Origin of the sequence: Pseudonocardia sp. T1-2H (assembly GCF_038039215.1) — a bacterium.
GTDB lineage: Bacteria > Actinomycetota > Actinomycetes > Mycobacteriales > Pseudonocardiaceae > Pseudonocardia.
Window position 1 is genome coordinate 5,909,740 of the sequence record NZ_JBBPCL010000001.1, and the last position, 56,652, is coordinate 5,966,391.

The 56,652-nt window shown below is 73.8% G+C and carries 51 protein-coding genes and 4 pseudogenes (2 of these 55 cut by a window edge); 21 read left to right on the forward strand and 34 right to left on the reverse strand.

What is annotated here, in order from left to right; all coding sequences use genetic code 11:
* Positions 1-1,605, forward strand: the 3' portion of a protein-coding gene (locus WBK50_RS29160) for an MFS transporter (RefSeq protein ID WP_341338634.1). The gene continues 216 nt to the left of window position 1, outside the view; only the last 1,605 of its 1,821 coding nucleotides appear in the window; its start codon lies off the left edge, out of view; it ends in the stop codon at positions 1,603-1,605.
* A 16-nt stretch (positions 1,606-1,621) separates the two neighbouring features.
* Entirely contained in the window at positions 1,622-2,125 is a 504-nt protein-coding gene (locus tag WBK50_RS29165; RefSeq protein ID WP_341338635.1) for a DUF2771 family protein, read from the forward strand.
* 99 nt (positions 2,126-2,224) lie between these two features.
* On the opposite strand, the gene WBK50_RS29170 is transcribed toward WBK50_RS29165, so the two are convergent.
* Together WBK50_RS29170 and WBK50_RS29175 are read right to left on the reverse strand one after the other, a co-directional pair.
* Positions 2,225-2,611, reverse strand: coding sequence for a cold-shock protein (locus WBK50_RS29170; RefSeq protein ID WP_341338636.1), 387 nt, complete (start codon positions 2,609-2,611; stop codon positions 2,225-2,227).
* Between the two features lie 201 nt (positions 2,612-2,812).
* Positions 2,813-4,510, reverse strand: coding sequence for an AMP-binding protein (locus WBK50_RS29175; protein WP_341338637.1), 1,698 nt, complete (start codon positions 4,508-4,510; stop codon positions 2,813-2,815).
* An 87-nt stretch (positions 4,511-4,597) separates the two neighbouring features.
* Between WBK50_RS29175 and serS the strand changes: the two genes are divergently transcribed.
* Positions 4,598-5,863 (forward strand): serine--tRNA ligase, encoded by a 1,266-nt coding sequence (gene serS, locus WBK50_RS29180; RefSeq protein WP_341338638.1) that lies wholly within the window; start codon positions 4,598-4,600, stop codon positions 5,861-5,863.
* Between the two features lie 121 nt (positions 5,864-5,984).
* Here serS and WBK50_RS29185 read toward each other — a convergent pair whose 3' ends face one another.
* From WBK50_RS29185 to WBK50_RS29200, 5 genes and pseudogenes are all read right to left on the reverse strand, one after another.
* Complete coding sequence (locus WBK50_RS29185) at positions 5,985-7,214, reverse strand: S8 family peptidase (RefSeq protein WP_341338639.1); 1,230 nt, start codon at positions 7,212-7,214, stop codon at positions 5,985-5,987.
* A 127-nt stretch (positions 7,215-7,341) separates the two neighbouring features.
* Complete coding sequence (locus tag WBK50_RS35455; RefSeq protein ID WP_445942406.1) at positions 7,342-7,914, reverse strand: TOBE domain-containing protein; 573 nt, start codon at positions 7,912-7,914, stop codon at positions 7,342-7,344.
* Positions 7,915-7,953: 39 nt separating this feature from the next.
* A pseudogene (locus tag WBK50_RS35460) lies at positions 7,954-8,442 on the reverse strand (ATP-binding cassette domain-containing protein); the annotation flags it as partial.
* A 13-nt stretch (positions 8,443-8,455) separates the two neighbouring features.
* Positions 8,456-9,307 carry an ABC transporter permease gene (locus WBK50_RS29195; RefSeq protein WP_341338641.1) on the reverse strand — a complete coding sequence of 284 codons (852 nt, stop codon included), beginning with the start codon at positions 9,305-9,307 and terminating at the stop codon, positions 8,456-8,458.
* Positions 9,308-9,323: 16 nt separating this feature from the next.
* A complete protein-coding gene (locus WBK50_RS29200) occupies positions 9,324-9,728 on the reverse strand; it encodes a TOBE domain-containing protein (protein WP_341338642.1) in 405 nt (134 codons plus the stop codon).
* A gap of 103 nt (positions 9,729-9,831) precedes the next feature.
* Here WBK50_RS29200 and WBK50_RS29205 point away from each other — a divergent pair.
* Positions 9,832-11,028: pseudogene (locus WBK50_RS29205) on the forward strand (acyl-CoA dehydrogenase family protein); the annotation flags it as partial.
* A gap of 155 nt (positions 11,029-11,183) precedes the next feature.
* Here the strand turns inward: WBK50_RS29205 and WBK50_RS35465 are convergent.
* Positions 11,184-11,480, reverse strand: coding sequence for a hypothetical protein (locus WBK50_RS35465; RefSeq protein ID WP_445942318.1), 297 nt, complete (start codon positions 11,478-11,480; stop codon positions 11,184-11,186).
* A gap of 182 nt (positions 11,481-11,662) precedes the next feature.
* Here WBK50_RS35465 and WBK50_RS35470 point away from each other — a divergent pair, with 182 nt between their 5' ends.
* The 3 genes from WBK50_RS35470 (at position 11,663) to WBK50_RS29215 (ending at position 13,728) form a co-directional block, all read left to right on the forward strand.
* Complete coding sequence (locus WBK50_RS35470; protein ID WP_445942319.1) at positions 11,663-12,163, forward strand: DUF418 domain-containing protein; 501 nt, start codon at positions 11,663-11,665, stop codon at positions 12,161-12,163.
* Between the two features lie 192 nt (positions 12,164-12,355).
* Entirely contained in the window at positions 12,356-13,417 is a 1,062-nt protein-coding gene (gene moaA, locus WBK50_RS29210; RefSeq protein ID WP_341338643.1) for a GTP 3',8-cyclase MoaA, read from the forward strand.
* Between the two features lie 5 nt (positions 13,418-13,422).
* On the forward strand, positions 13,423-13,728 hold the full coding sequence (locus tag WBK50_RS29215) for a MoaD/ThiS family protein (protein ID WP_445942320.1): 306 nt from the start codon (positions 13,423-13,425) through the stop codon (positions 13,726-13,728).
* On the opposite strand, the gene WBK50_RS29220 is transcribed toward WBK50_RS29215, so the two are convergent.
* The 3 genes from WBK50_RS29220 to WBK50_RS29230 all read right to left on the reverse strand — a co-directional run bounded on the left by WBK50_RS29220 (position 13,635) and on the right by WBK50_RS29230 (position 17,890).
* Positions 13,635-16,277, reverse strand: coding sequence for an FUSC family protein (locus tag WBK50_RS29220; RefSeq protein WP_341338645.1), 2,643 nt, complete (start codon positions 16,275-16,277; stop codon positions 13,635-13,637). The genes WBK50_RS29215 and WBK50_RS29220 overlap by 94 nt on opposite strands.
* Before the next feature lie 95 nt (positions 16,278-16,372).
* Positions 16,373-17,386, reverse strand: a complete 1,014-nt coding sequence (locus WBK50_RS29225) for a P1 family peptidase (protein ID WP_341338646.1) — start codon at positions 17,384-17,386, stop codon at positions 16,373-16,375.
* Between the two features lie 30 nt (positions 17,387-17,416).
* Entirely contained in the window at positions 17,417-17,890 is a 474-nt protein-coding gene (locus tag WBK50_RS29230) for a hypothetical protein (RefSeq protein WP_341338647.1), read from the reverse strand.
* A 104-nt stretch (positions 17,891-17,994) separates the two neighbouring features.
* Between WBK50_RS29230 and WBK50_RS29235 the strand changes: the two genes are divergently transcribed.
* The 3 genes from WBK50_RS29235 (at position 17,995) to WBK50_RS29245 (ending at position 20,652) form a co-directional block, all read left to right on the forward strand.
* On the forward strand, positions 17,995-18,681 hold the full coding sequence (locus WBK50_RS29235) for a response regulator transcription factor (RefSeq protein ID WP_341338648.1): 687 nt from the start codon (positions 17,995-17,997) through the stop codon (positions 18,679-18,681).
* Positions 18,678-19,964 carry a HAMP domain-containing sensor histidine kinase gene (locus WBK50_RS29240; protein WP_341338649.1) on the forward strand — a complete coding sequence of 429 codons (1,287 nt, stop codon included), beginning with the start codon at positions 18,678-18,680 and terminating at the stop codon, positions 19,962-19,964. Before WBK50_RS29235 ends, WBK50_RS29240 begins: the two co-directional genes overlap by 4 nt.
* Before the next feature lie 91 nt (positions 19,965-20,055).
* Positions 20,056-20,652: a PepSY domain-containing protein gene (locus WBK50_RS29245; RefSeq protein WP_341338650.1), complete on the forward strand. Its 597-nt coding sequence runs from the start codon at positions 20,056-20,058 to the stop codon at positions 20,650-20,652.
* Between the two features lie 46 nt (positions 20,653-20,698).
* On the opposite strand, the gene WBK50_RS29250 is transcribed toward WBK50_RS29245, so the two are convergent.
* The 5 genes from WBK50_RS29250 to mftF all read right to left on the reverse strand — a co-directional run bounded on the left by WBK50_RS29250 (position 20,699) and on the right by mftF (position 27,148).
* Positions 20,699-21,415 (reverse strand): SRPBCC family protein, encoded by a 717-nt coding sequence (locus WBK50_RS29250; RefSeq protein WP_341338651.1) that lies wholly within the window; start codon positions 21,413-21,415, stop codon positions 20,699-20,701.
* Between the two features lie 119 nt (positions 21,416-21,534).
* Complete coding sequence (locus tag WBK50_RS29255) at positions 21,535-22,386, reverse strand: FAD binding domain-containing protein (protein ID WP_341338652.1); 852 nt, start codon at positions 22,384-22,386, stop codon at positions 21,535-21,537.
* On the reverse strand, positions 22,383-24,863 hold the full coding sequence (locus WBK50_RS29260; protein WP_341338653.1) for a xanthine dehydrogenase family protein molybdopterin-binding subunit: 2,481 nt from the start codon (positions 24,861-24,863) through the stop codon (positions 22,383-22,385). Before WBK50_RS29260 ends, WBK50_RS29255 begins: the two co-directional genes overlap by 4 nt.
* A gap of 5 nt (positions 24,864-24,868) precedes the next feature.
* Complete coding sequence (locus tag WBK50_RS29265) at positions 24,869-25,384, reverse strand: (2Fe-2S)-binding protein (protein ID WP_341338654.1); 516 nt, start codon at positions 25,382-25,384, stop codon at positions 24,869-24,871.
* A 267-nt stretch (positions 25,385-25,651) separates the two neighbouring features.
* Entirely contained in the window at positions 25,652-27,148 is a 1,497-nt protein-coding gene (gene mftF, locus WBK50_RS29270; RefSeq protein ID WP_341338655.1) for a mycofactocin biosynthesis glycosyltransferase MftF, read from the reverse strand.
* Between the two features lie 46 nt (positions 27,149-27,194).
* On the opposite strand from mftF, the gene WBK50_RS29275 reads away from it, so the two are divergent.
* On the forward strand, positions 27,195-28,364 hold the full coding sequence (locus WBK50_RS29275; RefSeq protein ID WP_341338656.1) for an alkaline phosphatase family protein: 1,170 nt from the start codon (positions 27,195-27,197) through the stop codon (positions 28,362-28,364).
* 259 nt (positions 28,365-28,623) lie between these two features.
* On the opposite strand, the gene mftE is transcribed toward WBK50_RS29275, so the two are convergent.
* From mftE to mftA, 7 genes are all read right to left on the reverse strand, one after another.
* Positions 28,624-29,334 (reverse strand): mycofactocin biosynthesis peptidyl-dipeptidase MftE, encoded by a 711-nt coding sequence (gene mftE / locus WBK50_RS29280; protein ID WP_341338657.1) that lies wholly within the window; start codon positions 29,332-29,334, stop codon positions 28,624-28,626.
* Between the two features lie 63 nt (positions 29,335-29,397).
* A complete protein-coding gene (locus tag WBK50_RS29285; RefSeq protein WP_341338658.1) occupies positions 29,398-31,317 on the reverse strand; it encodes a mycofactocin system FadH/OYE family oxidoreductase 2 in 1,920 nt (639 codons plus the stop codon).
* Positions 31,314-31,772: a hypothetical protein gene (locus tag WBK50_RS29290; RefSeq protein WP_341338659.1), complete on the reverse strand. Its 459-nt coding sequence runs from the start codon at positions 31,770-31,772 to the stop codon at positions 31,314-31,316. Before WBK50_RS29290 ends, WBK50_RS29285 begins: the two co-directional genes overlap by 4 nt.
* Positions 31,691-33,316, reverse strand: a complete 1,626-nt coding sequence (locus WBK50_RS29295; protein WP_341338660.1) for an oxidoreductase — start codon at positions 33,314-33,316, stop codon at positions 31,691-31,693. The genes WBK50_RS29290 and WBK50_RS29295 overlap by 82 nt, the downstream gene beginning before the upstream one ends.
* Before the next feature lie 66 nt (positions 33,317-33,382).
* Positions 33,383-34,618 carry a mycofactocin radical SAM maturase gene (mftC, locus tag WBK50_RS29300; RefSeq protein WP_341338661.1) on the reverse strand — a complete coding sequence of 412 codons (1,236 nt, stop codon included), beginning with the start codon at positions 34,616-34,618 and terminating at the stop codon, positions 33,383-33,385.
* Between the two features lie 31 nt (positions 34,619-34,649).
* Entirely contained in the window at positions 34,650-34,967 is a 318-nt protein-coding gene (gene mftB, locus WBK50_RS29305) for a mycofactocin biosynthesis chaperone MftB (RefSeq protein ID WP_341338662.1), read from the reverse strand.
* Positions 34,957-35,067: a mycofactocin precursor MftA gene (mftA, locus tag WBK50_RS29310; RefSeq protein WP_297502939.1), complete on the reverse strand. Its 111-nt coding sequence runs from the start codon at positions 35,065-35,067 to the stop codon at positions 34,957-34,959. Before mftA ends, mftB begins: the two co-directional genes overlap by 11 nt.
* A gap of 189 nt (positions 35,068-35,256) precedes the next feature.
* On the opposite strand from mftA, the gene WBK50_RS29315 reads away from it, so the two are divergent.
* The 4 genes from WBK50_RS29315 to WBK50_RS29330 all read left to right on the forward strand — a co-directional run bounded on the left by WBK50_RS29315 (position 35,257) and on the right by WBK50_RS29330 (position 40,792).
* A complete protein-coding gene (locus tag WBK50_RS29315; RefSeq protein ID WP_341338663.1) occupies positions 35,257-36,390 on the forward strand; it encodes a GNAT family N-acetyltransferase in 1,134 nt (377 codons plus the stop codon).
* 167 nt (positions 36,391-36,557) lie between these two features.
* Positions 36,558-37,850, forward strand: coding sequence for an NDMA-dependent methanol dehydrogenase (gene mdo, locus WBK50_RS29320; protein WP_297502937.1), 1,293 nt, complete (start codon positions 36,558-36,560; stop codon positions 37,848-37,850).
* A gap of 182 nt (positions 37,851-38,032) precedes the next feature.
* Entirely contained in the window at positions 38,033-39,247 is a 1,215-nt protein-coding gene (locus WBK50_RS29325; RefSeq protein WP_341338665.1) for an AAA family ATPase, read from the forward strand.
* Positions 39,248-39,250: 3 nt separating this feature from the next.
* Entirely contained in the window at positions 39,251-40,792 is a 1,542-nt protein-coding gene (locus tag WBK50_RS29330) for a VWA domain-containing protein (protein WP_341338666.1), read from the forward strand.
* Between the two features lie 63 nt (positions 40,793-40,855).
* On the opposite strand, the gene WBK50_RS29335 is transcribed toward WBK50_RS29330, so the two are convergent.
* Positions 40,856-41,782, reverse strand: a complete 927-nt coding sequence (locus tag WBK50_RS29335; protein ID WP_341338667.1) for an ABC transporter substrate-binding protein — start codon at positions 41,780-41,782, stop codon at positions 40,856-40,858.
* Between the two features lie 264 nt (positions 41,783-42,046).
* On the opposite strand from WBK50_RS29335, the gene mftM reads away from it, so the two are divergent.
* Entirely contained in the window at positions 42,047-42,751 is a 705-nt protein-coding gene (gene mftM / locus WBK50_RS29340; RefSeq protein WP_341338668.1) for a mycofactocin oligosaccharide methyltransferase MftM, read from the forward strand.
* A gap of 55 nt (positions 42,752-42,806) precedes the next feature.
* Here the strand turns inward: mftM and WBK50_RS29345 are convergent, their stop codons facing one another.
* The 5 genes from WBK50_RS29345 to thiD all read right to left on the reverse strand — a co-directional run bounded on the left by WBK50_RS29345 (position 42,807) and on the right by thiD (position 48,256).
* A complete protein-coding gene (locus WBK50_RS29345) occupies positions 42,807-43,427 on the reverse strand; it encodes an antibiotic biosynthesis monooxygenase (protein ID WP_341338669.1) in 621 nt (206 codons plus the stop codon).
* A gap of 172 nt (positions 43,428-43,599) precedes the next feature.
* Positions 43,600-44,430: an FAD binding domain-containing protein gene (locus tag WBK50_RS29350; protein WP_341338670.1), complete on the reverse strand. Its 831-nt coding sequence runs from the start codon at positions 44,428-44,430 to the stop codon at positions 43,600-43,602.
* Positions 44,427-44,975, reverse strand: coding sequence for a (2Fe-2S)-binding protein (locus WBK50_RS29355; protein WP_341338671.1), 549 nt, complete (start codon positions 44,973-44,975; stop codon positions 44,427-44,429). The genes WBK50_RS29350 and WBK50_RS29355 overlap by 4 nt, the downstream gene beginning before the upstream one ends.
* On the reverse strand, positions 44,972-47,251 hold the full coding sequence (locus tag WBK50_RS29360) for a xanthine dehydrogenase family protein molybdopterin-binding subunit (protein WP_341338672.1): 2,280 nt from the start codon (positions 47,249-47,251) through the stop codon (positions 44,972-44,974). The genes WBK50_RS29355 and WBK50_RS29360 overlap by 4 nt, the downstream gene beginning before the upstream one ends.
* A 183-nt stretch (positions 47,252-47,434) precedes the next feature.
* A complete protein-coding gene (thiD, locus tag WBK50_RS29365) occupies positions 47,435-48,256 on the reverse strand; it encodes a bifunctional hydroxymethylpyrimidine kinase/phosphomethylpyrimidine kinase (protein WP_341339544.1) in 822 nt (273 codons plus the stop codon).
* Positions 48,257-48,500: 244 nt separating this feature from the next.
* On the opposite strand from thiD, the pseudogene WBK50_RS29370 reads away from it, so the two are divergent.
* Positions 48,501-48,917, forward strand: a pseudogene (locus tag WBK50_RS29370) (nitroreductase family deazaflavin-dependent oxidoreductase); the annotation flags it as partial.
* A 76-nt stretch (positions 48,918-48,993) separates the two neighbouring features.
* Here WBK50_RS29370 and WBK50_RS29375 read toward each other — a convergent pair.
* The 3 genes and pseudogenes from WBK50_RS29375 to WBK50_RS29385 form a co-directional block, all read right to left on the reverse strand.
* Positions 48,994-49,227, reverse strand: coding sequence for an ABC transporter permease (locus tag WBK50_RS29375; RefSeq protein WP_341338673.1), 234 nt, complete (start codon positions 49,225-49,227; stop codon positions 48,994-48,996).
* Positions 49,228-49,399: 172 nt separating this feature from the next.
* On the reverse strand, positions 49,400-51,364 hold the full coding sequence (locus tag WBK50_RS29380; protein WP_341338675.1) for an FtsX-like permease family protein: 1,965 nt from the start codon (positions 51,362-51,364) through the stop codon (positions 49,400-49,402).
* A pseudogene (locus WBK50_RS29385) lies at positions 51,361-52,043 on the reverse strand (ABC transporter ATP-binding protein). Before WBK50_RS29385 ends, WBK50_RS29380 begins: the two are co-directional and overlap by 4 nt.
* Before the next feature lie 119 nt (positions 52,044-52,162).
* Here WBK50_RS29385 and WBK50_RS29390 point away from each other — a divergent pair.
* Positions 52,163-53,329 (forward strand): sensor histidine kinase, encoded by a 1,167-nt coding sequence (locus WBK50_RS29390; protein ID WP_341338676.1) that lies wholly within the window; start codon positions 52,163-52,165, stop codon positions 53,327-53,329.
* Positions 53,326-53,967, forward strand: a complete 642-nt coding sequence (locus WBK50_RS29395) for a response regulator transcription factor (protein ID WP_341338677.1) — start codon at positions 53,326-53,328, stop codon at positions 53,965-53,967. Before WBK50_RS29390 ends, WBK50_RS29395 begins: the two co-directional genes overlap by 4 nt.
* Before the next feature lie 7 nt (positions 53,968-53,974).
* Here WBK50_RS29395 and WBK50_RS29400 read toward each other — a convergent pair whose 3' ends face one another.
* Both WBK50_RS29400 and WBK50_RS29405 read right to left on the reverse strand, forming a co-directional pair.
* Positions 53,975-54,883 (reverse strand): S1C family serine protease, encoded by a 909-nt coding sequence (locus WBK50_RS29400; protein WP_341338678.1) that lies wholly within the window; start codon positions 54,881-54,883, stop codon positions 53,975-53,977.
* Between the two features lie 153 nt (positions 54,884-55,036).
* A complete protein-coding gene (locus WBK50_RS29405; protein ID WP_341338679.1) occupies positions 55,037-55,609 on the reverse strand; it encodes a peptide deformylase in 573 nt (190 codons plus the stop codon).
* Positions 55,610-55,772: 163 nt separating this feature from the next.
* On the opposite strand from WBK50_RS29405, the gene WBK50_RS29410 reads away from it, so the two are divergent.
* Positions 55,773-56,081 (forward strand): DUF3263 domain-containing protein, encoded by a 309-nt coding sequence (locus WBK50_RS29410; protein WP_341338680.1) that lies wholly within the window; start codon positions 55,773-55,775, stop codon positions 56,079-56,081.
* Between the two features lie 66 nt (positions 56,082-56,147).
* Positions 56,148-56,652, forward strand: the 5' portion of a protein-coding gene (locus WBK50_RS29415) for a LytR C-terminal domain-containing protein (protein ID WP_341338681.1). It continues 293 nt past the right edge of the window; the window shows 505 of its 798 coding nt (coding positions 1-505); its start codon is at positions 56,148-56,150; its stop codon lies beyond the right edge, outside the window.

A 56,652-nucleotide genomic window follows, 5' to 3' on the forward strand; every position in this document is an offset into this window, starting at 1 on the left:
CGCCGCCGCTACCCCTGGCACGACGACCCGGACTACGACCCGGCCGAGTACCGCCGCGTCCAGCCCGCGACCCCCGCGCCTCCGTCCTCGGAGGACCGGCGCACCGACCGCGTCGAGACGTGGCGGACGAACCTGGGCCCGGACGACCCCCGGGCGGACGCCGGCTGGTCCGCAGCCGGGCCGCCGCCCGTGGAGGAGACGCCGGAGGAGCTTCCTGAGGCACCCCCGGAGCCGCCGCGTACCCGGGGCGAGCCGAGGGTCCCGAGGAAGCTGACCGTCACCCGCGTCGCCGCGATGCGCGGCCGCCAGCTCACCGGGCGGGTCGTGGACACGTTCCACCGCGCCGCGACGGCCGACGGCGCGGACCGCTCGGGGCTCACCGCGCTCACCTACGCGACGATGATGAGCTACGCCGTCGACGCCGCGGTGGCCGTCGCGCTGGCGAACACCCTGTTCTTCGCGGCCGCGAGCGCCGAGAGCAAGACCAACGTCGCCCTCTACCTGGCGATCACGGCCGCGCCGTTCGCCGTCGTCGCGCCGGTGATCGGGCCGTTGCTGGACAAGCTGCAGCGCGGGCGCCGCGCCGCGCTGGCCGTGTCGTTCGCCGGGCGTGCCGTGCTCGCCGTCGTCATGGCGCTGAACTACGACAACTGGATCCTCTACCCGGCCGCGCTCGGCACGATGGTGCTGAGCAAGTCGTTCGTGGTGCTCAAGGCCGCGGTCACCCCGCGCGTGCTGCCGGAACGGATCACCCTGGCCACCACGAACTCGCGGTTGACGACGTTCGGGCTGGCCGCGGGCGGGGTGTTCGGCGGCATCGCGGCCGGGGTCGCGGGCATGTTCGGGTCGCCCGCCGCGCTCTACTACACGGCCGCGCTGTGCGTCGTCGGGACGTGGCTCTGCCTGCGGATCCCGCGCTGGGTGGAGACGACGTCCGGGGAGATCCCGGCCCAGCTGCGGAGCACCCGGCGTGCGAAGCGGCAGCCGATCGGCCGGTCCGTGCTGATCGCGCTGTGGGGCAACAGCGCCGTCCGGGTGCTCACCGGCTTCCTGACCCTGTTCGTCGCGTTCGTCGTCAAGGAGCAGACGGCGTCGGATCCGAAGCAGCAGCTCTTCCTGATCGGCATCATCGGCGCGGCGGCGGGCCTCGGCTCGTTCCTCGGCAACGGCGTGGGCTCGCGGGCGTCGTTCGGCCACGCCGAGGCCGTGGTGCTGTGCTGCATCACGGCGGCGTGCGCGTCTGCCGTGGTGGCGGCGGTGTTCCCGGGCATCCTCACGGCCGCGATCGTCGGCCTCGTCGGCGCGACGTCCAGCGCGCTCGCCAAGGTCTGCCTCGACGCCGTGATCCAGCGGGACCTGCCCGAGGCGTCCCGCGCGTCGGCGTTCGGCCGCTCGGAGACCGTCCTGCAGATCGCCTGGGTGTTCGGCGGCGCGCTGGGGGTCCTGCTGCCGCACAGCACGTTCTGGATCGGGTTCTGCGTGGTGGCGTGCGTGGTCGGCGTCATCGGGATCCAGACGTTCATGCTGCTGAAGAACCGCACGCTCGTCCCCGGGCTGGGGGTGCGGGCCGCGCCGGCGCCCGATCCGTCCCGGGTTCCGGGCTGATCCGTACGCTGGGCCTGTGCCCCGTCGTGTCGTCGCCGCGCTCCTCACCGCCGGAACCGCCCTCCTGCTCGCCGGCTGCGGCGCGTCGGAAAGCCCCGAGGTGACGTGGACGGTCGGCGGCACGGACCGCACCGTCGGTCCCACCCAGTTCTGCGACATGAGGATGGAGAACTGCTCGGACGACCAGTCCGCGCAGGTCGCGCTGCCGATCCCGGCGGGCACCGAGGTGAAGGTGGCCGTGCCGAAGGAGGTCTCGGCGGCGCCGTGGAGCGTCGTGTTCTCCTACACCGCCCCGGACGGCACCCGCACGGACGGTCGGAGCCCGATCTTCACGCCGAACGCGCAGCAGGACTACACGCTGGCCCTGCCGGACCCGGCGGACACCCTGGTCACCGCCCAGGTCCAGCTCCTCGGGGCCGCCCCGGGCATCGACCCGGCCACCGGCGAGGTCAACTTCCCGACCCGCGGAACGTGGGTGCTGGTCGCGGACGGCGCCGCGCCGCCCAGCACCACCCCCTGAGCCGGCACACCGCCGCCTGACCGTTCGCATACGGGTTCCGCGGTCGGCGCACACGTTCCAACCTGTGCGCCGACGCGCGAACCTGTGCGCGGACGGGGCTCAGCCGTCGAGGTCGCGCGCGACCGCGCGGACGACCTCCGCGGCCAGCTTCGCCGTCTTGCGGTCCGGGTAGCGGCCCCGGCGCAGGTCGGGCTGCACGCGGGCGTCGAGGAGCTTGATCATGTCCTCGATCAGGCCGTGCAGCTCCTCGGCCGGCCGGCGCTTGGCCTCCACGACGGACGGCGGCGCCTCGACCAGGCGCACGGACAGCGCCTGCGGGCCGCGCCTGCCCTCGGCCATCCCGAACTCCACGCGCTGTCCCGCCTTGAGCGCCTCGACCCCCGCCGGGAGCGAGGCCTTGCGGACGTAGACGTCCTCGCCACCGTCCTGGGCGAGGAACCCGAAGCCCTTCTCGGCGTCGTACCACTTGACCCTGCCGGTCGGCACCTGCTTCTCACCCGTCCTCGATCGACACCTCGCAGTCGTGCGCCGCTCGACGCGCACGGCACGACAAACGCGCCCCGAGACTCCTGCCGGCGGCACACAACTGGTGGGCTCGCCGAGCGACACCGGGACGCGCTGTCCTCCAACACTAGTCGCGGACAAGCCCGCGCGCACCGGCGTTCGGACGCCGGGTTGGGCGCGGATTCAGGCGTTCTTGATCAGGGCGGCCTCGCCGAGGTCCAGCAGCCCGACGGACTTCTCCCGCATCTCGACCTTGCGGACCTTGCCGGTGACGGTCATCGGGAAGTCGTCGACGACGAGCACGTAGCGCGGGATCTTGTAGTGGGCGAGCTTGCCGGTGGCGAACTCGCGCACGGCCTCCGCCGTCAGGTCGGCGACGCCCTCGCGCAGCTGCACCCAGGCGCAGAGCTCCTCGCCGTACTTGGCGTCCGGGACCCCGACGACCTGCGCGTCGACGATGTCCGGGTGCGTGTAGAGGAACTCCTCGATCTCGCGCGGGTACACGTTCTCGCCGCCACGGATGACCATGTCCTTGATCCGGCCGGTGATGTTGACGTAGCCGTCGGCGTCCATGACGCCCAGGTCGCCGGTGTGCATCCAGCGCGCCGCGTCGATGGCCTCGGCCGTCTTCTCCGGCTCGTCCCAGTAGCCGAGCATCACCGAGTAGCCGCGGGTGCACAGCTCGCCCGGCTCGCCCCGGGGCATCGTCAGGCCGGTGTCCGGGTCGACGATCTTGATCTCGAGGTGCGGGTGCACCCGGCCGACCGTCGACACGCGCAGCTCGAGGGAGTCGTCCGCGCGGGTCTGCATCGACACCGGCGAGGTCTCCGTCATGCCGTAGCAGATGGTGACCTCCTCCATCCCCATCCGCGAGACGACCTGCTTCATCACCTCGACCGGGCACGGCGAGCCGGCCATGATCCCGGTCCGCAGGCTGGCGAGGTCGTAGGACTCGAAGTCCGGGTGGTTGAGCTCGGCGATGAACATCGTGGGCACCCCGTAGAGCGAGGTGCACCGCTCCTTCGCGACGGCGTCGAGGGTCGCCTTCGGGTCGAAGCCCGGCGCGGGGATGACCATCGTCGCCCCGTTCGACGTGCACGCGAGGTTGCCCATCACCATGCCGAAGCAGTGGTAGAAGGGCACCGGGATGCAGACCCGGTCCTCGGGCGTGTAACCGGAGATCCGGCCGACGAAGTAGCCGTTGTTGAGGATGTTGTGGTGCGACAGCGTCGCGCCCTTGGGGAAGCCGGTGGTGCCGGACGTGTACTGGATGTTGATCGGCTCGTCCGGGCTCAGCGCACCCTGCATCTGCGCCAGCAGCTCGGCCGAGCCTCCGCGGCCGGTCTCCAGCAGCGCGTCCCACTCGGGTGAGCCGATCAGGACGACGCTGCGCAGGTCGGGGCAGTTCCCGCGGACCTCGGAGATCATCCCCGCGTAGTCCGACGTCTTGAACTCACGCGCGGAGACCAGCAGCGAGATCCCGGCCTGCTTGAGCACGTACTCCAGCTCGTGGGTGCGGTAGGCGGGATTGATGTTGACCAGGACGGCGCCGATCTTCGCGGTCGCGTACTGGGTCAGCGTCCACTCCGCCATGTTCGGCGCCCAGATGCCGACCCGGTCGCCCTTCTCCACCCCGGCGTCGAGCAGACCGAGCGCCAGCGCGTCCACGTCCCGCTTCAGCTCCGCGTAGGTCCAGCGGCGCCCGGTGGCGACCTCGACCACCGCCTCGCGCTCCGGGTCACCGGCGACGGTCCGGTCGAAGTTGTCGCCGATGGTGTCACCCAGCAGGGGCACGTCGGAGGTTCCGGAGGCGTAGGAAGGCACCGCGGGCGAGGTCACGACGTTGATCTCCTCGGTCGTCGGGGGCGTGATCGTCGCCATATCCTGCTGCCCCGGACGGCGGTGCGCCACCTCCCTACGGGGAGTACTCCGCGGAATGGAGCTGGGCGCGGGCGATACCCTCGTCTGATGCACGACCCCCGCGTCCTGCTGGACCCCGCGACCGACGCGGTGCGCAAGCTTGCGCGCCGCGGCTTCCACCTCGACACCGCCGCGCTCGAGAAGCTGCTGAGCGGGCGCAACGCCGCTATCCAGCGCGGCGACGAGTCCCGGGCGGAGTCCAAGCGGCTGGCGTCGGCGGTGAAGGGCGCGTCGCCCGAGGAACGCCCCGCGCTCGTCGAACGGGCCCGGGAGATGAAGGCGACGATCACGCTCGCGGACGAGGAGCAGAAGGTCCTCGACGCCGAGCTGCAGGAGCTGCTGCTCGGCATCCCGAACCTGCCGGCGGACGAGCTGCCCGACGGCGCGAGCGACGAGGACGCCGAGCAGGTCCGCACCTGGGGCCGGCCGCAGCACTTCGACTTCACCGCGCTGGACCACGTGGACCTGGGCGAGAAGCTCGGGATCATGGACCTGCAGCGCGCCACCAAGCTCTCGGGTCCGCGGTTCGCGGTGCTCAAGGGCAAGGGCGCGGCGCTCGAGCGGGCCATCGCGCGGTTCCTGCTCGACGTGCACACCGACCGCCACGGGTACACCGAGTGGTCGGTGCCGGCGCTGGTCACCCGGGCCACGATGACCGGGACGGGGCAGCTGCCGAAGTTCGAGCAGGACCTGTTCCGCACCGAGGTCGCGGACCGCGAGCTGTTCCTCATCCCCACCGCCGAGGTCCCGCTCACGAACCTGCACGCCAAGGAGACCCTCGCGACCGAGGACCTCCCGCTGGCCTACACCGCGCACACGCCGTGCTTCCGCTCGGAGGCCGGCTCGTACGGCCGGGACACCCGCGGGCTGATCCGGGTGCACGAGTTCTCGAAGGTCGAGCTCGTCCGGTTCGTGGAGCCGGAGCGGTCGCGGGCGGAGCTCGAGGTGCTGCTCGGGCACGCCGAGGCCGTCATGCAGGAGCTCGGGCTCGCGTACCGCGTGGTGCGGCTCGCGGCCGGGGACATCGGCTTCTCCGCGGAGGCCACGTACGACATCGAGGTGTGGCTGCCCAGCCAGAACCGGTACCGGGAGATCTCCTCGATCTCGGACTTCGGCACCTTCCAGGCCCGCCGCGCGGGGATCCGCACGAAGAGCAAGGACGGCACCCGCGGGTTCGCGGCCACCCTCAACGGCTCGGGTCTGCCGATCGGCCGCACCCTGGTCGCGATCCTGGAGCAGGGCCAGCAGCCGGACGGTTCGGTGAAGATCCCCGAGGCCCTGGTCCCCTACACGGGCTTCAGCGAACTGCGCTGACGCGCCCGTGCGCGGAAACCGTTGCCCTGGCGACGATTTCCGCGCACGACCGTCCGGCCCTCCGCGTCGACCAGCGCGGTATGAGTGAGAGTGCCGTTCGTGCATTCCGCCGGAGGCGGCGCTACAGGCCACCGGTGTTGAGGAGGAGGTTCGGGGTCCCACCCGTCTCGCCGCCCTGGATCACGCCCCGGGTGGCGTGGGCCAGGATCCACTGCTTGACGGTCGCGCTCGGGGCGTCCCCGTGGGCCTGCTTGTAGAGCGCCCCGACCCCGGCCGCGAACGGCGCCGCCATCGACGTGCCCGTGTACGACGCCGTCCGGCCGTTCGGCGTGGTCGAGATGATCCGGGTGCCCGGGGCGTAGAGGCCGACGCAGCGGCCGGTGCTCGAGGTGGTGTTGCGCGTGTCGTCGATGGTCGAGTTCGCGACCACCAGGACCCCCGGCGCGGCGCGCGGGGCGACCGTGCAGTCGTCGGCGCCGGAGTTGCCCGCCGACGAGGCGACGAACACCCCCGAGTCGACGAGCTCGGTGACGGCGGAGAGCAGCGTCTCCGACGGTCCGTAGCTCCAGGACATGACGGCGACGGCAGGGCCGCCCGCGTGGTTCTGCAGCACCCAGTCGATCCCCGCGAGCAGCGAGGACAGCGTCCCGGCGCCGTTGCAGTCGAGCACCTTCACCGAGCGGACCTGCGCGTCCTTCGCCACCCCGTAGTCCGTCGACGCGGCGATCCCGGCGACGACCGTGCCGTGCCCGTCGCAGTCCGCGGGGTTGTCGTCGATCGTGTTGGTGCCGATCCGCGCGCGGCCGCCGAACTCGGGATGCGTCACGTCGACCCCGGTGTCCAGCACGTAGACGGTGACGCCCGCGCCGGTCGCCTTGGTCGTGTAGTGCCCGTCGAGCGGGAGGTTCTGCTGGTCGATGCGGTCCAGGCCCCAGTTGACCGGGTTGTCCTGGATCCCCTCCGGGGTGACCGCGCGGGGCTCGAGCGGGTCGATCCGCCGGTCCTGCTCGAGGCCGAGGATGCCGGGCCGAGCGCGGAGCTGCGCGAGCTGCAGCGGGGTCAGCGGGGCGGCGAACCCGGCGAAGGCCCTCAGGTAGTTGTGCGTGACCTGCGCGCCGACGGCCCGGGCGGCGGCGGCCGCCTCCTGCACGTCCTGCGCGAGCACCACGTAGTCCGACGCGGTCCCGGGCAGCTGCGGCGCCAGCGCGTCCGCGGGCGTCGCCTGCGATCGCCCGGACACCGGGGCGACGGACGCGGTGTCCGACGCGTTCGCGGTCCCGGACAGCACGAGGGCCGCGATCACCTGGGTCGCGATCACCCCGAGGGCGCTCCGCTTCAGCAGCCTTGTCACGGTGCGCGACGTTACGGGGAGGCACTCGGGAGAAGAAAGGACACGATCGGGGTCCAGGTGGCCCATGTGGCCCATGTGATCACTTTCCGTCCACCAGCAGCCCCACGGCCGGCACGCTGCGCGACCCTCAACTCGTCGCCAGGTGGATCTCGACCTCCGTCGCCTTCACGGAGAACCACAGGTCGGCGCCAGGTTCGACGGCGAGATCCGCCACCGCGGCGGGCGTGACGTCCGCGGCGAGCCCTTCCACCCAGTCGGGACCACCCGGCCGGGGGACCGCGCGCAGCCGGACGACGTCCCCGTGCGGCTCGACCGCGGCCAGCCGGACCGGCACGACGTTGCGTGGGCTGCCGTGGGGCTCGTCGGTGAAGACCGAGACGGCGGACGGCGGGAACACCGCGACGACGCTGTCCCCGGCCGCGCTCTCACCACCCGCCAGCCCGGAGACGAGGGTGCCGTCCACGGTCCGCAGGCCGTCCCCCTCCCGCACGCCCGGCACCAGGTCCAGCCCCGCGATCCGGGCGGTGAACGCGCTGCGCGGACGGGCCAGGACGTCCCGGGTCGGGCCGCGCTCGACGACGCGGCCGGCGGCCAGCACGACCACCCGGTCCGCGAGCACGAGCGCGTCGAGGGCGGAGTGGGTGACCAGCACGGCGGTCTGCTTGCCGTCCCGGATCATCCGGCGCAGCAGCGAGCGCATGGCCGGCGCCGCGTCGACGTCCAGGGCGGCCAGCGGCTCGTCGAGCAGCAGGAGCCCGGGGCCGGGGGCGAGCGCCCGGGCCAGGGCGACGCGCTGCTGCTGGCCGCCGGACATCTGCGCGGGCTTGCGCTCGGCGAGGGAATCGGCCGCTCCGAGCAGGACGTCCGCGAGCAGCTCCCGCGCCCGTGCCTCGGCGGCCCGCCGCGGCACGCCCTGGGCGCGCGGCCCGAACGCCACGTTCCCGACGGCCGTGAGGTGCGGGAACAGCATGGCCTGTTGCGCGAGCAGGCCGACGCCGCGCCGGTGTGCGGGCACGAACACCCCGTCCTCGACGTCGGTGACCACCCGGTCCCCGACCCGCACCGTCCCCGAGTCCGGGCGCAGCAGCCCGGACAGCACGCCGAGCAGCGTCGACTTCCCGGCGCCGTTCGGGCCCAGCACGGCGAGCACCTCACCGGGCGCGGCGGACACGTCGACGTCCAGGGAGAAGGAGGGCCGGTCCAGCCGGAAGCGGGCATCGAGGCTCATCGCCCTCCCCCGCTCACAGCAGGCCCTCCGAACCCCGCGGCCGCCCGACCACGATCACGATCATCGCGACCACGACCAGCAGCAACGACAGCGCGACCGCGCCCGCCACGTCCGTCTCCCGCTCCAGGTAGACGAGCAGCGGCAGGGTCCGCGTGGTGCCCTGCAGGCTGCCCGCGAACGCGATCGTCGCGCCGAACTCCCCCATGCACCGCGCGAACGCGAGGACCGAGCCGGACGCGAGCCCGGGCAGCACGAGCGGGACGGTGACCCGGCGGAAGGCCAGGCCCGGCGAGGCGCCGAGCGTCGCGGCGACGGCCTCGTAACGGCCCCCGGCGGTGCGCAGCGCCCCCTCGAGCGAGACCACGAGGAACGGCAGCGCCACGAACGTCTGGGCCAGCACCACGGCGGCCGTCGTGAACGGCACCGTGATCCCGAAGGCGAGCTCCAGCCCGCGCCCGACCAGCCCGGTGCGCCCGACCAGGAACAGCAGCGCGAGACCCCCGACGACCGGCGGCAGCACCAGGGGCAGCAGCACCACGGAGCGCAGCGTCCGCAGCCCGCGCATCCGCCCGCGCGCCAGGATCACCGCGAGCGGCCCGCCGAGCAGGATGCACAGCAGCGTGGAGACCGCGGCCGTGGTCAGGGAGAGCCGCAGCGCGTCCAGGGCGGCGTCGCCGAGCAGCAGCTCCGGCATCCGGGGCCAGTCCGCCTTCAGCAGCAGGCCGAGGACGGGCAGGGCGATGAGCGCGAACGCGAACGTGGCCGGCACCCAGAGCCACCGCGGGAACCCGACGGCGGCGTCGTGGCGCCTGTCGACCTCCCCGCGGTCGACTTCCCGGCGCGCGCGGGAGGCCTGCAGGGTCATGACGAGCGGGCGCCGGTCACGAACTTCCGCCGGGGACCTCGACGACGACGTTCGTCGACTTGATGACGGCGACTGCGAGCGAGCCCGGTTCGAGCCCCAGGTCCCGCACCGCCTCGCTGCTCATCAGGGACACCACGCGGTGCGGCCCGCACTGCATCTCGACCTGCGCCATGACCTTGTCGGCGATCACCGACGTCACGAGGCCGACCAGCCGGTTGCGGGCCGAGCGCTGCACCCCGGAGGGGTCCGGCGCCGCGTGGGCGTGGTCCCGGGCGAACGCCGCGAGCGCGGCGCCGTCGATGACCTTGCGGTTCGACGCGTCGGGCTGGACGGGAAGCGTCCCGGCCTCGACCCAGCGGCGAACGGTGTCGTCGCTGACTCCGAGCAGCCGGGCTGCTTCGGCGATCCTGAACTGCGGCACGACGCGGATCCTATGTCCGCTAATGCGTGGCAACCAGCCGTGGGATGGCGACCGGCGCGCATCACCTCCTCTAATGCACCTGCCTTGTGGTCGAATGGGCCCCGTGGACTTCGAATCCAGCGCCGTCGCTGCCGACTACACCAAGCGCATGCGCGCGTTCCTCGACGAGGAGGTGCTGCCCGCCGAGGCCGCGTACGACGCCTGGCGAGCCGAGCGCCGGGGGACGCCGCAGGAGTGGGACCTGCCCCCGGTCGTCGAGGAACTGAAGACGAAGGCCCGCGGCCGCGGGCTGTGGAACCTGTTCCTCCCGGCGATCTCCGGGCTCTCGAACCTCGAGTACGCCGCCGTCGCGGAGGTGTCCGGCTGGTCGCCGGTGATCGCGCCCGAGGCGATCAACTGCCAGGCCCCGGACACCGGGAACATGGAGACGCTGCACCTCTTCGGCACCCCCGAGCAGCAGGAGCAGTGGCTCACCCCGCTGCTCGAGGGCGAGATCCGCTCGGCCTTCGCGATGACGGAGCCCGGCGTGGCCTCGTCCGACGCCACCAACATCGAGACGCTGATCACCCGCGACGGGGACGACTACGTCATCAACGGCCGCAAGTGGTGGATCTCCGGCGCCGCGGACGAGCGCTGCAAGATCTTCATCGTCATGGGCAAGACCGACGTCGACGCGCCGCGGCACCGCCAGCAGTCGATGATCCTGGTCCCGCGGGACACCCCGGGCCTGGAGATCCTGCGCCACCTGCCGACCTTCGGCTACCAGGACCAGCACGGACACTCCGAGCTGCGGCTCACCGACGTCCGGGTGCCGGCGACCAACCTGCTCGGCGAGGAGGGCGGCGGGTTCGCCATCGCGCAGGCCCGCCTCGGCCCCGGCCGCATCCACCACTGCATGCGGCTGATCGGGATGGCGGAGCGCGCCGTCGACCTGATGGTGAAGCGCGCGAAGGACCGCGTCGCGTTCGGCAAGCCGCTGGCCGAGCAGGGCGTGGTGCGGGAGCAGATCGCACTGTCCCGGATGGAGATCGAGCAGGCCCGCCTGCTGGTGCTCAAGACCGCGTGGCTGATCGACAAGTTCGGCGCGAAGGGCGCGGCGTCCGAGATCGCCTCGATCAAGGTCGTGGTGCCGCGGATGGCGTGCACGGTGATCGACCGGGCGATGCAGATCCACGGGGGCGCCGCGATGAGCGACGACACCCCGCTCGCCTACTTCTACACGTGGGCCCGCGCGCTGCGCTTCGCCGACGGCCCGGACGAGGTGCACATCCGCAGCGTCGCCCGCCAGGAAGCTCGGTCGGCACTGACGGGAGCCGCCGGGACCCTCGCCGCCACTCCATCCTTCGGTCGAGGCGGCTCGTCCGACTGCCCGATACGCCGGCCCGGCCCGCGGGGCAGGGTGATCGTCGACATGATCATCCTGCCCCGACGAAGGACCGCACCGATGAGCACGACCTACCGACCCCCGTCGACCGCGACCCGGCTGCGCTTCCTCGACGCGCTGCGGGGCGTCGCGATCACCGGCATCGTCTTCGTCAACATCCCGGACATGACCGGGCTGGGCTCGGACCTGCCGGGCGCGGACCTCGGTGTGGCCCGGACCGTCCTGGACCTCACGGTGCAGACCCGGTTCGTGCCGATCTTCGAGTTCCTGTTCGGCGTCGGGATGTGGTTCATCGTGTCCGGCGCCCGGAAGCGCGGGGTGACCCCCTGGGTCCCGATGGTGCTGCGCCTGACCGCCCTGTTCGGCATCGGTTTCCTGCACTCGAAGGTGTACCCGGGGGAAGTGCTCACCCTCTACGCCGCGGCCGGGCTGCTGGTGCTGCCGATCGTCGTGCTGGCGCCGCGCCGGCTACAGCTCGGCCTGGGGTCCGTGGCCGCGGTGACGGTGTTCCTCCTGGCCGGGAAGCTCCGCGGCGGAGGTCCCCGGCATCATGCTGCTCGGTGCGGCCGCGGCCGCCTACGGCGTGCCCGCCCTGCTCGACCGCGGCGCCCGGGCCGTCGGGTTCGTCTTCCTCGCCGCCGCGGCCCTCTCGGTCGCCGCGGTGTGGCTGCAGACCTCGGCCCCGGGCGATCCGCGGTTCGTCGCCGCCGGTGGCCGGGCGGGCCTCGTCATGGCGGTCGCGTACGTCACCGGACTCTCCCTGCTCTGGACGACCCGGGCCCGGACCGCGATCGCGGCCGTCTTCGAGCCGATCGGCCGGATGGCCCTGACGAACTACGTGACCGCGTCCCTCGTCGTGGTCCCCACGGGCCTCCTGCTGGGCTTCGCCGCCTCCGCGGACCTCGTCCCCGCACTTGTCCTCGGCGCCTGCGTGATCGCCGTGCAGAGCGTGGTGAGCCGGATCTGGCTGCACCACTTCCGCTACGGCCCGCTCGAGTGGGTCTGGCGGGCGATGACATGGCGGACGCTGCCCCGGTTCACGGCCGGGTGAGCACGCACGGGTGCCGCGCGGCGATCCCGGCCCCGGGACGGCGTCGTCGTCCTGCCCGATCGGCCAGGACGACGACGCGTCCCGGGCCGCTTCTGCGGTGTCGCCTGCTCCGTCCCGCCGCATCCGCGGAGCAGTCTGACCTGGCGTTTTCCGCCATGGCCGAAGATCACCGCAGACGGCTACGCTCGTGGGGTGACGGCAACCGAACTCGGCCTCCCCGCGCTCAAGGGAACTCCTGTCCGGGACCCGGGCCGCCCGGACGACAAGCGGCTGATCGACACGTTCGGCCGGGTCGCGACGGACCTCCGCATCTCGCTGACGGACCGCTGCAACCTGCGCTGCACCTACTGCATGCCCGCCGAGGGCCTGGACTGGATGCCCAAGGACGAGCAGCTCAGCGACGCGGAGCTCATGCGGCTCGTCACGATCGCGGTACGGGACCTGGGCGTGCACGAGCTGCGCTTCACCGGCGGTGAGCCGCTGCTGCGCAAGGGCCTCGAGGACGTCATCGCCGCGTCGGCCGCGCTCGAACCGCGGCCGGACATCTCGCTGACCACCAACGGCATCGGCCTGGCCCGTCGCGCGGCGGGGCTCGCCGCCGCGGGCGTGAACCGGCTCAACGTGTCGATGGACACGCTGCGCCAGGACCGGTTCGCCACGATCACCCGCCGGGACCGCCTGTCCGACGTGCTGGACGGGCTCGCCGCGGCCCGCGCCGTCGGCCTCGCCCCGGTGAAGATCAACACCGTGCTGCTGCGCGGGATGAACGACGACGAGGCCTGCGACCTGCTCGGCTTCGCCGTCGAGCACGGCTACGAGCTGCGCTTCATCGAGCAGATGCCGCTCGACGCCCAGCACGGCTGGGATCGCACCGAGATGATCACCGCCGGCGAGATCATGGAGCGGCTGTCCGAGCGCTTCACCCTCACCCCGGACGGCGAGGAGCGCGGCGGCGCCCCGGCCGAGCGCTACCTCGTCGACGGCGGCCCGGCCCGGGTCGGCGTCATCGCGTCGGTGACCCGGCCGTTCTGCGGCGCCTGCGACCGCACCCGGCTCACCGCCGACGGCCAGGTCCGCTCCTGCCTGTTCGCCCGCACCGAGACGGACCTGCGGGCGCTGCTCCGCGGCGGCGCGGACGACCGGGAGATCGCCGAGACCTGGCGGCACGCCATGTGGGGCAAGCTCGCCGGCCACGGGATCGACGACCCCGGCTTCCTGCAGCCGGACCGCCCGATGAGCGCGATCGGAGGCTGAGGACGATGACTCCCGTGAACTCCGACACGAGGACGGACGCCGCCACGGCGACCGCGGTGCCGACGCTGACGGTCCGCTACTTCGCGGCGGCCCGGGCCGCCGCGGGCACCACGAGCGAGACCGTCGAGGTACCCGCGGGCACCAGCGTCGACGAGCTGGCGGAGACCCTCGCCGCGCGGCACGGCGCCGAGCTGGCGAAGGTTCTGCCGCGCTGCTCCTACCTGGTGGACGAGGTCGCTGTGCGGGACCGGACGCTCGGGCTGACGCACGGCGCCACCGTGGACGTCCTGCCGCCCTTCGCGGGCGGCTGAGCGACCGTCCGCTCCGCCCCGCCGGCAGGGCCCGGCAGCGAGATGTCGTGCGTGACGGGCCGGTCCGGCACCAGGACCCAGTCCGCGAACGGCTCCCCCGCCGCGTCCCCGGTCGGCGTGCAGATCAGCAGGTGGATGCCGGGCTCGGGCGGGTTCAGCCGGTAGCCGCGGTCGCCGCACGTGGTGGCCCGGTCCCGCTGGCGCCCGTGCACGTCGACGAGCGTGACCGTGGCGGGCACCGGCACACCGTCGGACAGCACGCGTCCGGCCAGCACGTGGACCGGCGCCCCCGGTGCCGGGCTCGTCCGGGGCACCGATGTCCCCGCCCGGACGATCCCGGGGGCACCGGCGAGGGAGAGCAGCGCGTCGAGCAGGTAGCCCAGCTCGTGCACCAGCGCCCGGACCTGCTGGTCCGCGACGTCGATCCCCGACAGCAGGTCCGCGGTCGCGGTGGACGACACGGCGTCCGGCCGCGGGTCCTCGGCCCGCAGCGCGTCCACGAGCACGGCGATGCCGTCGACCGCCGAGCCCAGCGCCGCGCGTCGCCGCGGGTCCAGGTCCCGGTTCTGCTCGGCGAGCCGGGCCAGCCGGCGGGCGTGGTGGGCGAGCGCGGTGTAGATCCGCAGCCTCCGCTGCCGGTCGTTGTCCGCGGCAATGAGCGCGGGCCGGACCAGCGGGGTGCAGAGCAGCAGGAGCTGGTGCAGGTGAGCGTCGAGGGTGCGGGCGTCCGCGGGCAGGTCGACGGCCGCCGCCGGGTCCTTCAGCTGGGCGGCGAGGCCGTCGAGCAGGGTGTGGAGCTGGTCGAGCACGAGCCGGCGGGCGACGGTGACGGCCGCCCGGGCGCGCGTCGGCAGCACGACCAGGGCGACCGCGCAGCCGATCGCGCCGCCGACCGCGGTCTCCTCCAGCCGCAGCACCATCAGCGCCGGGGTGAAGGTCCCGAGTAGCGCGTAGAGCTCGCCGACCAGCAGCGTGAAGAAGAAGGTCATCAGCGCGTAGGACACCCGGAACAGGTAGAACGCCCCGAAGATGCTCAGCAGCGCCAGCGGGAGCGCGACCGCGATCGAATGCCCGGTCAGCGCGACGAGCGGGATCGCGAGGCCGATCCCGATCACCGTGCCGAGCACCCGGTTGACAGCCTTGGCGACGGTCTCCGCGGACGTCGCGGTGCCGGTGAAGGCCAGGAACGCGGCCAGCACGGCCCAGTAGTAACGCTGCCCGGAGACCGCGTCCCCGGCCGCGATGGCCAGCCCGGTGGCAACCGCGACCTGCACGGCCTGCCGGGTCGTCAGCGAGATCCGGGTCCACCAGCCGCCCTCGCGGCCGTCGAGCATGGCCTGGATGGTCTTGACGGAGCCCGGCATGTTGCCGCCGAACAGCTGAACGGCGGGGACGAATCCGGCGTCGTCGGCGACGGCGGCCCCGGTCGCCGGTGCGGACGCGGCGGCCGGCGCGGCCGTCCACTCCCCGCGGGCCCGGACCAGGATCTGCGCGGACGCGGCCATCCGCCGCACGACGTGCACGGTCTCGACCCCGGGGTCCGGCGTCCGCCGGTCACCGCCGGGGACCGGGAGCGGGCCACCGAGCCGGCCGGACAGGTCGTCGAGCAGGTCGGCCTGCGCCGCGACGACGTCCCAGCGCCCGGTGCGGACCGCGGCCAGCAGCGCGTTCGCGGGGCCCCGGACGGGCTCGGGCAGCCGATGGCCGCAGGCGGCGAGGAGCCGGGCGCCCTCGGCGAGACCGGCGGCGGCGAGCTCACCGTCGAAGAGGGCGCGGCGGACCGCCTCGGCGGCGGCGTCGTCGACGACCGCGCCCGGGGTGCCGAGCTGCCCGTCGATGATCAGGGCGGCCTCGTTGACCCGGATCAGCCGCCCGCTGAGCGTGCCGAGCAGCCGCTCCGTCCGGGGCGCGGCGGCGCGCCCGCCCGGCCCGGGCCGGCCGGCGGCCAGCAGGTCCGCCGCCGCCTCGCCGACCGCCTGCACCCGGGCCTCGAAGCCGTGCACGAGGCGCCGCAGCACGCGGTCGTTGCGCACCGGCAGCAGGACCAGGTCCAGCAGCATCATCCAGGCCGCCGCGACGCCGATCGCCATCAGCACCACCGGCACCTGCGCGATCCTCAGCTGCAGGAACAGCGCGAAGAAGTAGCCGATGAACGCGACCATGCCGGAGGCGAAGTAGCGCGGCCCGAAGCGGCGCAGGAGCACCGCCACGAACATGACCAGGACGAACACCACCAGCGACGCGACCCGGTACCGGTCGACCGACAGTGCGACGAGCATGCCGGCGACCATGAAGACCGGGAGGTGGAGGAGCGTCACGGCCCGGCCGCCCGGGGTGGTGTCCGCGATGCCGAACGACACCATCATCGCGAGCATCGCGCCGAGCATCATCGGGATCATCGCCGGCTGACCGACGAGCTGCGCGACCACGAACTCGACCAGCAGGGTGGAGCCGACCCCGAGCGTCGCGCGTGCGGCCGCGGTGAGGCGGTTGAGCCCCGGATCCGAGGCCGCCAGCCGATCGCGCCAGTCCGTCCGTCGTCCCGTCACCCCGTCCGCTCCTCCCGGTCACCCATTAGTTGCTTTTGCTAACTGTATCGGGTGATCAGACCACGCATCGGCTCGTCGGCGCCACGAACGGGTGATCAGGCCTCGGCGAGCGAGCGGTAGGACGGCCAGTGACCTGCGGTGGTCGTGACCGTCGTGGCGGCGAGCATGGCGTGCACCACCGCCCGCGCGACGACGTCCGCCGCGGCTGCGTGCACCGCGAACAGCGCCGTGGCGTCCGGCGCGGGCCGGGTGCCCGTGGCCAGGGCGAAGGCGGCGTCGCCGTCCATGATCGTGTGGACCGGTGAGAGGGCGCGGGCGAGGCCGTCGTGCCCCATCGTCGCGAGCCGGCCGCAGCCCGCCTTGTCCAGCGTCAGGTCCGTGGCGAGGACGATCAGCGACGTCGCCGTGCCCGGCCGGGGTGCGGCGCGGCGTTCGGCGGCCTCGCGGAGCGCCTCGACGGCGCCCGCGGCGGTGGGCAGGTCCGGGAACTCGCCCGGCAGGCCGTGCCGGGCGCCCAGCAGGACGCCGGTGGCGGGGTCCACGGCGGAGCCGACGGCGTTCACCGCGACGAGCGCCGCGACGGTCGTCCCGTCCTCGAGCACGGCGCTCGCGGTGCCCACGCCGCCCTTGAGGCCGCCCGCGGCGGCGCCCGTGCCCGCGCCGACGGTGCCCTGGGTGATCGCGCCCCCGGAGGCGACGTCCACGGCGTGCGCCCCCAGCGCGGCCCCCGGACGGGCGCGGACGTCCCCGCCGCGGCCCAGGTCGAACAGCACGGCCGCGGGCACGATCGGCACGACGGCGCCGGGCACCGCGAAGCCCTCGCCCGCCGCCTCGAGCCGGGCCATCACCCCACCCGCGGTGTCGAGCCCGTAGGCGCTGCCACCGCTCAGGACGACCGCGTGCACCCGGTCCACCGTGGTCCCGGGGACCAGCAGGTCCGTCTCCCGGGTGCCCGGAGCCGCGCCGCGGACGTCCGCCCCGGCGGCCGCGCCCCCGGGCGGCGCCAGGACGACGGTGACGCCGCTGAGCGCGCCGTCCCCGGTCAGGGCCGCCTGCCCCACCCGCAGGCCGGTCACGTCGGTCAGGCCGTTGCGGGGTCCGGGGCGCACAAGGTCATCCAACACCCCGTCCCGCGCCGCTCAGCCGTGCCGGTCGACGACTCCGGTCGGGCGGCCGTCGACGCAGCTCAGCTGGACCCGTATCCGGGTCTCCGCCGACTCGAACTCCACCCGCGGACCGCCGTCGTGCTGCTCGTTCCGCATCGCGAAGCCCTGCGCCGGGCTGACCGAGACGACGACCGGGACGCCCGCCTCGCAGCGCGCGACCAGGGTGCCGCCCTCCTGCGCCGAGACGACCACGGCCTGCCCGGAGGCCGGCGGCACCGCCGGGGCCGGGGTCGCCGTGGGAGCCGGGGATGCGGGTGCGGCCACGGAAGGGGCCGTGGCGGAGAGCCGCGCGTCGATCTCCGCGGCGCTGAGCGGCTGCCGCTGTCCGGCGCCGGCGAGCCCGCTGCCGATCGACCCGACGGCGGTCAGCCCGACGAGCAGCGCGCCGACCGCGGCCACCACCCAGAGGGCGAGCAGGGTCGCGGATCGGGCACCTCGGGCTCTCACCTGCCCAGCATGCCGTCGATCAGGGTTAAGACGGGGATAAGACGGCGCTAGCGTCACCCCACGGAGGACCCGGGATGCCGCCGCCGTGTCCTACGGTTCTCCGCGTGGCCCAGGTGCTCCTCGTCGAGGACGACCCCGCGATCCGCGGCGCGCTCATCCGCGGGCTGACCGAGCGCGGGCACGCCGTCGACTCCGCGCCCACCGCCATGGCCGGCCTGGAGAGCGCCGTCGGACGCCGGCCGGACCTGGTCGTGCTGGACCTGGGCCTGCCCGATCTCGACGGTGTCACCATGCTGCGGATGCTGCGCGGCGCCAGCCGGGTCCCGGTGATCGTCGCGACGGCCCGGGACGACGAGGCGGAGATCGTTTCGGTCCTCGACGCCGGCGCGGACGACTACCTCGTCAAACCGTTCAGCGCGGCCCAGCTCGACGCCCGCATCCGGGCCGTGCTGCGCCGCACCGGGGACGCGGCGCCGGACCCGACGGTCGTCGTCGGCGGGTTGCGGGTCGACCCGCGCGGCCGCCGGGCGAGCCTCGACGGCGCCGAGCTGGAGCTGACGCCGCGGGAGTTCGAGCTGCTGCACTACCTCGCGGCCCGGGCGGGTGAGGTCGTCAGCAAGCGGGAGCTGCTCACGGAGGTCTGGCAGCAGCCCTACGGCGGCGCGGACAAGACCGTCGACGTGCACCTGTCCTGGTTGCGCCGCAAGCTCGGCGAGACCGCGTCCACCGCCCGCTACCTGCACTCCGTCCGCGGGGTCGGGGTGCGGATCAACGCACCCGAGACCCCGTGAGGCGCCGTGTCCTGGTCCTCGTGGGGGCCATCACGACCCTGGTGCTCGTCGCGTTCCTCGTGCCGTTGGCGCTGCTCGTGCGGACGGTGGCCACGGACCGGGCGGTCGCGGCCGCGACCGCGGAGGCCCAGTCGCTCACCCCGCTGGTCGCCACGGCGGATGCGGCCTCGCTCCGGCTGAGCATCGAGCAGGTCGACGCGACGTCCCGGGCGGACATCGCCCTCTACCTGCCGGACGGGACCGCGATCGGCGGTGCGGGCACCACGCCGCCGCCCCGGACACCGCTGGTCGAGCTCGGCACCCGCGGGCAGAGCGCGTCGACCGTCGTGCCCGGCGGCCGGGAGATCGTGTTCGCCGTCCGGGACGCGACCGGGGCCGGCGGCGCCGTCCGCGCCTTCGTGCCGGACGCCGAGCTCACCCGCGGCGTCGACCGTTCCTGGTTGCTGCTGGCCGGGCTGGGCCTGCTCCTGCTCCTCGTCGGGCTGCTGCTGGGCGACCGGCTCGCCCGCACCCTCGTCCGGGCGACGATCGATCTGGCGCACGTCTCGGACCGGCTGGCCCGCGGGGAGCTCGACGCCCGCGCGGACCCGGGCGCCCCGGGCGAGCTGGGCGTCGTCGCGGGCGCACTCAACGGGCTGGCCACGCGGATCGACGGGCTGCTGCGGGAGGAGCGGGAGAACGTCGCCGACCTCGCGCACCGCGTCCGGACCCCGCTCACGGCGCTGCGGCTGGAGGCGGAGTCGCTGCCGGACCCGCACGACGCCGCGCGGATCGGCGCCGGCGTCGACGACGTGCAGCGGGCGGTCACCGGCGCCATCGACCAGGCCCGCCGCCGCGGTACGGAAGCCCGCGTCACGGACGCGGCCGCCGCGGTCCGGGACCGGGTCGCGTTCTGGGCGGTGCTGGCCGAGGACACGGACCGGGCCGTGACGGTGGACGCCCCCGACGAGCCGGTCCCCGTCGCCCTGGGCCGTGGGGACCTCGAGGCCTGCGTCGACGCCCTGCTGGGCAACGTCTTCGCCCACACCCCGGACGGCACCGCGTTCGCGGTCCGGCTGACGCCCCGGCCCGGGGGCGGCGCCGAGCTGGTCGTGTCCGACGCCGGCCCGGGCATCCCCGCCGGGGCCGCCGCGACGGCACGCGGGGTGAGCGGCGCCGGCTCGACGGGCCTGGGACTGGACATCGTGCGGCGCGGCGCCGAGCAGGCGGGCGGGGCGCTGCGGCTGGAGAGCCCGCCGGCGGGCGGTCTGCGCGTGGTCGTCGAGCTGGGTGCGCCGGGTTAACGCCTCCTTAGGGGCGACGCAGCGCGCCGTTGGGGCGCGGCTCGGCATCGTCCTCGGTGTCCGGTCCACGACCAGCGAAGAGGTACTCACGATGACCACCCGCCGCCTGCTCACCCTCGGTGCCGCCGTCACCGCCGCGCTCGTCGCCCTGGGCGGCAGCGCCCTCGCGTTCTCCGGCGCCGGTGCGCCCCGGACGGGGACCGACGACGCCGTCACGACGACGGCCACCACGACGCCGACGACGACGACCTTCCCGCTGCCGAGCCCGGCGGCGACGATCGACCGCTCCGCCGCGGAGCAGGCCGCCCTGGCCCACGTCGGCGGCGGCACGATCAGCCACCACACCGAGCGCGAGACCGAGCACGGGCTCGAGTTCTGGAAGGTGGAGGTCACCGACGCCGGTGTCACGCACACGCTGTACGTCGACACCACGACCGGTGCGGTCACCGAGCGCGGCACGGCCACGCGGAGCGCCGGGGCGTCCCGGACCGCCGGTGCCACCCCGACCGGCTCGGCCGGGGTGGACGACAAGGGCGGCCTGCGCGCGAACGACGACTCCGGTCGGCACGGCGGGGCCGACGACTCCGGGCGCCACGGCGGCGACGACCGGAGCGGGCGCCACGGCGGCAGCGACGACGGGCCGAACCACGACTGCGCTCCCCACTCGGGAACGGGACAGGGCCGGTGACCCCGAGCGGGGTCACCGGCCCTGTGCCGTGGGTGGAGCGCCGGGATCAGCTGGAGCGGACCCGCCGGATGATCATGAGGATCGCCAGCAGGAGGGCCAGCCCACCGGCGACCGGGGCGAGCCGCTTGAGCACCGGGGCGCCCGCGGAGTCCAGCAGGTCGATCGCGTCGACGGAGCTGCGGGTCGGGCTCGACGCCGGCCTCGGCGTGGTGACCGCCGCAGGGGCGCCCGCGGCCGGGGCCGTGCTCGACCCGGCGGTGGCCGGCGCGGCCGCCCCGTTCGCCGACGACGTCGCGGCGGGGGCCGGGGCCTCCTGCTTGTCCGCGAGCTTGTCCGCCAGGCAGGACGAGAACTGGCCGATGATCTTGTCCGCCACGTCCGAGATCACGCCGCGCCCGAACTGCGCCGGACGCCCCGTGATGGACATGTCGGTCACCATCGTGACCTCGGTCTTGTCCGGTCCGGCCGCCTTCATCGAGCCGGTGACCTTGGCGGCGGCGGTGCCGTTGCCCCGCGAGTCACGGCCCGTCGCGTCGATGACGACCTTGTGGTTGGCGTCGTCCCGCTCGATGTAGGTGCCCTTGCCCTTGTACGTCAGGGAGATCGGGCCGAGCTTCACCTTCACCGTGCCGGTGAAGGAGTCGTTCTCGTACTCGGTGAGCGTGGCGCCCGGGAAGCACGGCGCCACGGTCTCGGGGTTGTTCAGAGCCGCCCACGCCTCCTCGATGGGCGCCGCGATGGTGAACTTGTTCTCCAGCTGCATTGCTACTGCCTCCTCGTCGCAGGCCGCACGCCCACACCCCGTCGGATGCGGCGGCGGCGGAAACGGCGGAACGCCCGCCCGGAAGACCAGGCGAGCGTCCCACCGAAATAGGGTCTCCGTCAGCCGGCGGCCGCGAGCACCGCCCGGCCGGTGAGGACCCTGGCCAGGTGCTCACGGTAGTCGGCGGCGGCGTCCGCGTCACTCGGTGCCGCAGTGCCGTCGGTCGCGTGTTCGGCCGCGGCCCGAACCGCATCCGCGGTGGCGGACTGCCCGACGAGCGCCTGCTCGACCCCGGTGGCGCGGATCGGCGTGGTGCCCATGTTGGTCAGGCCGATGCGGGCCTCGCTGATCGTGCCCCCGTCGACCTTGAGCGCGGCCGCCACGGCGACCATCGACCAGGCCTGCGAGGTCCGGTTGAACTTCTCGTAGTGGCTGGTCCAGCCCGTGTACTTCGGGAACCGGATCTGGGTGAGGATCTCGCCCTCGCCGATGGCGGTGGTGAAGTAGTCCACGAAGAAGTCCGCCGCGGTCACCGTGCGGGTCCCGGAGGTGCCCGCGATGACGAACTCGGCCTCCAGCGCCAGCGCCACGGCGCCGAGGTCACCGGCCGGGTCCGCGTGGGCGAGCGCGCCGCCCAGCGTGCCGCGGTGGCGGACCTGCGGGTCCGCGACCGTCGACGTCGCCTGCGCGAGCAGCGCGACGTGCTGCTTCACCAGCTCGTTGCGCATGACGTCGTGGTGCGGCGCCATCGCGCCGATCGCCACGCGGTCGCCGTCGTCGGAGATCGTCCGGAGCTCGGGGATGCCCCCGAGGTCGATGATCACCGACGGCGCGGCGAGCCGGAGCCGGAGCACCGGGAGCAGGCTCTGCCCGCCGGCGAGGATCTTGGCGTCCTCACCGGCCTGGACCAGCGCCTGCACTGCCTCGTCGACCGACGCCGGCTTGACGTAGTCGAACTGGGACGGGATCACTGGACCTCTCCCTGCGGGTTGTTCGGGTCGATCGAGCCGAGACCGGCACCCGGTGAGTGGGTGTCGACCGGGGTCTCCTGGGTGGCCTTGCCCTGGGCGTCCTGGATGGCCCGCCAGACCCGCTGCGAGGTGCAGGGCATCTCGACCTCGCGGACGCCGAGGTGGCGGATCGCGTCGATCACGCCGTTGACGATCGCGGGGGTCGAGGCGATGGTGCCCGCCTCGCCGACGCCCTTGACGCCCAGCGGGTTGGACGTGGCCGGGGTCTCCACGGTCGCCGTGGTGAAGCTCGGCAGGTCCGCAGCCGACGGCAGGGTGTAGTCCACGAACGTGCCGTTGACCAGCGTGCCCTGCTCGTCGTAGTTGGCCTCCTCGAAGAGGGCCTGCGCGATGCCCTGGGCCAGACCGCCGTGCACCTGGCCCTCCGCGATCAGCGGGTTGACGACGGTGCCGATGTCGTCGACGCAGACGTAGTGCCGCAGGTCGACGTGCCCGGTCTCGGTGTCGACCTCGATCGCCGCGAGGTGGGTGCCGTGCGGGTAGGAGAAGTTCTCCGGGTCGTAGACGGCGTCGGAGTCTAGCGAGGGCTCCATGTCCTCCGGGTAGTCGTGCCCGGTGAACGCGGCCCAGGCGATCTCCTGGATGGTCTTGCCCTGGCCGGTGCCCTTGACCGTGAACTGGCCCGCGTTGAACTCGATGTCCTCCTCGGAGGCCTCGAGCATGTGCGCGGCGATCTTCCTCGCCTTCGCGACGACCTTCCCCGCCGCCTTGACGATGGCGATGCCGCCGACGACGAGCGAGCGCGACCCGTAGGTGTCCAGGCCCTTCGGGGAGATCTGCGTGTCCCCGTGCAGGATCTCGACGTCCTCGAAGGGCACGCCGAGCTGGTCCGCGACGATCTGGCTGAACGCCGTCTCGTGGCCCTGCCCGTGCCCGGAGGCGCCGGTGACGACCTCGACCTTCCCGGTGGCCAGCATCCGGATGCTGGCGGCCTCCCAGCCACCCGCCCCGTAGCCCAGCGAGCCCAGCACGCGCGACGGCGCGAGCCCGCACATCTCGGTGAAGGTGGAGATGCCGATGCCGAGCTGGACCTTGTCGCCGTTGCGGCGGCGCTCCTCCTGCTCACGGCGCAGGCCGGCGTAGTCGAAGAGCTCGACGGCCTTGTCCGTGGCCTGCTCGTAGTTGCCCGAGTCGTAGGTGAGCCCGACGACCGTGGTGAACGGGAACTCCTCGTGCGTGATCCAGTTCTGCTTCCGCAGCTCGAGCGGGTCCCGGCCGAGCTCGACGGCCAGTTCGTCCATGATCCGCTCGATGGCGAACGTGGCCTCGGGACGCCCGGCACCGCGGTAGGCACCGGTCGGCGTCTTGGTGGTCAGCACCGTCGTGCAGGTGAACTTGTACGCCGGGATCTTGTAGATCGCGTTGAACATGAAGGCACCGAGCACCGGGACGCCGGGGCCGACGAGCTCCAGGTAGGCGCCCATGTCCGCGAGCAGCCTCACGTCCAGGCCGGTGACCGTGCCGTCCTTCTTGGCCGTGATCGTGATGTCCTGGATCTGGTCCCGGCCGTGGTGGGCCGCGAGCAGCGACTCCGACCGGGTCTCGGTCCACTTCACCGGCTTGCCGAGCTTCTGCGCCACGACCACGCACAGGAGCTCCTCGGGGGTGACGGACAGCTTGCCGCCGAACCCGCCGCCCACGTCGGGGGCGATGACCCGGAGCTTGCTCTCCGGGATGCCCAGCGTCGCCGTCGTCATCGTGCGCAGGACGTGCGGCACCTGGGTGGCCGAGTACATGACGATCTGCTCGCCGGTCGGGTCCACCACCGCGGAGCGCGGCTCCATGAACGCGGGGATGAGCCGCTGCTGGCGGAACCGGCGGCGGACGACGACGGAGTCCGGGTCCGCCTCGGCGGCGGCGATCGCGGCGTCGACGTCGTCGCCGGTGCCGGCGGCGCCCGCGTCGAAGACCCACACGTCGCTGACGTTGGTCTCCAGCGACGGGTGGACGAGGTCCGCGCCGTCGGCGACGGCGGCCTCCATGTCCAGCACCGGCGCGAGCGGCTCGTAGTCCGCCTCCACGAGGTCCGCGGCATCCCGCGCCTCGGCGGCCGAGCGGGCGAGCACCACCGCGATGCCCTCACCGGCGAAGTGCACGGTGTCGACGGCGAGCAGCGGACGCTGGGGCGCCTTCTCGTTCGGGGTGAGCGGCCAGACGTGCGGCAGGCCGATGCCCTCCGCGCCGAGGTCGGCGGCGGTGTAGACGCCGAAGACACCCGGGGAGGCCTCGGCGGCGGACTTGTCGATCCCGGTGATCGTCGCGTGGGCGATCGGGGACCGGACGACGTGCAGGAACAGCGTGCCGGTCGGGGTGATGGAGTCGGTGAAACGGGTTCGGCCGGTGATCAGACGCGCGTCTTCCTTGCGGGTCCGGGCCTTGCCGAATTCTGCCGTGGTGGGTTCGGCGGTCGTCGTCATGGTGTTCAGTTGCCTCCCGCGACGGGGGCCGGCGCCTCGGTCGGGACGGAGGCGCCCGGCTTCATGAGCTGCGCGGCGCGCTGCACCGAGCGGACGATGTTCTGGTAGCCGGTGCAGCGGCAGAGGTTGCCCTCGATGCCCTCGCGCACCTCGTGCTCGTCGGGGTCGGGGTTGTCCCCGAGCAGGTCGACGGCGGCCATGATCATGCCGGGCGTGCAGTAGCCGCACTGCAGGCCGTGGCACTCGTTGAAGGCGCTCTGCACGGGGTGCAGCTGGCCGTCGCGCGCGAGCCCCTCGATGGTGGTGACCTCGGTGCCGTCGGCCTGGACGGCCAGGACGGAGCAGGACTTCACGCTCTGCCCGTTCAGACTGACGGTGCAGGCACCGCAGTTGCTCGTGTCACAGCCGATGAGGGTGCCGGTCTTGCCCAGCCGCTCCCTCAGGTACTGCACCAGCAGCATGCGGGGCTCGACGTCGTCGGCGTAGTTCACGCCGTCGACGGTGACCCGGACCTGTGCCATGGAATCCACTCCTCGTCCGCGGCCGGCATCCCTGCCGGACCGCGCAGGACTTCCCGCGGGAACCGCGCACGCGTTGTGGCGGCGACCACATCTCACCGCCGATGATCGGCTCGTGCAACACGCCTGCGGCCGCGTTCGGGCCGCTCAGCCGGGCCGGGACCAGGGATCGACAGAAGCGCGGACGGGACGAATCCGCAGACGCGGGTAAATGTGCTCCACAACTCCGCAGCACCGACAAGCCTTTCCGCGATTTATCACCCGAGTGGACTAAGCCTGTCGGACGGCACCGTCCCCCACCAGAGGTCTCGTGACACCCGGCGGCGGGCTTGCGCGGCGCGCGGCGGGCCCCGTCGGCAGCAACGGAGCGGCCGTCCGGGCACGCAGGGCCCCCCACCAGAGCCCGCTTCCGTACGCCAGATCGTCCAACCGGTGGGCCACCACGTGCCCCAGCAGGCCGGGACGGACGGCGGCATCCCGGTCCCGATGGGCCCACCAGTCCCCGACGCCCTCGGCGAGCGCCGCGACGAGCACCGCCCGCCGGGCACGCGCCGAGAACGGGACCGCGAGCGCCGCGACGGGCCAGAAGTGCCGGGTGAGCCCGGACGCGAGCTGCAGGACCGCGCCGGCGAGCCCGAGACCCGTCAGCCGCGCCGCGGACGTCCGGGGATCCCGCAGCCGGCCCAGCTTGCGGGACAGCCGTTCCGTCGCGACGGCGGTGACGGCGGCCGCGCCCGCGTACGCCCAGCGGCGCTGCAGCAGGAGCAGCGCGCACACCACCGCGGACCACGGCGAGAGCACCATCGGCGGCACCGAACCGGGATGGCGCAGCGCGAGCGGCGCCGCGCCGGTGCCGTAGTAGGCCTTCCGCAGCCACCACGCGCTCGGATCGCTGCGGTGCTCGTGCGCCACCTCCGACGACGGCTCGTACCGCAGCCGCCAGCCCGCGGCGTGCAGGCGCAAGACCAGGTCGACGTCCTCGGCGACGTGCATCCGCTCGTCGAAGCCGGCCCCCAGCGCCTCCTTGCGCACGAGCAGTGCGGCGCTCGGGACGTACGCGACCCGGGAGCGCGGGACGACGAGCGCGGGGTCCGGGCCGAGGTCCAGCGAGGAACGGACGGCCTCGTAGCGGCCCAGGACGCCCCGGTGCGGCGGGAGGGCGACGATCCGCGGCGCGACGAGCGCGACCGCCGGGTCCCCGAGGTGCGCGAGCAGCGGCGCGAGCCAGCCGTCGAGCGGGACGACGTCGGAGTCCAGGAACGCGACCAGCGGGGTCGTGGCCGCGGCGAGTCCGGCGTTGCGGGCGGCGGCGGGCCCCTTCGAGCGCCCGTGCCGGACGACCTCGCCGCCGGCGGCGTGCACCTCGTGCGCGAGGAACTCGGGGTCCGCGCTGCCGTCGTCGACCACGATCAGGCCGCCGAGGCCCGCGGGCAGCGCGGCGAGGAGGCGGCCGAGCGGCCGGTCCTTGACCGGGACGACGACCGTCACGTCCCCGACGTCCGGGGCACCGGGCTGCGGCAGGGTCGGGTGGGCGAGCCCGGCGTCGAGCAGGGTCCGGGCCAGGGCCGTGGAGACGGGGTCCCGGGCGGTGAGGGTCTGCGCGGCGCCGAGGGCCGCGCGGGCCGCGGGACGCAGGTGCACCAGGCGCGGCGGGGCGCCGCCGAGGAGCGCCGCGCCGCCGTCCGCGCCGGGGAGCCGGCGGACACGACGGTCCAGCGCGACCCGGAAGCCGTCGGGGAGCCGCGTCGCCGCGGGACCGGTACTCACCGCAGGATCCTCACATGTCGGCGGCCGGTCGTGGCACCCTCGTCCCGTGTCCGCGTCGTCTGATGTAGCGGGTCCGGTGCTCCCCCGGTACGGCGAGCGCTCGCTCGCGGAGGTGCTGCCCGCCCTCGCCCACGCGATCGGCGTGCCCGGGATCGGGGCGGTGCCCGACCTCGGGCTGCCGCCCGTGCGCGCTGCCGGGCTCCTGCTCGTCGACGGGCTGGGGGCGGAGCTGCTCGCGGCGCATCCCGCCGACGCGCCGTTCCTGACCTCCCTCGCGACGGCGGATCCGCTGACCGTCGGCTTCCCGTCGAGCACGTCGATCAGCCTGGCGTCGCTGGGGACGGGCCTGCCGCCGGGCGGCCACGGGATGGTCGGGATCAGCTTCCGGGCCGCGGGGGAGGCGCTGCTGGACTCGCTGAAGTGGAGCTCCTACGGCGAGCCGGATCCCGTCGACCTGCGGGAGTTCCTGCCGCCCGAGCACGTCCAGCCGTGGCCGACGATCCTGCAGCGCGCCGCGGCCGAGGGCGTCCACGTGACGTCGGTGTCCCCCGCCGAGTTCCGCGGGTCCGGCCTGACCCGGGCCGCGCTGCGCGGCGGGATCTACCACGGCGTCCACGCGCTGGGCGATCTCGCGGCGGGCGTGATCGAGTCCCTGGCCGGGCCCGGACAGCGGCTCTGCTACGCCTACCACGCGCATCTCGACTCGCTCGGCCACCTGCACGGCCCGGGCACGCTGCCGTGGCGGCTGCAGCTCCGGCAGGTCGACCGGCTCGTCGAGACGATCGTCGAGCACCTCCCGCCGGACGCGCTGCTCGCGATCACCGGGGACCACGGGATGGTCCGGCTCACCCGGCACTACGACGCGGACGTGCTCGGCGGGCTACAGCACGGCGTCCGCCTGCTGGGTGGCGACCCGCGCAGCCGGCACGTCTACACCGAGCCCGGCGCCGAGGCGGACGTCCTCGCCACCTGGCGCGGCGTCCTCGGCGACGACGCGTGGGTCGTCACCCGGGACGAGGCCGTCGCCGCGGGCTGGTTCGGCGCGCTGGGTGATTACGTCGCCCCGCGGATCGGGGACGTGGTCGTCGCGATGCGGGGCACGGCGGGCGTGACCCGCACGGCCGCGGAGCCGACGATCTCCACCCTCCCGGGCCAGCACGGCTCCCTCAGCCCCGCCGAACAGCTCGTCCCCTTCCTCGTCGCTCACCCCGGCTGACCCGCGAGCCGCGACCCGAACCCCCGCGAGTCGCGATGTGGAACCAGGCGAGTCGCGATGTGGAACCGGGCGAGTCGCGATCTGGGGCCCCGCCAGCCGTCTGGCTCACAAGGCGGCCGCGCTGCTCCCTTACGCGGCTCGGCCGGCTCTACCGCGCGGCTCGCCCGGCACCGAGACCCGACTCGCTCGGCTTCAGAGCGCGACTCGCCCGGCTTCAGAGCCCGACTCGCCCGGCTTCAGAACGCGACTCGCGGGCGGGTCAGAACGGGAGGCGGGCGGTCTTCTCGTCCGGGGCCCAGGTGTGGATCGCGGCCGCCACGGCGGTGGTGATCGCGGTCAGGAGGGCGTGCCCCTCGTCCGCGCCGGCGCCCGTCGGGTCGCCGAGGATGCCGTTCGGGCTGACCGCGGCCACGCCGCAAGCCCGCATCCGGGGCAGCAGCTCCCGGAGCGGCTCGGTGGCGCCTGGGGCCGCGGCGTCCTCCCGGACGGTCCCCGGGCTCAGGGCGAGCATCAGGGAGGTCTCGGTCCGCCCGGCGTGGGCGTCGCCGGAGACCCCCGGCGCCATGCACGGGACCCAGGCGGCGTCGCGGCCCTCGTAGCGCAGCAGCGTCACCGCCTCGACGAGCGACCCCACGTTGCCGCCGTGCCCGTTGACGAACACCAGCCGCGACGCCCACCGGCACGCCGACCGCCCGAGCTCGACGAGCAGCAGCCGCAGCGCCTCGTGCCCGATCGACACAGTGCCGGGGAACCCCTCGTGCTCGCCCGCCGCGCCGTACGGGACGGCGGGCGCCACGACCAGCGTGGGATCGTCCCCGACCACCCGGCGCGCCACCGCCTCGGCGATCGCGACATCTGTGAAGAGCGGCAGGTGCGGCCCGTGCTGCTCCACCGACCCGACGGGCACGACGAGCGTCCGCGCCGGTCCGTCGCGGACGTCGGTCCAGGTCAGGTCAGCGATGTCGGCCATTCACCCCTCCGTCCACAGAGTTGTCCACAGGTGGATGAGTGGTGTGGACGCTGTGGATGATCCTCACAGGTTCACCGCGACCCGGTGCCCGTCGACGACCGCGGCCTCGATCCGGCGTGGGGCGAGGCAGTCCCCGATCCGGTGCACCGGGAGCGGGCCGTCGCGGAGCTCGGACCACAGCTCGTCCGCGGGCTCGGTCGGGACCGCGCAGACCAGCGCGTCGACCTCCCGTTCCTCGAGGGCGCCGGTCGGGTGGTGCAGCACCCGGACCCGCATCCGAGCTCCGCCGGTCTCCACGTCCAGTACCACCCGGTCCGTCGACGACCGGATCCCCGCGGCGTGCGCCCGGCGGCGGAAGTTCTCCCGGTCCAGGGTGATCCCGAGGTCCTGCCCCACGACCATCCCGGGCGTCGTGATCTCGACCGCGCAGCCCTGCGCGGCGAGCAGCTCGGCGGTCGAGGTGGCCTGGTGGAAGCCCAGCTCGTCGTAGAGCAGCACGTCACCGGACGGGGACGCCGCGCCGGAGAGCACGTCGTGCACGCTCACGGCGCCGGGCCAGCGCGGCGCGGCGGGACGGGATCCCGTCGCGAGCACGACGACGTCCGCGCCGGACCTCCGCACGTAGGCCGCGTCGACGTCGACTCCCGTCCTGATCTCCACCCCCGCCCGCGCGCACTCGACCCGGAGGTTCCGCGCGACCAGCCCGATCTCCCCGCGCCCCGGCGCGCTCGCGGCGAGCAGGAGCTGGCCGCCCGTCGAGTCGGAGCGTTCGCAGAGGGTGACGCGGTGACCGCGCGCCGCGGCGGTCGCGGCGGCCTGCAGCCCGGCCGGCCCACCTCCGACGACGAGCACGCGTCGGGGAATCCCCGGCGTCGGCAGCGGCGAGGCCTCCTTGCCCGCCCGCGGGTTCTCGACGCAGCCCAGCCACCGGTTCAGCCCCACCCGGCCCACGCACTCCTGGTTGCACCCGACGCAGGCCCGCACCTGCTCGCCGGTGCGCGCCTTCGCGGCGAAGTCCGGGTCCGCGATCTGTCCCCGTGCGACGCCGACCAGGTCGCAGTGCCCCTCGGCCAGCGCCTGCTCGGCCTGCGCCGGCTCGGTGAACCGGCCGACGGCGATCACCGGTAGCCGCACCGCCCGCCGGATCGCCGACGGGATGAAGGTCGCGTAGTTCGGCGGCGTGTGCATCGAGGCCTCGATCAGGTGCAGCGTCGCCGTCGCCACCCCGATCGAGGTGTTCACGTGGTCGACCTGCCCGGTGGCCTCCAGCATCCGCGCGAGACCGACGCCCTCGTCGAGCCCGATGCCGCCCTCGACCTGCTCGTCCGCGCCGATCCGGACGCCGAGGGCCCTGTTCGGCCCGAGCACCTCACGGACCGCCGCGACGACCTCGAGCACCAGCCGCGCCCGGTTCTCCGGCGATCCGCCGTAGCCGTCGGTCCGGTGGTTCGTGGCCGGGGAGAGGAACCCGCGCAGCAGCGACGCGTGCGAACACTGCAGCTCGACGCCGTCGAACCCGCCCGCGACGCAGTGCTCGGCCGTGCGCGCGTACCCGTCGACCACCTCGGCGATCTCGCGAGGGCCCATCTCGACCGGGACCTCGCGGAACATCGGGTCCGGGATCGCCGACGGCGCCCAGATCGGCTGCCGCGAGTACATCCCGGAGGACTGCCCGCCGTTGTGGTTGAGCTGCGCGAGGACCGGGACACCGTGGGCGTGGACGGCGTCGGTGATCAGGCGGTACCCCGGCAGGACGGCCGGGTCGTGCCCGCGGAGGACCTTCTCGTAGGGCCGGTCCGCGGGGTGCACCGAGTGCTCCTCGGTGATGATCAGCCCGGCCCCGCCCGCGGCCCGTGCGGCGTAGTAGGCGGCGTGCTGCGCGGTGGGCAGCCCGTCGACCGCGTAGCCGGTGAGGTGCGCGGTGAAGACGATCCGGTTCCGCAGGTGCAGCGGCCCCACGCGGAGCGGCTCGAAGAGCCTCATCGCGGCTTCGCCGCCCGTGCGCGGAAATCGTTGCCGGGGCGACGTCTTCCGCGCACGACCTCCCCGGCCCGCCGACCCTCCAGCACGGCCTCCGCCACGGTCCGCGGCGCGACGCAGTCCCCCACCCGCACGAGATCCGGCCGGGCCCGCCACAGTGTGTCCTCCGGTAGCCGATGAGCGCAGTCGATCACGAGCGTTCCGGGGATGCCGCGGGTCTCGCCGGTGTGGACGTCCTCGATCGTCGCGACCCCGCCGGTCACCGACCGGAGCCTGGAGAACACCTCCCGCCGGACGCCGGCCCGTTCGAGACGGGCGTTCGCGTCCGCGAGGTCGCCGGTGCGGCCGAGCTGGGTCCCCGCGACCGCGTCCGGCGTCACCAGCGAGCACGCGACGCCCGCGGCCGCGACCTGCTCGGCGATCCCGACCCCGGTCCAGTCCCCGATCGGATCGTGCACGACGACGTCCGCGCCCGCCGCGAGCCCGGACCGTCCGGCCAGCACCTCGGCCTCGAACTCCGCCGCGGGAAGCACGCGGACGGAAGGCGCGGACGCGATCGCCGGGGGGACGGGACCGACCCGGTGGCGAGCACGACCGCCTCGGCCGCGTCGAGGTCGTCGAGACCGACCTCCACCCCGAGCGACACCTCCACCCCGAGCCGCGCCAGCTCCCGCTCCCACCACGGGATCAGCACCCCCATCCGGGCCCGTCCGTGGACCGCCGCGGCCCACCGCAGGGCGCCGCCGAGCTGCGCCGACCGTTCGACGAGCCGGACCCGGTGCCCTTGCAGCGCGGCACTTCTCGCGGCCTCCAGCCCGGCCGGCCCACCGCCGACGACGAGCACGTCCCAGGGCCCGCCGGCCGCACCGTCCCTGGGTGAAGGAGCGGCGCCCGGGCCCCCCGCAGCGTCCGGGGACGTGTCCGCCGGACCACCGGAAGTGCCGGCTCCCGGGGAGGGGGCGGAGATCAGGGGATTGCGCGGGTCCCGGGCGGCGTCCTGGTTGGAGAGGGTGCACGGCCGGATCCGCTCGGGGGTCCCCGCCCGGACGTGGGCGACGAGGTCGGGGTCCGTGATCTGGGCCCGGGTCATCTCGACGAGGTCGCAGGTCCCGTCGGCGAGCGCGGCGGTCGCCATCGCCGGGTCGACGACGCTGCCCTGCAGCACCACCGGCATCGCCACCGCGGACCGCACCGCCGCGGACAGCTCCCGGTTGAAGCCCGGCGGGGTGTGCAGGTCCGGCCGGGTCGCGGAGACCGTCAGCCCCGAGCCGCGCACCGGTACGACGTAGTCGACGTCGAGTTCCCGCAGCACGTCCAGGGCGGAGGCCGGCGTGATCCCCGCCCACGGCGCCAGCTCGTCGACGCACACCCGCAGCCCGAGCACGCGGACGGCGCCGAGCTCCGCGCGGACCGCGGCGACCACCGACCGCAGCAGCAGCCCGCGGTCGGCCCCGAACGCGTCGCGACGATGGTTGGTCAACCCGGAAAGGAACTGCCGCAGCAGCGAGTGCTGCCCGGCGTTGATCTCGACACCGTCCAGGTCCGCGCCCACGGCGACCGAGGCCGCCGCCGCGAACCCGGCCACCAGCGCGTCGATCTCGGGGGCCTCCATCACCTGCGGGACCTCGCGGCTGACGACGTCGAGCACCCGGGACGGGCCCCACAGGGCCTGCTGGGAGAACGCCGTCGAGCCCTGGGCCCCGGAGTGGCCGAGCCCTGCCAGCACCAGGGAGCCGTGCGGGCGGCAGGCGCGGACCACCTCCGCCCAGCCCGGACCGCAGTCCGACGCCAGCGGGGCGCGCTCGTAGGGCCAGTCCGAGGGGTGCACGGACGCGATCTCGGTGACGATCACGCCGCAGCCCCCGGCCGCCCGTCGCGCGTAGTACCTGACGTGCCGAGCAGAGATCTCCCGGCGGTACGCGAGGTTGGTCTCGTGCGGTCCGAACAACACGCGTGCGGACGCCCGGCGACCACGGAGGCTGATCGCGTCGAGGAGGGACATGCGCAGAGGGTCGCGCGGCGCCGGACCCGTCCTGATCGGGTCCGGCGCCGGCGGACTGTGGGCCGGCTAGGAGCCGGCGACGGGGACCCGGAGGCCCGAGTCCGTGTCCGAGGCCCCCATCCCGGCGAGCGGGCTGGTCTCGCACGCGCGGTCCGGGCGGGCGATGGACAGCGTCAGCGGGACCGGCGCCTTGCCCGAGCGCGAGTTCCGCGGGGCCGAGCGGGAGTGGTCCACCTCGGACTTCGGGATCAGGGTGTCCATGTCCCGGGCGGCGAGCGCCTGCTCACCGAACCCGCGCACGCACTCCGGGTCCGGGCCGTCGAGCGGGAGGCCGGTGAAGAACTTGGCCGCCATGCAACCGCCCTGGCAGGAGTCGTAGTGCATGCAGGACGCGCACGCCCCACCGGTCTGCGGCTGGCGCAGCTCGGTGAACAGCTCGCTGGACTCCCACACCTTCTGGAAGCCGCCCTCGTCCCGGACGTTGCCGGCGAGGAAGTTCTCGTGGATCGCGAACGGGCAGGCGTAGACGTCGCCGACCGGGTCGATCAGGCAGACCACGCGCCCGGCGCCGCAGAGGTTGAGCCCGGGCAGGGCCTCGCCGAACGCGGAGAGGTGGAAGAACGAGTCCCCGGTGAGCACCTGGTCCCCGCGGTCCACGAGCCAGTCGTACATCTGCTTCTGCTGCGACGGCAGCGGGTGCAGCTCGTCCCAGACGTCCGCGCCGCGACCCGACGGGCGCATCCGCGTGATCCGCAGCTGGGCGCCGTACTTGTCCGCGATCGCCTTGAACTCGTCGAGCTGGTCGACGTTCTGCCGGGTCATCACGACCGAGATCTTCGGCTGCTGGAAACCGGCCTCGGCCAGGTTCTCCAGTGCGCGGATCGCCGTGTCGAAGGATCCCGGGCCGCGGACGTAGTCGTTGACCTCGGCGGTCGCGCCGTCGAGCGAGATCTGGATGTCGACGTAGTCGGTCTTCGCCAGCCGGGCGGCTCGCTCCTTGTCGATCTTGATCCCGTTCGTCGAGAACTTGACCCCGACGTTGTGGGCGATCGAGTAGTCCAGGAGCTCCCAGAAGTCCGGGCGCACCGTGGGCTCACCACCGCCGATGTTGATGTAGAAGACCTGCATCCGCTGCAGCTCGTCGATGACGGCCTTGGCCTCCGCGGTCGACAGCTCACGCGGGTCCCGGCGGCCGGAGGACGACAGGCAGTGCACGCACGCCAGGTTGCAGGCGTAGGTGAGCTCCCAGGTGAGACAGATCGGGGCGTTCAGGCCGTACTGGAAATGATCGACCAGCTTCAACGTGCACTCCACTCGTCGTGGCGGGGACGGCTCAGGGCGTCAGGGGGCGTGCTTCGATCGTTCCGGACGCCGCCAGTCCGGCGAGTGCCCGCAGGTAGGCGGGACGCTCGGACTCGGTGACCCCCGCGGCCTCGACGGCGGCGTGGACGTCCGGGTGGTGCTCCAGCCCCTTCACGACCGCCACCAGCTCCGGGGTCTTGAGGAAGGAGAGCTTGCGGGTGCCGAAGTGGTAGACGAGCGCACCGAAGGGCTCGGGCCGCAGCGACACCTGCGGGCTGCAGCGATACGCGGTCCCGGGATCGAAGTCGACCCCGGGACCGGCGGCCGCAGCGATGTCCTTAGTAGACACCGCACATGCCGTCGATCGAGACCTCCTCGACCAGGGTCTCCTCGACCACGGGCGCGGTGGACTCCTCGGACACGGACTCGGTCTGGTCGATCGAAGCCATGGTCTACCTCCTGGAAACGACGCTGTCGGGTGCTGCAGGGCAGCCCTTCGGACAGTATTGGCACCGAGTGCAGAAAGGCAAGGATCTGATCGTCACGCCCCTCCGATCGGACGGGACGCCCGGTCGTCACCCCGAGGCCGACCGGAGGCCCCCGCCGTTCCCCTGCCGCGGACCGGCATTCTCACCTCCGTGAACGAACCGGCCACCCTCCTGCACCTGGCCACCCCCGGCGAGTGGCGGGGGTACCTGTCCGCCGGGGCGATCGCCCCGCCCTCGCCGGCCGACGTCGGCTTCGTCCACCTCTCGACGCACGAGCAGGTCGCGCTCCCCGCGGACCGCCTCTTCCGGGGCCGCCGGGATCTCCTGCTGCTCGCCGTGGACACCGCCGCGATCGAGGCCGCCGGGATCGAGATCCGGTGGGAGCCGGGGGTTGCGGGGGACCCGGCGTCGATGCGCTTCCCGCACGCCTACGGCGCGGTGCCGACCTCCGCAGTGCTCGCGGTGCAGACCTTCCGACCCCGGGGCGACGGCGGGTTCGACGCCCCGCCCGCGCCGCCGGAGCGTGCGGACCACGCCGCGCGCCTGCAGGCGTTCGCGGACTCGATGCCGCGCCGGATCGCGACGACGGAGGTGCCGGTGACCGGGGGCGTGGCCGTCCTGCAGGCGGCCGTGCCGTGGTCGCACGCCTGCAACCAGCTCCTCGTCGACGACATGACGGCTGCCCAGGACATCCGCGCGGAGGCGGACCGGGTGCTCGGCGGGGCCGGGCGGAGGCACCGCTGCGCAACCCTGCGCGGCCCCGATCCCGGCCCGGTCGCGCGCGAGCTCGGCCGCAGCGGCTGGTGGGTGCAGCACGAGGTGGTGATGACCCGCCCGCTCGGCGACGGGCCGCTCGACGACGGGCCCGTCGCGGGACCCGCGACGCTCGCGGAGGTCCGGCAGGTCTGGACGGACGCGTGGCGCACGGATCTGCCCGCGGACGATCCGCAGCGGCTGCGGCTGCCGGACCGCTACCCCGTCGACGACCAGGGCGTCGACATCCGGTATCTGGCCGTGCGGGACGCCCACGGAGCCGTCGTGGCGGCTGCCGCCTGCGCGATCGACGGCGCCACGGCCGTGCTCGACGCCGTCGAGACCTCGCCCGCCCACCGCGGGAAGGGATACGGCGACGCGCTGCTCAGGGGCGCGGCCGTCGTCGCGGAGGCGGCCGGCTGCGACCTGCTCGCGCTCGACGCGCTGGCCGAGGACTGGCCCCGGCACTGGTACGCCCGCCGCGGGTTCACGGTGATCGACGAGACCTGGGCGGCGGGCCGGCAGGGCTGAGAGGCGGCTTCGCCGCTCGTGCGCGGAAGGTCGCATCCCGCCCTGTCCGACCCGACGGTTTTCGCCCCCACCTCTTGACGGTTTCCCGCTCGCGGCACTGTGCGCACGGTCACTGCGGCCATAGCGTCGCCGACGACCGAGATCCACCTGCACCAGAAAGGGCTGCCATGCAGGTCGACGAGCTGTTGAAGCCGTTCCCGCTCAAGGAGTTCCACCCGTTCCCCAAGGCGCTGATGGGGCCGGGCGCACACGAGATGATCGGGCCGGAGGCCCTCAAGCTGGGCTTCAAGAAGACGCTCGTGATGACCTCGGGCCTGCGCGGCACCGACATCGTCCACAAGATCGTCGAGTCGATGAAGTACCACGGCCTCGAGGTCGTGGTCTACGACAAGGTCGAGTCCAACCCCAAGGACTACAACGTCATGGACGCTGTGGGCCTCTACCAGCAGAACAAGTGCGATTCGTTCGTCTCGATCGGCGGCGGTTCCTCGCACGACGCCTGCAAGGGCGCGCGCGTCTCGGTGGCCCACGACGGCCGCAACGTCAACGAGTTCGAGGGCTTCAACAAGTCCGAGAACCCGCAGAACCCGCCGCACATCGCGGTCTCCACCACGGCCGGCACCGGCTCGGAGACCTCGTGGGCCTACGTCATCACCGACACCACGACGGACCCGGACAACCCGCACAAGTACGTGGCGTTCGACGACGCGTGCGTGACCTCGCTGGCGATCGACGACCCGGTGCTCTACTACGACTGCCCGATCGACTACACCGCGCAGTGCGGCTTCGACGTCCTCGCGCACGCCTCCGAGCCCTACGTCTCCCGGCTGAACTTCCAGCCGTCGCTCGGCAACGCGCTGCACGCGGTCAAGCTGACCGCGCAGAACCTGCGCCAGGCGGTGTGGAACGGCCAGGACCTGGCCGGCCGCGAGGGCATGATGTACGCGCAGTACATCGCCGCCCAGGCGTTCAACTCCGGCGGCCTCGGGATCATCCACTCGATCAGCCACGCCGTCTCGGCGTTCTACGACACCCACCACGGCCTGAACAACGCCATCGCGCTCCCGCGCGTCTGGGCGTTCAACATGCCGGTCTGCTACGAGCGCTTCGCCGACATCGCGGAGGCCATGGGCATCGACACCCACGGCATGACCAAGGTGCAGGCCGCCGAGGCCGCGCTCGCCGCCGCGATCCGGCTGCTGCGCGACGTGGGCATCCCGGAGCGCTTCATCGACGTCACCCAGGACTCCTACTCGAAGAACCGGCTGGGCCAGGGCCCGACCAAGTTCTACGAGAACGAGAAGACCATCCGCGGCGACGCGGCGGACGTGGACCGCATCACCAACCACGTGCTCGGCGACGCGTGTACCCCGGGCAACCCCAAGGAGTGCACGTTCGAGACGGTCCGTCCGGTCGTCGACCACTGCATCAACGGCGACCTCGACGACCTGCTCAGCTGACCCCGTGCGCGGGAAACCTCGCTGGAACGAGGTTTCCCGCGCACGGGTCCGATCGACCAGCACGGACATCACACAGCTCAGCGGGCCCATCCCGGCTCCCTGGTTCACACTGGGAGCGATGGGCCCGCTCGCTGCGTGCCTGCCGCGGCCCGCCGCAGAGGCCGCGCGGAAGGAGCACTTGCGTGACCGACGCCGTGACCGCCACCGAGAACCCCGACCCTCCCTTCGAGTCGGTCCAGGAGGTCGTCGACGCGCTGCGCGAGCAGGGCTACATCGCCGACACCCGCCTCGCCACGACCGTCTTCCTGCTGACCCGCCTGGACAAGCCGCTCCTGCTGGAGGGCCCCGCCGGCGTCGGCAAGACCGAGCTCGCGAAGATGCTGGCGCTCGCCACGGGCCGCCGCCTGCTTCGCCTGCAGTGCTACGAGGGCCAGGACGAGACCAAGGCCCTGTACGAGTGGGACTACGGCAAGCAGCTCATGTACACCCAGATCCTGCGGGAGAAGATCGGGCAGGTCGTCGAGGACGCCCCCGACCTGCACACCGCGGTCGAGCGGATCGGGGAGAACGAGAGCGTCTTCTTCTCCGAGCGCTTCCTCGCCCCGCGCCCGCTGCTCGAGGCGATCCGCTCCGAGCAGCCCGTCGTGCTGCTGATCGACGAGGTCGACCGCGCCGACGAAGCGCTGGAGGCCGTGCTGCTGGAGACCCTCGGCGAGTTCCAGATCTCCGTGCCCGAGGTGGGCACGTTCACCGCGAAGCAGAAGCCGTACGTGCTGCTGACCTCGAACAACACCCGGGACCTGGCCGCCGCCCTCAAGCGCCGCTGCCTGCACCTCTTCCTGGACTACCCGGCCGCCGAGCGCGAGCTGGAGATCGTCCGGTCGAAGAAGACGGGGCTGGCCGACGCGCTGGCCGAGGAGCTGGTCGACGTCGTGCGCGGGCTGCGCGAGCTCGAGCTGCGCAAGGCGCCGAGCATCTCCGAGACGATCGACTGGGCGCGCACGCTCGCGGTCCTGGGCGTCGACGAGCTCAACGCGCAGGTGCTCTCGGACACCGTGAGCGTCGTCGTCAAGTACGACAAGGACGTCCGGAAGGCGCTCGACGCGCTGCCCCGGCTCGTGGACCCGAACGCGACGATCGAGGAGCCGGGTCACGGCCACGGACACGGACATGGGCACGGCCACGGCTCGGACCACACGCACGACGACGACGGTGACGTCGACGGCCGCGCGAAGCGAGCGGGCAAGGACACCGCAGGCCGGCACGGCGAGGGCGCCTACGGGACCCCGACCTACGCCAAGGGCACCGAGAAGGACCCCGGCCCCGCCACGCCGCGCAGCGTCACACCGGGTCAGGGCAGCCGCTCGTTCGGGCTCGGCCGCAAGCGGGCGTTGTAAGCGATGGAGGCCACGATCCACCGCTTCGTGCGGCTGCTGCGGATCCGCGGCGTGCGGATCTCGGTCTCCGAGGCCCTCGACGCGATGCGCTGCGCCGCCCAGCCGGGTGTGCTGGCGGACAAGACCGTCATGAAGGAGGCGCTGCGGGTCGCGCTGGTCAAGGACCGGCGGGACGAGGCCACGTACTCCGAGGTGTTCGACCTGTTCTTCGCCCTGGTCAAGGTGGGCGAGCAGGAGACCGGGCACGGCCACGGGCACGGCCACGGGGACATGACCGACGAGGGCGCGCTGGAGGACTTCACGCTCTCCGAGGACCCCAGCGAGACCCCGCAGCAGGGCCACGAGCACGGCAAGCCCGTGGACATCCGGGACTTCTTCGACCCGGACGACCTGGCGCAGCAGTACAACCTGCACCAGGAGGCCAACAAGATCGACCTGGCCGCGATGACCGAGGAGATCGTCTTCTCCAAGGACAACCAGCAGACCCAGGCGGCCGAGGGCAACCGGGTCCAGATCGAGACGGACCGGCTCTCCGGCGCGGGCATGCCCGGGGACATCTCGACGGCCACCGGCACGAAGGTCGACGCCGACCTCTCCGTCGCGGAGCAGGAGGCCCTGCTGGGCTGGCTGACCGCGGCGGAGGAGGACGCCCGGGCCGAGGCCGGCACCGAGGACGACGCGGCGGCGCTGCGGCGCAGGCTCGCGGGCGTCCTGACGAACCTGCCCGAGGCGATCAAGAAGCATCTCGAGGCGCTGATGGAGATCGAGCAGCGCATCGTCGACGGCGGGGAGGGCGAGGGGCGCGTCGCCGAGGTGGACCGGGCCACCGAGACCGAGCGGATGCAGCTCGAGGACTCGCTGCGCCGCCTCGCCAAGACCCTGCACGGCGCGCTCACGCACCGGCGCCGGGTCTCGCCGCAGGGCCGGATCGACTCGGGCCGCACGATGCGCCGCAACATGCGTTACGACGGCGTCCCGTTCAACCCGGTCACCGTGAAGCGGCAGGAGGACAAGCCGCGGCTGGTCATCCTGGCGGACGTCTCGCTGTCCGTCCGGGCCACGGCGCGCTTCACCCTGCACCTCGTGCACGGCCTGCAGGACCTGTTCGGGCAGGTGCGCTCGTTCGCGTTCGTGGACGAGATCGCCGAGATCACGGAACTGTTCGCGGACCATCCGGTGGAGCACGCGCTCGGCCTGGTGTTCGGCGGGGACGTGATCGACGTCGACGCGAACTCGAACTACGGGCTCGCGTTCGGGCAGTTCCTGGAGGAGCACGGCTCGGCGGTCACCCGCCGCTCGACGGTGCTGGTCCTGGGCGACGGGCGTGGCAACGGGAACGACCCGAACATGGAGGCGTTCGTCGAGATCACGCGCCGGGCGCGGGAGACGATTTGGCTGACGCCCGAGCCGCGCTACTCCTGGGGCCTGGGCCGTTGCGACCTGCCCGCGTACGCGGAGCACTGCGACCGGGTCCGGGTCGTCCGGGACCTGACCGGCCTGGAGACGACCGCGAACGAGATGAGCGGCGAGCTGATCGGCCGCTGACGGCTCGTGCGCGGAAATCGTCGCCCGGGCAACGGTTTCCGCGCACGGGCGGCGCCAGCCGCATCAGAGCTCCTGCAGCACGAGGTTCGCGGCGATCGGCCCGATCCCGAGGTACCAGAGGTCGTCGGACACCGCCCGCGCCCGGCCCTCCGCGACCGCGGGGACGCTCTGCCACAGCGGGCCGCCGGTCACGGCGGCCTGGGCCGCGCCGCCCTGCTCGCCGTACGCGCCGTAGAAGAGCCGGTCGGCGTCGGCCTGCCCGATCTGCTCCTGGCTGACCTCGACGAACGTCGTGTCCGCCTGCTGCGCGGCCGGGCGGGCGAACCCGGCGTCGGCGAGGACGGTGCCGATGAACGAACCCGCGCCGTAGAGCCGGACGGTGCCGCCGACGAAGCGGACCATGCTCACCTCGACCTGTGCCGGATCGCCGTAGCGGGCCCCGGCGGCGCGGGCCGCGTCCTCGTACTCGGCGAGCACCCGGGCCGCCTCCTGCGGTCTGCCGAGCGCCTCGCCCGCGAGCCGGAGATTGTCCTTCCAGGCCACGCCGACCCTCTCCGCGAAGACCGTCGGGGCGATCTGCGACAGCGCGCCGTAGAGCGCCTCGTGGCGGACCTTGTTCGAGAGGATGAGGTCCGGGCGCAACGCCGCGATCTGCTCCAGGTTCGGCTCGCCGATGGTGCCGACGACCGCCACGTCCCGCGTGCGGTCGGCCAGGTAGGACTGCAGCCTCCCGGAGCCGTCCGCGGCCACCGCGCCGACAGGGGTGACGCCCAGGGCGAGCACCGAGTCCAGCTCGCCGCTGTCGAGGACGACGACCCGCTCCGGCGGGCCGGCGATCTCGGTCGTGCCCATCGCGTGGGACACGGTGCGCGTCCCGCCGCCGTCCGCCGGGGCGGCGTCGTCGGTCGTACCGCACGCGGCCACGGTCACTGCCGCCACGCCGGCCACGGCGATCCGGGCGGCGGTCCGGAACAGGCGAGATCGGGACATGCTTCTCCTCGGCTCGAGCTCACTCAGCCAGGTGAGCCTAGCCTAAGGATGCGTCCGGCCGGGGGCTCCGGGACCGTCGTCACGAGGCGGGCCCGGCCCGCGGTGGGGCGGCGCGAGGAGCGTGCGGCCCTGCCCGGTCGGACGGTTTCCCCGCTGCCGCCGGACGGTTGTCACCGGGAAACCTCCTCACCGGGAGCGCCGCTCCCTAGCGTCGGCACCGGGAGCCCGCGAGGCAGGCCGTGTGCCGAGGCAGGGAGTGTGCCGATGATCCGACTCGACCGCCTGGACAACGACCTGGCGGGCTGGCTGGACCGCACCCTGGTGCAGCCCGGGCTGCTGCCGGCGGACCGGTTCGAGGAGGCGTTCGTCGCCGTCGTCCGTTCCGCCGCCGGGGATCCCGACGACGCGTGGCTCGCGTTCTACCGCAACACCCTCGCCGCGCTGCACGGCGAGGTCCGTCCCGGCGGCACCAACGCGGAGCTCCAGCCCGTACACGAGCGGGCCGCGGAGCTCGCCGTCGGGCCCGAGGTGCTCGAGCTGGGCAGCTGCTTCGGCTTCCTGGCCCTGCGCCTCGCCGCCGCCGGGCACCGGGTGACGGCGACGGACCTCACGGACGGCACCGTCGATCTGCTGGCCCGCATGGCCCCGCGGCTCGGCCTCGCCCTGGACACGATGGTCGCCGACGCCCGGGCCGTGCCACTCCCGGACGCCTCGGCGGACACCGTCTTCGCGGTGCACCTGCTCGAGCACCTGCCGGCCGAGGAGGACAAGGCCGTGCTGGCCGAGATGCTGCGCCTGGCGCGCCGGCGGGTGGTCGTCGCGGTGCCGTTCGAGGAGGTGCCGAACGAGACCTGGGGCCACCTCCGCAGGTTCGACGAGTCCGTACTCGCGGAGCTGGGCGACGCGACCGGTTTGCCGTACACGGTGAGCACGCACCACGGCGGCTGGCTGGTGATCGACCCCGGCTGAGCGCGGTCGCGCAGGCCGCCGCCCGGACGCCGGCTCGGCGTCCGGGCGAGCGTGCTCAGACCAGCTCGGGCACCCGCAGGTGCGCCAGGGCCAGCTCGAACTCGGCGACCTCAAGGACCTCGCCGCCCAGCTCGGCCGTGACGTTCGCGCGCATCCGCTCGGCCTCGTCACTGCTCGCCGCCATGGCGTCGGCGCTGTCGAAGGTCACCGACGAGACGGTGATGCCCTCGGCGCGGTCCATCAGCAGGCTCGCGCTGCAGAAGCCGTCCATCCGCTCCATCGCCGGCAGCAGCGACTGCCGATACATGTCCAGCCCGCGGTCCATCGTGGCGGGATCGAAGCGCAGCCAGGTCACCCGCACGCAGGCGCCGGGTGAGCTGTTGTGGGCGCGGTGCAGCACCCCGATCTCCCACTCGTCGACCTGTGCGCGGCCGCCCAGCACGTCGGCCACCCGGTCGCGCAGCGGGCGGACCATGCCCTCGGAGTCCCGCATGGCCTCCATCGACTCCCAGGCCGTCGTCGCGATACACCGGCCCGAGTCGCGGTCGACGATCATCGACATGCCGATGCAGCCGGGGGTGTCGAGCACCGCGGGCAGGACCTCGTCGCGGGCCAGCGCGACGCCACGGTCGAGGTTCTCCGGGTGGGCGAGGATCGTGGTGGAACGTGCGTACACGGGCCACCTCCTTCCGACGGGGGCGGCACCCCGACGGCGCCGCCGGCCGTCGGACAGGGTTCTCCTCCCGGCCCGGGAGGGCAATGCGCCGTTCGCGGAGTGGTCCCGGACGCACGAACGGCACTCCCGCTCGGTAGGGGCGAAAGTGCCGTTCGTGCAGAAAGGGCGGGAGCTACGCGCCGGGGGCGGAGATCCCCGCGGCGGTGGTGAGGGCCCGCCTCGTGAGGACCTTGACGAGGTGCCTCCGGTACTCCGGGGTGCCCGCGTTGTCCGCCGGGGGCTCGGTGCCCACGTCGGCCAGCGCCGCGGCCTCCTCGACCGACTTGCCCTCGGCGAGCGCGGCCTCGGTGGCCGAGGCGCGGAGCGGGGTGGAGCCCATGTTCACGAGCCCGACCCGGCCGTCGACCACGGCAACCGCGACGATCGCCCAGTCGTTGCTGCGCCGGGTGAACTTCTCGTACGCCCAGCCCGCGGTGCCGGTGCGCGGCACCCGGACCTCGACGACGAGCTCGTCCGGCTCCTTCACCGAGGAGAAGACCCCGGTGTAGAACTCGGTGATCGGGACGGACCGCGTCCCGCGCGGCGAGCGCAGCACCACGGTGCCGCCCAGCGCGAGGACCGCGGCCGGGAGGTCCGAGGCCGGGTCGCCGTGGGCCAGCGAGCCGCCGAGCGTGCCGCGGTGGCGGACCTGCGGGTCCCCGACCGTCCGCGCGACCGCCGGCAGCAGCGGGCACTCGGCCGCCAGCACGTCGGAGATCACCAGGTCGCGGTAGCGGGTGACGCCGCCGATGGCGACCTCGTCGCCGTCGACCCGGATGTAGTTGAGCTCCGCGAGCCGGCCGATGTCGATGACCATCTCGGGCGCCGCGAGGCGCAGCTTCATGACCGGCAGCAGGGAGTGCCCGCCGGCCAGGATCGTCGCGTCCTCACCGTGCTCGGCGAGCAGCGCGAGCGCCGCGTCGACCGTGTCGGGGCGGCTGTACTCGAATCCGACGGGGATCACGCGCCGGCCTCCCCGGTGGAGAAGCCGGGCGCCATCGAGCGGGAGCCGGACTTCGCCTCGGCCTGCTGGGCGGCGTCGGGGTCCTTGCCCGCGGCGACGAGCACCGCGCGGACGATGTTGTGGTAGCCCGTGCAGCGGCAGAGGTTGCCCTCGAGCCCCTCACGGACCGCCTTCTCGTCCAGGTCCGGGTCCTCCTCGATGAGGCTGATCGCGGCCATGACCATGCCGGGGGTGCAGAACCCGCACTGCAGGCCGTGCTCCTGGCGGAACGCCGCGGTGACGGCGTGCGCCGGGTTGCCCTCGGAGGCGCCCTCGAGGCCCTCCATGGTGGTGACGGCCTGCTGGTCCGCCTGCACCGCGAGGACCGTGCAGGACTTGACCGACTCGCCGTCGACCAGGACCGTGCACGCCCCGCACGAGGTGGTGTCGCAGCCGATGTTGGTGGCCTTGAGACCCACGTTGTCCCGCAGGTAGTGCGCGAGCAGCGTCCGGGGCTCGACGTCGGCGCTGGTGCGCTCGCCGTTGACCGTGATCTCTACCTTCACTTGGACGCCTCCTTCTGGGCTGCGTCGATCGCCGTCCACACGCGCACCGGCGTGAGAGGCATGTCGATGTGGCTGACCCCGAGGTGCGAGACGGCGTCGATCACCGCGTTCTGCACCGCCGGACAGGACCCGATGGTCCCGGCCTCGCCGATCCCCTTGTAGCCCATCGGGTTGATCGGCGTGGGCGTCTCCATGGTCACGAGGTCGAAGCTGGGCAGCTCCGCCGCGGACGGGATGCCGTAGTCCGCGAACGTCGCGGTCAGCGGCTGGCCGTCGGGGTCGAAGACGACCTCCTCGAGCAGCGCCTGCGCGATGCCCTGGGCGATGCCGCCGTGCCGCTGCCCGTCGAAGATCAGCGGGTTCAGGATCGGGCCCGCGTCGTCCACGGCCCAGATGCGCTCGACCGTCGCCTTGCCGGACTCGACGTCCACCTCGACGACGGCGACGTGCGCGCCGAACGGGAAGGTCGGCTTCTTGCCGTCCCACTCGTGGAAGACCTTGAGCTCCTCGGCCGCGGCGAGCTCGGCGAGCGAGACGCTCTTGGATCCCGGGACGCCCTTGACGACGACCGACGCGGTCTCCTTGTCGATCTCCAGGTCGTCCACGTTCGCCTCGAGCAGGTCCGCCGCCCGCTGCTTCGCGAGGTCGACGAGCTCGGACGCGGCGTTGTGCACCGCGATGCCGCCGGTCTGCAGGCTCCGCGAGCCCATCGTGCCGGCGCCCTTGGGGATCAGGTCCGTGTCGCCGTGCTTCACGGTGATCTTCTCGATCGGGATGCCGAGCTCGTCGCTCGCGAGCATCGCCCACGCCGTCGCGTGGCCCTGGCCGTGCGGCGACGTGCCGGTCAGCACCGTGACCGTGCCGTCCGCGTGGACCTCGACGGTCGCGTTCTCGACGAACGCGCCACCGCCGGTGATCTCCACGTAGGACGAGACGCCGATGCCGAGCTGCACGGCGTCACCGCGCTCGCGGCGGGCCTTCTGCTCGGCGCGCAGGCCCGCGTAGTCCGAGGCCTCCAGCGCGAGGTCGATCGCCTTGGCGTACTCGCCGCTGTCGTACTCGGCGCCGCCCTTCGTGGTGAAGGGGAACTGCTCGGGCTTGATGACGTTGATCTTGCGGACCTCGGCCGGGTCCATCCCGATCTCGTCCGCGAACAGGTCCATGGCGCGCTCGATGGCCTGCGTCGCCTCGGGACGGCCGGCGCCGCGGTAGGCGGCCGTCGACGTCGTGGTGGTGGCGACGACCTGCGCGGTCGACCAGACCTTCGGGATGTCGTAGGTCCCCGACGCCATCATCCGGGTGAACATCGGCAGAACGACGCCCAGCCGCGGGTAGGCACCCGCGTCCTGGATGACGTCGAGGCGGTAGGCCTTGACCTTGCCGTCCCGATCACCGCCGATGGTGATGGTCTGGAGCTGCGCGCGGCCCTGCACCATCCCGGTCATGTTCTCCGAGCGGCTCTCGTTCCAGCGGACCGGACGGCCCACCCTCTTCGAGAGCGCGGCGACCAGCGCGAACTCCGGGTCCGCGCCGATCTTCGCCCCGAAGCCGCCGCCGACGTCCGGCAGGATCAGCCGGAGGTCCTTGGCGTCCATGCCCATCCAGCCGGCGACCTCGTCGCGGGCGCTCTGGGCGTTCTGGGTGGAGCAGAAGATCGTGCAGCGGCCGTCGTCGCCCCAGTAGGCGGACGCGGCGCGGGACTCCAGCGGCGCCGCGGCGAGGCGCTGGTTGGTGATCTCCCGGGTGACGACGACCTCGCAGTCCGCGAAGAACTCGTCGCCCGGGTCGTCCTTGCCGAGGTGCATCGAGGTGACGCTGTTGGTCCCGGCCTCCGGGAACAGCAGCACCTCGTCGCTGAGCGCCTTCTTGAGGTCGATCACGGCCTCGAGCGGGTCGTAGTCGACCTCGACGAGGTCCGCGGCGTCCTCGCCCTGCCAGTGCTCCTCGGTGAGGACGGCCGCGACCGCCTCGCCGACGTAGCGCACCGTGTCGGTGGCGAGGAAAGGCCGCAGCATCGCCTTGTTCGCGGCCGGGAACAGCAGCGCCGGCTGGAGGTCGAGGTCGGCGCCGGTGTACACCGCGACGACACCGGGGGCGGCCTTGGCGGCCTCCGTGTCGATCGAAGCGATCTTCGCGTGCGCAAGTGGGGAGCGGACCAACGTGAGGTGCAGTGCACCCGTCAGCCGCTCGTCGGTCAGGTCGTCGGTGTATGTCGCGCCCCGTGTGAGGAACACCGGGTCCTCGGTACGGACAACGCGCGTGCCCAAGATGCTCATCGCGGGCGACACTATCCCCCTGATCACGGGCATGCGACATGCCACAGGCACGCTGACCTGCAGGTTAGCCATGCCTAAGGTTCAGGTCGACGGTCACACAGCCGCATCCGCGACCCCTTTCCGCCGATCGGACCGCACGTGCGGAGGGTGGAACGACCGGGGCGGAGCCCGCCGGTCGGCCGTTCACACGGTTGGCCGAGCCTCCCACCAGGGGCGGACCGTCCAGAGCGGCGAAACGGGCCCGTGGCCCTGTCCGAGCGGGTAGGAGTGGCGCACCGCCTCGACGATGTAGCGCTTGCCGAAGGCGACGGCCTCCGGTGCCGACATCCCACGCGCGAGGCCGGACGCGATCGACGCGGCCATCGAGTCCCCGCCGCCGTGGGTGTTCCCGGTGTCGAAGCGGGGGCCGGGCAGCTCGGTGAAGCTGTCGCCGTCGTAGAGGAGGTCCACGCAACCCTCGACGTCCTCGGCGAGGTGTCCGCCCTTGACCAGGACGTAGCGCGGGCCCAGGCCGTGCAGCGCCTTCGCCGCCTCGTACTGCGCGGCGCGGTCGTGCACGTCGAGGCCGATGAGCAGGCGGACCTCGTCAAGGTTCGGGGTGACGATCGTGGCGCGCGGGAAGAGCAGGTCCCGGAAGGCGTCGAGGGCGGAGTCCGCGAGCAACTGGTCCCCGTGCATGGACGCGGCGACGGGGTCCACGACGAGCGGGGTACGCCCCCCGGCGCCGATCCCGTTGGCGTCGCACGCCTCCGCGACGGCCTCGATGATCTCCGTGCCGGCGAGCATCCCGGTCTTGGCGGCGTCGAGCCCGATGTCCGACGCGACGCTGGTGATCTGGGCGGCGACGGTCGCCGGCGGGATCGTGTGCACGCCGGTGACCCCGACCGAGTTCTGCACGGTCACCGCGCAGACGGCGAGGCAGCCGTGCACGCCGCACGCGGCGAAGGTCCGCAGGTCCGCGGCGATCCCGGCGCCGCCGCCGGAGTCCGTGCCCGCGATGGTCATGACCCGGGGCGGGGTGGTCCCGACGGTCTGCTCCGGCACGCTCTGCCGTCCTCCCTGGCCGGCATTACCCGGCCGGTCCCACGGTCGGCGGCCCTGGCCGCCCTCTCAGCCCGCCGACGTGCGAGCTCCCGCGTTCTGGTCCTGTGCCCGTGACGGTAGTCGGCGGGACATGATCACTCACCCGCCCGGGAGGAATGGTCACACCGCGAATGGGGTTCACTGCGGACATGGCCGACACACAGGTGAGCTCAGCCCCGAGGGCTGGGTCCGCAATCAGACGGAGAAGATCCTCGAGTCGGGGACGACCGAGGGCATCAAGGTCCAGGGGATGCCGATCATCCTGCTGACCATGAAGGGTGCGAAGAGCGGCAAGTACCGCTACGTGCCGCTGATGAGGGTCGAGCACGACGGCGCGTACGCGATCGTGGCGTCCAAGGGCGGGGCCCCGGAGCACCCGGTCTGGTACCACAACGTCAAGGCGAACCCGGAGCTGAAGCTCCAGGACGACACCGTGACCAGGGACTACGTCGCCCGCGAGCTGAGCGGCGACGAGCGCCAGACGTGGTGGGACCGCTCCGTCGCGGCCTTCCCGTCCTACGCGGAGTACCAGACGAAGACGGACCGGGAGATCCCCGTCTTCGTGCTCGAGCCCGCGAGCTGAGCCCGGCCCCGCCGGGGCGGGACAGCCGCTCCCACGCCGTTCCCGGCGTGGGAGCGGCTGTCCGGCAACCCTGGGGTCAGGCGCCGGCGAGCGCCCGGATCCGCGGGGTCCCGGACGCCCGGACCGCCGGGCCCAGGGCCGCCGGCACCGCGACCGCGACCCCCGCGAGCGCGGCCTCCCGCGAGACCATCGCCCGCACCCCACCGCGGGTCAGCCCCACGGCGCGGAGCAGCCCCGTCTCCCGGGTGCGCTCGGTGACCGGGAGCGTCAGCGTCACGCCGACCCCGACGATCGCCACCAGCAGCGTCATCCCGACCGGCCCGAAGCCCCGACCAGCCCGAAGCCACGGCCTGTGCCGCGTCGACCGCCGAGGCCACCTCTCGCTCCAGGTCCGCGGCGTAGGTGACCGGGGCGCCCGGCGAGCCCCCGGTCCAGCGCCGCCCGGAGCGCGGGGTTGCGGCGCGCGCGGGTCGTCGGCAGGTTCATCGGCTTCTTTCCTGGTCGGGAGCGGTGACGGAACGGAGCAGCGGGCGGCTGGCGGCGGTGGCGGCGAGGATCAGGAGGGCCCCGGCCACGAGCACGCCGACGAGGGTCAGCAGCCCGGAGGGTTCGAGGGCCTTCGCGGCCGCGACGACCGGGGTGGCGCAGAGCAGGCCGAGGACCAGCGCGATCGCGCCGTTGACCCCCAGCGGACGGAGGGTCTCGGCGCGCCGGGCCCGGTCGAGCGCGTCGAGCGGGGTGCCGGCCAGCGCCAGCAGACACAGGGTGTGCCGGTGGTCCAGGACCCGGGCGGCCGCGGCGGTGCCGGTGGCCGTCGCCGCGACGACGAACGCCGCGACGAGCACGACGAGCGCCCCGCGCTGCAGGTCGCCGACGAGGACGGTCTCCTCGTGCCGCTGCTCGGCCTCGGTCTGCACGACCGCGCCGGGGACGAGGCCGTCGAGTGCCGTGCGGGCACGGTCGAGCTCGGCCGGGTCCGCCGGGAGCACGGTGAGGTCGACCCGGTCCCGGGGGTCGTCCACGGCGGTCACCGTGGCGGGCAGCCCGATCGAGGCGAGCCGGGCGCGTGTCGCGCCCTCGAGCCCCGTTGCCCCGGCCGGCGCCGTGATCTGCAGGGCCGCGCCGTCCGCCGGGGACGCGCCGGCGGCCACGGAGGTCATCGGCGCGAGGAACCCGGCGACGAACACGGCCAGCGTCAGCCCCGCGAGCGGACGGAACGCGCCCCTGGGGTCGTCGAGCAGGCGGCGGCCGGCCAGCAGCCCCGGCACCGAGCGCGCACCGGCGGCCATTCGCGCCCCGAGCAGCCGGACCACCAGTGGCCCGATCAGCGCGACCGCCCCGGACATCGCCAGGACCGCGGCCACGAACACGATCCCCACGGCGTCGACGGAGACGACGTTCGTCGCGGCGTTGACCACGAGCAGGACCACCAGCGCGGCGACCACGCCCAGCAGGCGCAGCCATCGTGCGCCCTGCGCCCGCTGCCGCCGGACCACCCCGAGGGGGCCGACGACGACCCGCCGGAGCCCGCCGACCGCGGAGGCCGTGGCCAGCAGCGCCACCCCGGCGACGATCGCGAGACAGGCGAGGAGCCCCGGCCGGACGTCCGCGGCGAACCAGCCGCCACCGGCCAGCGGGATCATCGCCACCAGCGGCGAGAGCGCCCACTCCAGCAGCACCCCGACGACCGCGGCGACCGCCGCGACGGCCGTGACCTCGGCGACAGCGACCACGGTCACCTGCCGGACCGAGGCACCGAGCAGGCGCAGCGTCGCCAACCGCTCGCTGCGCCGGGCCGCGGACAACCGCGCCGACGCGCCGAGCAGCCCGGCGACCGGGAACACGACGAGCGCGACGGCGACGATCGTCAGCTGCCGGTAGACGTCCGTCATCGCGAAGTCCCGCCCGGCCGGCCGAGGCACGTCGAATCCCGCGACGGGCACGACGTCCGATCTCCCCGGCACCGTCAGTACCGGGTCGCCCGCGGGCCGGCCGATCACGGCGACCAGCTCGTCCGGGCTCTGCAGGCCCGCCTCGCCGAGGAGGCCGGTGGCGGGCCCGGGATAGCGGGCGGCCAGCTCGTCGGCCGGGAGCGTGCCCAGCAGTTCGGCCAGCGCGGGCGAGACCCAGACCTCCCCGGGTGCGGGCATGCGCGGCAGCCCGGGCGGCGGCGCCGCGGCCGCCACCGGGGCAACCAGGTCGATCTGGGTGATCGGCCGGCCGGCGGCGGAGTCCGTGCGGAGCCGAAGCTGCGCGACGGGGTCCGCGGCGGCGACGGCGGGTGTGCGCCAGTCCGTGCGGGACTCGCGCTCGTCGAGGCCGTGCAGGGCACCGACCGCGATGGTCAGCAGGGTGGTCGCGACGGCAACGCCCGCGCCGACCAACCCGGCCGACGTCCAGGCGCGACGGCCGCCGAGGCGCAGCAGCCGGAGGGCGAGGCCGATCACGCCGGCACCTCGGCCCGCACGACCCGGCCGTCGCGCAGCGCCACCGTGCGGTGGCACGCGGCGGCGACGTCCGGGTCGTGGGTCACGACCACCAGCGCGGTCCCGGTGCGCACCGCCAGCCCGCACAGCAGCTCGACGACCCTGCGCCCGGTCGCGCTGTCCAGGGCGCCCGTCGGCTCGTCCGCGAAGACGACCGCGGGCTCGGCGACGAGCGCCCGGGCGATCGCGACGCGCTGCTCCTGTCCGCCGGAGAGCTGCCCCGGCCGGCGGCTTCCAGGCCGGCGAGGCCCAGCGAGGGGAACCACGCCGCCGCGCGGCGGACGGCCTCGCGCCGCGCGACCCCGCCCAGCATCAGCGGCAACGCGACGTTCTCCACGGCGGGCAGCTCGGGCAGCAGCTGGCCGAACTGGAACACGAAGCCCATGCGCTGCAGGCGGAGCGCGGTGCGAGCGCCCTCGGACAGCGTGTCGACGCGCTCCGCCCCGAGCCGGACGACACCCTCGTCCGGCCGGAGGATCCCGGCGAGGCAGTGCAGGAGCGTCGACTTGCCCGAGCCCGAGGGGCCGGTGATCGCGAGCGTCTCGCCGGGCGAGACCGCCACGTTCACGTCGGACAGGACCGTCGAGGCGCCGAACCGCTTGGTCAGCCGCGACCCCGAGAGGATGGGAGCGTTGTTCATGCCGATCACCGTCGCGTGAGCGGGCGGGCGCGTGCCTCGGGTGAACGGACGATCTCCGTCGGGTGACTCGTCCTTTCGGCCGAGGCCGGACGGCAGGGGTGCCGTCCTAGGCTCGGCCCGTGCCCCGCCCCGCCCTCCCCCGGTTCGTCCGGCACGCCGGACTCACGGCCGAGGTGCTGGCCTACGTGTTGTGGCTGCTCGTCGATGGTGTCGCCACCCTCGGTGTCGACCGGGGCTGGCCGAGCCTCGCGACCCCGGTCGTCGGCGCCCTGATCGCGGCGGTCGTGCTGCTGCGCCGGCGCGACGACGTGGACGTCCTGCGGGTCGCCGCGCTCGCCTACGGGCTCTCGGTGCTGATCACGCTGGGGTCCCTGGTGGCCGGCGTGCCCTCGATGGCGCTCACCGAACAGCTCGCGCTGGCCGTCGTCACCGTCGCCGCGCTGCGCCGCGCCGGGGACCGCACGGCGCTGGCCGTGTGCGGCGCGGCGGTGATCGCCCTCGTCGGCTCGGCCGCGTTCCGGGCGGACCTCGGCACCGCCCGGAGCGCGTTCACGATGCTCTCCGCGCTCGGCTGGGGCGCGACGATCGCGGTCGGCCTGGTGATCCGCGAGAACGAGGCCCGGCGCCGGAACCAGCTGGCGGACGCCCGGTCCGCCGAGCGGATGGACCTGGCCCGGGAGCTGCACGACGTCGTCGCCCACCAGGTCACCGGCATCGTCGTGGCCGCCCAGGCCGCGGCCGTCGTCGCCCGGACGTCGCCGGAGGAGGTCGACAAGGCGCTGCTCGCGATCGAGAACGCCGGCGGCGAGGCGCTCACGGCGATGCGCCGGATGGTCGGGGTGCTGCGCGGGCAGGAGGAGGGCGCGCGGACGCCCGGAGCCGACCTCGCCGACGTCACGGAGATGGTGCGCCGCTTCGACCCCGAAGCCCGGCTCGTCCGGCTGGAGACCGATCCCGGGCTCGAGCACGCGGTGCTGCCGGCGGGGGTGGCCGCGACCGGGTTCCGGGTGGTGCAGGAGGCTCTGACCAATGTTCGGCGGCACGCCCCCACGGCGTCGGCCGTCGAGATCGAGATCCGGATCCGGGACGAGATGCTGGTGGTGGGAGTGCGCAACGACGGCGTGCGGACGGGGGCTCCGGGGGCGATCGGCGGTGAGAGCGGCTTCGGGCTCGCCGGGATGAGCGAGCGGGTCGCCGCGCTGGACGGGACCCTGCACGCCGGGCCGACGGGCCCGGGCATCTGGGCCGTGACGGCCCGGCTGCCGCTGACGGGCGGCGTCGCATGATCCGCGTGCTGGTGGCGGACGACCAGGAGATGGTCCGCACGGGGTTCCGGCTGATCCTGTCCGCCGAGGGGGACATCGAGGTCGTGGGCGAGGCCGGCACGGGGGCGGACACCGTGACGAAGGCGCGCGCGCTGCGCCCGGACGTCGTCCTGATGGACATCCGCATGCCCGAGCTCGACGGGCTGGAGGCCACCCGCGCGCTGACGGCGGACCCGGCGCCGCCGCGGATCGTCGTGGTCACGACGTTCGACCTCGACGAGTACGTCTACGGCGCGCTGCGCGCCGGGGCCTGCGGGTTCCTGCTCAAGGACGCCGGGCCGCGGCTGCTCGTCGAGGCCGTGCGGGCCGCCGCGGCCGGGGACGCGCTCGTCTCGCCGTCGGTGACGGTGCGGCTGCTCCAGCAGCTCACCGCGCCGGCCCCGCTGCGCCGCGGCGGGGCGGAGGGCGCGCTCTCCCCGCGCGAGCTCGACGTGGTGCGCGCGGTCGCCCGCGGCCGGACGAACAACGAGATCGCCGCGGAGCTGTTCGTCTCCCTGTCCACGGTGAAGACACACCTGGCGAACGTCCACACCAAGCTCGACGCCCGCAACCGGGTCGAGGTCGCGGCGTGGGCGTGGGAGAACGGCCTGGTCGCCTGAGGACGGGTCAGCCGAGCTCGGTCGGGACGGCGATGACGTCGACCATCGCCCCGTTGCGCAGGACGGTCACCGGCAGCGGCACGCCGACGGCATCCCCGAACAGCTGTCGCTGGATGCCCTGGGCGTCCTCGACGGGGGCCCGGCCGACGTCGAGCACGAGGTCCCCGCGGCGCAGCCCGGCGGCCGCGGCGGGGCTGCCCGTGACCACCTCGGCGAGCCGTAGCCCGTTGCGCCTGCCGTAGCGGTCGGCGACGGCCGCGGGGACCGGGGCGGGCGTGCCGACCACACCGAGGTACGCCCGGCGGACCCGGCCTGTCGTGCGCAGGGCGTCGACGATCCGCAGCGTCGTGGCGTTGATCGGGACGGCCAGGCCGAGCCCGGTGCCGGCGACCGCGGTGTTGATCCCGACGACCCGGGCGCGCCAGTCCGCGAGCGCGCCGCCGGAGTTGCCGGGGTTCAGCGCGGCGTCGGTCTGGATGACGTCCTCGACCACCCGGCCGGCATTGCCGCTGCGGGTGGGCAGCGAGCGGCCGAGCGCACTGACGACGCCGGCGGTGACGGATCCGGCGAGGCCCAGCGGGTTCCCCACCGCGACCACGAGCTGGCCGACGACGAGATCGTCCGCGTTCCCGAGCCGCGCGGACTCGGGCAGGGCGCCGCGGTCGTCGGCCCGCAGCAGCGCGAGATCCGACAGCGGATCGACGCCGGCGACGCGGAAGGGCACCTGCTCGCCGTCGACGAAATCGGCCCGGCCGCTCCGGGAGTCCCCGACGACGTGCGCGTTCGTGAGCAGCTCACCGGGGGCGATCACCACCGCCGAGCCGCTGCCGCGACCGATCCGCACCGCCGCGACCCTGCCGATGAGCTCCGCCGCGACCGCGCTGACCGTGCGGGAGTAGGCATCCAGTTCGTCCATGCCGGGCCTCCCTGGTTACACCGTTGCAGATGTTGCAACGACCAGGTCGGGCGTGGTGTTCCCCTGCTCCCGGGTCCGCGTCAGGGACCCGCGACGCGACGGAGCGCGCCCGGGATCAGCGTCGTGGCTCCATGATGCGGCCGGGCGCCCGGGTCACACCTCTTCGGCCTCTTGGGCGGCCGGGTCCCAGGACAGGCCCGGCGTGCCCCAGCCATGGCGTTTGAGCACCTTCTTCGCCGCCCGCTGGTTCCGTCCGACGAGGCGGTCGATGTAGATGAACCCGTCCAGGTGGTCGACCTCGTGCTGCAGGCAGCGGCCCAGGAAGCCGGTGCCCTCGACGCTGACCGGCTCGCCGTCGACGTCGACCCCGGTGACCCTGGCCCAGTCCGCGCGCCCGGTCGGGAACTGCTCGCCGGGGACCGACAGGCAGCCCTCGTCGTCCTCGTCGGGGTCCGGCATGGTCGTCGGCCGGCCCGAGTCCTCGATCACCGGGTTGACGACGACCCCGCGGCGCATGACCTGGGCGACCTCGTCCGGGCAGTCGTAGACGAACACCCGCAGGTCCACGCCCACCTGGTTCGCGGCGAGCCCGACACCGTTCGCGGCGGCCATCGTCTCGAACATGTCGTCGACGAGCGTGCGGAGATCCTCGTCGAACGTCTCGACCACCCTGGTGGGGGTGTGCAGGACGGGATCACCGATGATGCGGATGGGGCGGACGGTCACGCTCCGACGATAGTGAACGCCCTCGGCCGGCCCTCGTCCGTGGGGCCCGATTCACCTTCCGGGGTGGCGCGTCCGGCCCGTTCCTGTCGGACCCCCGTGGTTCAATTGCCGCCCGGAACGACAGACCTGTCATTCCGCCGTCTCCGGCTTTTCGAGGAGCGTGATGGAGTCCGCCACCGAACCCAGTGGGGTCGCCGCTCCCACCGGCAACCCGCTCCGCGAGCTGGACCGCCGCGAACGGGAGATCCTCGCCTTCGAGGGCCAGTGGTGGAAGTACGCCGGCGCCAAGGAACAGGCCGTCCGCGAGCTGTTCGACATGTCCGCCACGCGCTACTACCAGGTGCTCAACGCCCTGGTGGACAAGCCCGAGGCGCTCGCCGCGGACCCCCTGCTCGTCAAGCGGCTGCGGAGGCTGCGCGCAAGCCGGCAGCGCACCCGCGCGGCGCGTCGGCTGGGCATCGAGCCCTGGTGACGCCATGATCGGGCCTGCCGTGATCCGCGCAGGCCGGATCCGCACGACCCGATCGGGAGGACAGCCGTGACCGCACCCGCCCCGTCCGGCGGACCGTCGCCGCTGAGGCTCGGTGGTCTCGCGCTGATCGGCGTCGGCGTGATCGCCGCGGTCATCGGCGTGGCCACCATCGCCACCGGCGGTGGCGACGACGACCCCACGGTCGCCGCGCCGCCGACCGCCAGCTCCGAGACCGCTCCGACGTCCGCTCCCGGGATCACGGACCCCGGCGCGCTGCCGTCCGCCCCCGCCCCCGGAACCGACGGCTCGTCGGGCACCGGTGACGGCGCGGCCGGCGGCGGAACCGGCATCGAGGGGTCGGGGCCCGGCAGCACCGGTGGCGATGGGTCCGGCACCGGCGGTACCGGGTCCGGCGGCACGGGTTCCGGCGGCACCGGGTCCGGCGGCACGGGTTCCGGTGGAACCGGGTCCGGCGCGGCCGGCACCGGAGGCGCCGGTGCCCAGCAGGGCAGCGCCGGCGCGGGTGGCACCGGAGGCGCCGGTGGTTCGGGCGCGGTCGTCGCTGCGCCGA

Excerpts from the sequence above, each read along its gene's own strand:
- WBK50_RS29330 (WP_341338666.1), top strand. The coding sequence starts at position 39,251 with ATGGAGGCCACGATCCACCGCTTCGTGCGGCTGCTGCGGATCCGCGGC.
- mftM (WP_341338668.1), top strand. The coding sequence starts at position 42,047 with ATGATCCGACTCGACCGCCTGGACAACGACCTGGCGGGCTGGCTGGAC.
- WBK50_RS29215 (WP_445942320.1), top strand. The coding sequence starts at position 13,423 with ATGACTCCCGTGAACTCCGACACGAGGACGGACGCCGCCACGGCGACC.
- WBK50_RS29400 (WP_341338678.1), bottom strand. The coding sequence starts at position 54,883 with ATGGACGAACTGGATGCCTACTCCCGCACGGTCAGCGCGGTCGCGGCG.
- mdo (WP_297502937.1), top strand. The coding sequence starts at position 36,558 with ATGCAGGTCGACGAGCTGTTGAAGCCGTTCCCGCTCAAGGAGTTCCAC.
- serS (WP_341338638.1), top strand. The coding sequence starts at position 4,598 with ATGCACGACCCCCGCGTCCTGCTGGACCCCGCGACCGACGCGGTGCGC.
- WBK50_RS29360 (WP_341338672.1), bottom strand. The coding sequence starts at position 47,251 with ATGAGCATCTTGGGCACGCGCGTTGTCCGTACCGAGGACCCGGTGTTC.
- WBK50_RS29285 (WP_341338658.1), bottom strand. The coding sequence starts at position 31,317 with ATGAGGCTCTTCGAGCCGCTCCGCGTGGGGCCGCTGCACCTGCGGAAC.
- WBK50_RS29265 (WP_341338654.1), bottom strand. The coding sequence starts at position 25,384 with ATGGCACAGGTCCGGGTCACCGTCGACGGCGTGAACTACGCCGACGAC.
- thiD (WP_341339544.1), bottom strand. The coding sequence starts at position 48,256 with ATGACCATCGCGGGCACGGACTCCGGCGGCGGCGCCGGGATCGCCGCG.
- WBK50_RS29335 (WP_341338667.1), bottom strand. The coding sequence starts at position 41,782 with ATGTCCCGATCTCGCCTGTTCCGGACCGCCGCCCGGATCGCCGTGGCC.
- WBK50_RS35455 (WP_445942406.1), bottom strand. The coding sequence starts at position 7,914 with ATGCGCTCGCTGCTGCGCCGGATGATCCGGGACGGCAAGCAGACCGCC.
- WBK50_RS29410 (WP_341338680.1), top strand. The coding sequence starts at position 55,773 with ATGGAGTCCGCCACCGAACCCAGTGGGGTCGCCGCTCCCACCGGCAAC.
- WBK50_RS29260 (WP_341338653.1), bottom strand. The coding sequence starts at position 24,863 with ATGACGACGACCGCCGAACCCACCACGGCAGAATTCGGCAAGGCCCGG.
- WBK50_RS35470 (WP_445942319.1), top strand. The coding sequence starts at position 11,663 with ATGCTGCTCGGTGCGGCCGCGGCCGCCTACGGCGTGCCCGCCCTGCTC.
- WBK50_RS29245 (WP_341338650.1), top strand. The coding sequence starts at position 20,056 with ATGACCACCCGCCGCCTGCTCACCCTCGGTGCCGCCGTCACCGCCGCG.
- WBK50_RS29375 (WP_341338673.1), bottom strand. The coding sequence starts at position 49,227 with ATGACGCTGCTGGTGGCGATCGTCGGGGTCGGCGTGACGCTGACGCTC.
- WBK50_RS29195 (WP_341338641.1), bottom strand. The coding sequence starts at position 9,307 with ATGACCCTGCAGGCCTCCCGCGCGCGCCGGGAAGTCGACCGCGGGGAG.
- mftA (WP_297502939.1), bottom strand. The coding sequence starts at position 35,067 with ATGGCTTCGATCGACCAGACCGAGTCCGTGTCCGAGGAGTCCACCGCG.
- WBK50_RS29175 (WP_341338637.1), bottom strand. The coding sequence starts at position 4,510 with ATGGCGACGATCACGCCCCCGACGACCGAGGAGATCAACGTCGTGACC.
- WBK50_RS29250 (WP_341338651.1), bottom strand. The coding sequence starts at position 21,415 with ATGCAGCTGGAGAACAAGTTCACCATCGCGGCGCCCATCGAGGAGGCG.
- mftE (WP_341338657.1), bottom strand. The coding sequence starts at position 29,334 with ATGGCCGACATCGCTGACCTGACCTGGACCGACGTCCGCGACGGACCG.
- WBK50_RS29395 (WP_341338677.1), top strand. The coding sequence starts at position 53,326 with ATGATCCGCGTGCTGGTGGCGGACGACCAGGAGATGGTCCGCACGGGG.
- WBK50_RS35465 (WP_445942318.1), bottom strand. The coding sequence starts at position 11,480 with ATGCCGAACAGGGCGGTCAGGCGCAGCACCATCGGGACCCAGGGGGTC.
- WBK50_RS29295 (WP_341338660.1), bottom strand. The coding sequence starts at position 33,316 with ATGTCCCTCCTCGACGCGATCAGCCTCCGTGGTCGCCGGGCGTCCGCA.